This window comes from Brevibacillus ginsengisoli (assembly GCF_050113715.1).
GTDB lineage: Bacteria > Bacillota > Bacilli > Brevibacillales > Brevibacillaceae > Brevibacillus_H > Brevibacillus_H ginsengisoli.
The window spans coordinates 56,485-113,871 of record NZ_JBNJQR010000008.1; the positions used below are offsets into that span (position 1 = coordinate 56,485).

The 57,387-nt window shown below is 44.8% G+C and carries 58 protein-coding genes and 2 riboswitches (2 of these 60 cut by a window edge); of the genes, 26 read left to right on the forward strand and 32 right to left on the reverse strand.

All coding sequences use genetic code 11. The features are described from left to right. Window positions 1–116, reverse strand: the 5' portion of a protein-coding gene (locus ACQCN2_RS16490; RefSeq protein WP_426930041.1) for a TorD/DmsD family molecular chaperone. Its footprint begins 541 nt before the window's first position; 116 of the gene's 657 nt are visible here — the first part of the coding sequence; it begins with the start codon at window positions 114–116; its stop codon lies off the left edge, out of view. Window positions 117–353: 237 nt separating this feature from the next. Between ACQCN2_RS16490 and ACQCN2_RS16495 the strand changes: the two genes are divergently transcribed. The 6 genes from ACQCN2_RS16495 to ACQCN2_RS16520 all read left to right on the forward strand — a co-directional run bounded on the left by ACQCN2_RS16495 (window position 354) and on the right by ACQCN2_RS16520 (window position 5,892). Then, entirely contained in the window at window positions 354–1,556 is a 1,203-nt protein-coding gene (locus ACQCN2_RS16495; RefSeq protein WP_426930042.1) for a PucR family transcriptional regulator, read from the forward strand. Window positions 1,557–1,574: 18 nt separating this feature from the next. Beyond that, window positions 1,575–3,581: a molybdopterin-dependent oxidoreductase gene (locus ACQCN2_RS16500; RefSeq protein ID WP_426930043.1), complete on the forward strand. Its 2,007-nt coding sequence runs from the start codon at window positions 1,575–1,577 to the stop codon at window positions 3,579–3,581. Beyond that, window positions 3,574–4,116 (forward strand): 4Fe-4S dicluster domain-containing protein, encoded by a 543-nt coding sequence (locus ACQCN2_RS16505; RefSeq protein ID WP_426930044.1) that lies wholly within the window; start codon window positions 3,574–3,576, stop codon window positions 4,114–4,116. The genes ACQCN2_RS16500 and ACQCN2_RS16505 overlap by 8 nt, the downstream gene beginning before the upstream one ends. A 140-nt stretch (window positions 4,117–4,256) precedes the next feature. Next, the gene (locus ACQCN2_RS16510; RefSeq protein ID WP_426930045.1) at window positions 4,257–4,583 is read left to right on the forward strand and encodes a GlpM family protein; all 327 of its coding nucleotides are present in this window, start codon (window positions 4,257–4,259) and stop codon (window positions 4,581–4,583) included. Window positions 4,584–4,647: 64 nt separating this feature from the next. Beyond that, entirely contained in the window at window positions 4,648–4,797 is a 150-nt protein-coding gene (locus ACQCN2_RS16515; protein WP_426930237.1) for a hypothetical protein, read from the forward strand. Window positions 4,798–5,106: 309 nt separating this feature from the next. Continuing rightward, a complete protein-coding gene (locus ACQCN2_RS16520) occupies window positions 5,107–5,892 on the forward strand; it encodes a YheC/YheD family protein (protein WP_426930046.1) in 786 nt (261 codons plus the stop codon). A gap of 109 nt (window positions 5,893–6,001) precedes the next feature. Here the strand turns inward: ACQCN2_RS16520 and ACQCN2_RS16525 are convergent, their stop codons facing one another. Beyond that, a complete protein-coding gene (locus ACQCN2_RS16525; protein WP_426930047.1) occupies window positions 6,002–6,877 on the reverse strand; it encodes an alpha/beta hydrolase fold domain-containing protein in 876 nt (291 codons plus the stop codon). A gap of 95 nt (window positions 6,878–6,972) precedes the next feature. Between ACQCN2_RS16525 and ACQCN2_RS16530 the strand changes: the two genes are divergently transcribed. Then, on the forward strand, window positions 6,973–7,854 hold the full coding sequence (locus ACQCN2_RS16530; protein ID WP_426930048.1) for an ArsR family transcriptional regulator: 882 nt from the start codon (window positions 6,973–6,975) through the stop codon (window positions 7,852–7,854). 232 nt (window positions 7,855–8,086) lie between these two features. On the opposite strand, the gene ACQCN2_RS16535 is transcribed toward ACQCN2_RS16530, so the two are convergent. Together ACQCN2_RS16535 and ACQCN2_RS16540 are read right to left on the reverse strand one after the other, a co-directional pair. Further along, complete coding sequence (locus ACQCN2_RS16535; protein ID WP_426930049.1) at window positions 8,087–9,247, reverse strand: sulfite reductase subunit alpha; 1,161 nt, start codon at window positions 9,245–9,247, stop codon at window positions 8,087–8,089. Window positions 9,248–9,676: 429 nt separating this feature from the next. Continuing rightward, window positions 9,677–12,220 (reverse strand): adenosylcobalamin-dependent ribonucleoside-diphosphate reductase, encoded by a 2,544-nt coding sequence (locus ACQCN2_RS16540; RefSeq protein ID WP_426930050.1) that lies wholly within the window; start codon window positions 12,218–12,220, stop codon window positions 9,677–9,679. Between the two features lie 199 nt (window positions 12,221–12,419). On the opposite strand from ACQCN2_RS16540, the gene dat reads away from it, so the two are divergent. Next, window positions 12,420–13,280 carry a D-amino-acid transaminase gene (gene dat / locus ACQCN2_RS16545; protein WP_426930051.1) on the forward strand — a complete coding sequence of 287 codons (861 nt, stop codon included), beginning with the start codon at window positions 12,420–12,422 and terminating at the stop codon, window positions 13,278–13,280. A gap of 107 nt (window positions 13,281–13,387) precedes the next feature. Here dat and ACQCN2_RS16550 read toward each other — a convergent pair whose 3' ends face one another. The 6 genes from ACQCN2_RS16550 to gcvT form a co-directional block, all read right to left on the reverse strand. Next, window positions 13,388–14,218 (reverse strand): lipoate--protein ligase family protein, encoded by an 831-nt coding sequence (locus ACQCN2_RS16550; RefSeq protein ID WP_426930052.1) that lies wholly within the window; start codon window positions 14,216–14,218, stop codon window positions 13,388–13,390. Window positions 14,219–14,321: 103 nt separating this feature from the next. Then, window positions 14,322–16,139, reverse strand: coding sequence for a PAS domain S-box protein (locus tag ACQCN2_RS16555; RefSeq protein WP_426930053.1), 1,818 nt, complete (start codon window positions 16,137–16,139; stop codon window positions 14,322–14,324). A gap of 192 nt (window positions 16,140–16,331) precedes the next feature. Beyond that, window positions 16,332–17,180: a polysaccharide lyase family 20 protein gene (locus ACQCN2_RS16560; protein WP_426930054.1), complete on the reverse strand. Its 849-nt coding sequence runs from the start codon at window positions 17,178–17,180 to the stop codon at window positions 16,332–16,334. A 153-nt stretch (window positions 17,181–17,333) separates the two neighbouring features. After that, complete coding sequence (gcvPB, locus tag ACQCN2_RS16565; protein ID WP_426930055.1) at window positions 17,334–18,818, reverse strand: aminomethyl-transferring glycine dehydrogenase subunit GcvPB; 1,485 nt, start codon at window positions 18,816–18,818, stop codon at window positions 17,334–17,336. After that, window positions 18,811–20,163, reverse strand: a complete 1,353-nt coding sequence (gene gcvPA / locus ACQCN2_RS16570; RefSeq protein ID WP_426930056.1) for an aminomethyl-transferring glycine dehydrogenase subunit GcvPA — start codon at window positions 20,161–20,163, stop codon at window positions 18,811–18,813. The genes gcvPB and gcvPA overlap by 8 nt, the downstream gene beginning before the upstream one ends. A 69-nt stretch (window positions 20,164–20,232) precedes the next feature. Then, window positions 20,233–21,336, reverse strand: a complete 1,104-nt coding sequence (gcvT, locus tag ACQCN2_RS16575) for a glycine cleavage system aminomethyltransferase GcvT (RefSeq protein ID WP_426930057.1) — start codon at window positions 21,334–21,336, stop codon at window positions 20,233–20,235. A gap of 124 nt (window positions 21,337–21,460) precedes the next feature. Further along, window positions 21,461–21,577, reverse strand: a riboswitch (glycine riboswitch). Next, a riboswitch (glycine riboswitch) is annotated at window positions 21,578–21,676 on the reverse strand. It abuts the riboswitch before it with no gap. A 217-nt stretch (window positions 21,677–21,893) separates the two neighbouring features. Between gcvT and ACQCN2_RS16580 the strand changes: the two genes are divergently transcribed. From ACQCN2_RS16580 to ACQCN2_RS16590, 3 genes are all read left to right on the forward strand, one after another. Continuing rightward, entirely contained in the window at window positions 21,894–23,603 is a 1,710-nt protein-coding gene (locus tag ACQCN2_RS16580) for a DEAD/DEAH box helicase (RefSeq protein ID WP_426930058.1), read from the forward strand. Window positions 23,604–23,636: 33 nt separating this feature from the next. Next, window positions 23,637–24,734 carry a YqhG family protein gene (locus ACQCN2_RS16585; protein ID WP_426930059.1) on the forward strand — a complete coding sequence of 366 codons (1,098 nt, stop codon included), beginning with the start codon at window positions 23,637–23,639 and terminating at the stop codon, window positions 24,732–24,734. Window positions 24,735–24,895: 161 nt separating this feature from the next. Further along, the gene (locus ACQCN2_RS16590; RefSeq protein WP_426930060.1) at window positions 24,896–25,750 is read left to right on the forward strand and encodes a hypothetical protein; all 855 of its coding nucleotides are present in this window, start codon (window positions 24,896–24,898) and stop codon (window positions 25,748–25,750) included. A gap of 63 nt (window positions 25,751–25,813) precedes the next feature. Here the strand turns inward: ACQCN2_RS16590 and ACQCN2_RS16595 are convergent, their stop codons facing one another. The 4 genes from ACQCN2_RS16595 to ACQCN2_RS16610 are packed head-to-tail and all read right to left on the reverse strand — an operon-like array spanning window position 25,814 to window position 28,664. Next, complete coding sequence (locus ACQCN2_RS16595) at window positions 25,814–26,068, reverse strand: YkuS family protein (RefSeq protein WP_426930061.1); 255 nt, start codon at window positions 26,066–26,068, stop codon at window positions 25,814–25,816. Between the two features lie 25 nt (window positions 26,069–26,093). Next, a complete protein-coding gene (locus ACQCN2_RS16600) occupies window positions 26,094–26,255 on the reverse strand; it encodes a YqzE family protein (RefSeq protein WP_426930062.1) in 162 nt (53 codons plus the stop codon). Between the two features lie 20 nt (window positions 26,256–26,275). Then, entirely contained in the window at window positions 26,276–26,770 is a 495-nt protein-coding gene (locus ACQCN2_RS16605; protein ID WP_426930238.1) for a shikimate kinase, read from the reverse strand. A 43-nt stretch (window positions 26,771–26,813) separates the two neighbouring features. After that, on the reverse strand, window positions 26,814–28,664 hold the full coding sequence (locus tag ACQCN2_RS16610; RefSeq protein ID WP_426930063.1) for a stalk domain-containing protein: 1,851 nt from the start codon (window positions 28,662–28,664) through the stop codon (window positions 26,814–26,816). 201 nt (window positions 28,665–28,865) lie between these two features. On the opposite strand from ACQCN2_RS16610, the gene ACQCN2_RS16615 reads away from it, so the two are divergent. From ACQCN2_RS16615 to phaC, 3 genes are read left to right on the forward strand one after another with little or no spacing between them, the layout of a single operon-like run. Next, complete coding sequence (locus ACQCN2_RS16615) at window positions 28,866–29,201, forward strand: polyhydroxyalkanoic acid synthase subunit PhaR (protein ID WP_426930064.1); 336 nt, start codon at window positions 28,866–28,868, stop codon at window positions 29,199–29,201. Window positions 29,202–29,259: 58 nt separating this feature from the next. Continuing rightward, entirely contained in the window at window positions 29,260–30,006 is a 747-nt protein-coding gene (locus ACQCN2_RS16620; RefSeq protein WP_426930065.1) for a 3-oxoacyl-ACP reductase, read from the forward strand. 14 nt (window positions 30,007–30,020) lie between these two features. Next, window positions 30,021–31,115, forward strand: a complete 1,095-nt coding sequence (gene phaC / locus ACQCN2_RS16625; protein WP_426930066.1) for a class III poly(R)-hydroxyalkanoic acid synthase subunit PhaC — start codon at window positions 30,021–30,023, stop codon at window positions 31,113–31,115. Window positions 31,116–31,177: 62 nt separating this feature from the next. Here phaC and ACQCN2_RS16630 read toward each other — a convergent pair whose 3' ends face one another. From ACQCN2_RS16630 to ACQCN2_RS16645, 4 genes are all read right to left on the reverse strand, one after another. Beyond that, window positions 31,178–31,936: a LamB/YcsF family protein gene (locus tag ACQCN2_RS16630; RefSeq protein ID WP_426930067.1), complete on the reverse strand. Its 759-nt coding sequence runs from the start codon at window positions 31,934–31,936 to the stop codon at window positions 31,178–31,180. Between the two features lie 153 nt (window positions 31,937–32,089). After that, window positions 32,090–32,434, reverse strand: a complete 345-nt coding sequence (locus tag ACQCN2_RS16635; protein WP_426930068.1) for a YlbG family protein — start codon at window positions 32,432–32,434, stop codon at window positions 32,090–32,092. A 181-nt stretch (window positions 32,435–32,615) separates the two neighbouring features. Further along, on the reverse strand, window positions 32,616–33,044 hold the full coding sequence (locus ACQCN2_RS16640; protein ID WP_426930239.1) for a YlbF/YmcA family competence regulator: 429 nt from the start codon (window positions 33,042–33,044) through the stop codon (window positions 32,616–32,618). Window positions 33,045–33,130: 86 nt separating this feature from the next. Continuing rightward, entirely contained in the window at window positions 33,131–35,086 is a 1,956-nt protein-coding gene (locus ACQCN2_RS16645; RefSeq protein ID WP_426930069.1) for a hypothetical protein, read from the reverse strand. A gap of 98 nt (window positions 35,087–35,184) precedes the next feature. Here ACQCN2_RS16645 and ACQCN2_RS16650 point away from each other — a divergent pair, with 98 nt between their 5' ends. Beyond that, complete coding sequence (locus tag ACQCN2_RS16650; protein WP_426930070.1) at window positions 35,185–35,619, forward strand: protease complex subunit PrcB family protein; 435 nt, start codon at window positions 35,185–35,187, stop codon at window positions 35,617–35,619. Window positions 35,620–35,693: 74 nt separating this feature from the next. On the opposite strand, the gene ACQCN2_RS16655 is transcribed toward ACQCN2_RS16650, so the two are convergent. The 3 genes from ACQCN2_RS16655 to ACQCN2_RS16665 all read right to left on the reverse strand — a co-directional run bounded on the left by ACQCN2_RS16655 (window position 35,694) and on the right by ACQCN2_RS16665 (window position 38,360). After that, window positions 35,694–36,125 (reverse strand): hypothetical protein, encoded by a 432-nt coding sequence (locus ACQCN2_RS16655; RefSeq protein ID WP_426930071.1) that lies wholly within the window; start codon window positions 36,123–36,125, stop codon window positions 35,694–35,696. A 305-nt stretch (window positions 36,126–36,430) separates the two neighbouring features. Then, window positions 36,431–37,480, reverse strand: coding sequence for a methyltransferase domain-containing protein (locus tag ACQCN2_RS16660; protein WP_426930072.1), 1,050 nt, complete (start codon window positions 37,478–37,480; stop codon window positions 36,431–36,433). A gap of 445 nt (window positions 37,481–37,925) precedes the next feature. Further along, entirely contained in the window at window positions 37,926–38,360 is a 435-nt protein-coding gene (locus ACQCN2_RS16665; protein ID WP_426930073.1) for a CBS domain-containing protein, read from the reverse strand. A gap of 179 nt (window positions 38,361–38,539) precedes the next feature. On the opposite strand from ACQCN2_RS16665, the gene ACQCN2_RS16670 reads away from it, so the two are divergent. Next, entirely contained in the window at window positions 38,540–38,884 is a 345-nt protein-coding gene (locus ACQCN2_RS16670; protein WP_426930074.1) for a YugN family protein, read from the forward strand. A 74-nt stretch (window positions 38,885–38,958) separates the two neighbouring features. Next, window positions 38,959–40,134 (forward strand): putative lipid II flippase FtsW, encoded by a 1,176-nt coding sequence (gene ftsW / locus ACQCN2_RS16675; protein WP_426930075.1) that lies wholly within the window; start codon window positions 38,959–38,961, stop codon window positions 40,132–40,134. A 51-nt stretch (window positions 40,135–40,185) separates the two neighbouring features. Here ftsW and ACQCN2_RS16680 read toward each other — a convergent pair whose 3' ends face one another. After that, window positions 40,186–40,548, reverse strand: coding sequence for an Asp23/Gls24 family envelope stress response protein (locus tag ACQCN2_RS16680; RefSeq protein WP_426930076.1), 363 nt, complete (start codon window positions 40,546–40,548; stop codon window positions 40,186–40,188). A 79-nt stretch (window positions 40,549–40,627) separates the two neighbouring features. Further along, window positions 40,628–42,271 (reverse strand): thiamine pyrophosphate-binding protein, encoded by a 1,644-nt coding sequence (locus ACQCN2_RS16685; protein WP_426930077.1) that lies wholly within the window; start codon window positions 42,269–42,271, stop codon window positions 40,628–40,630. Between the two features lie 150 nt (window positions 42,272–42,421). Here ACQCN2_RS16685 and sleB point away from each other — a divergent pair, with 150 nt between their 5' ends. After that, window positions 42,422–43,231 (forward strand): spore cortex-lytic enzyme, encoded by an 810-nt coding sequence (gene sleB / locus ACQCN2_RS16690; protein WP_426930078.1) that lies wholly within the window; start codon window positions 42,422–42,424, stop codon window positions 43,229–43,231. A 118-nt stretch (window positions 43,232–43,349) separates the two neighbouring features. Here sleB and ACQCN2_RS16695 read toward each other — a convergent pair whose 3' ends face one another. Beyond that, window positions 43,350–43,598: a hypothetical protein gene (locus tag ACQCN2_RS16695; protein WP_426930079.1), complete on the reverse strand. Its 249-nt coding sequence runs from the start codon at window positions 43,596–43,598 to the stop codon at window positions 43,350–43,352. A 181-nt stretch (window positions 43,599–43,779) separates the two neighbouring features. Here ACQCN2_RS16695 and cax point away from each other — a divergent pair, with 181 nt between their 5' ends. Beyond that, complete coding sequence (gene cax / locus ACQCN2_RS16700) at window positions 43,780–44,823, forward strand: calcium/proton exchanger (protein ID WP_426930080.1); 1,044 nt, start codon at window positions 43,780–43,782, stop codon at window positions 44,821–44,823. A gap of 296 nt (window positions 44,824–45,119) precedes the next feature. Here cax and ACQCN2_RS16705 read toward each other — a convergent pair whose 3' ends face one another. After that, a complete protein-coding gene (locus ACQCN2_RS16705) occupies window positions 45,120–45,413 on the reverse strand; it encodes an Fpa/YlaN family protein (RefSeq protein ID WP_426930240.1) in 294 nt (97 codons plus the stop codon). Window positions 45,414–45,623: 210 nt separating this feature from the next. On the opposite strand from ACQCN2_RS16705, the gene ACQCN2_RS16710 reads away from it, so the two are divergent. Next, on the forward strand, window positions 45,624–46,124 hold the full coding sequence (locus tag ACQCN2_RS16710) for a hypothetical protein (RefSeq protein ID WP_426930081.1): 501 nt from the start codon (window positions 45,624–45,626) through the stop codon (window positions 46,122–46,124). 53 nt (window positions 46,125–46,177) lie between these two features. Here ACQCN2_RS16710 and sda read toward each other — a convergent pair whose 3' ends face one another. Further along, window positions 46,178–46,321 carry a sporulation histidine kinase inhibitor Sda gene (sda, locus tag ACQCN2_RS16715; protein ID WP_426930082.1) on the reverse strand — a complete coding sequence of 48 codons (144 nt, stop codon included), beginning with the start codon at window positions 46,319–46,321 and terminating at the stop codon, window positions 46,178–46,180. Between the two features lie 527 nt (window positions 46,322–46,848). Further along, the gene (locus ACQCN2_RS16720) at window positions 46,849–48,048 is read right to left on the reverse strand and encodes an MDR family MFS transporter (RefSeq protein WP_426930083.1); all 1,200 of its coding nucleotides are present in this window, start codon (window positions 48,046–48,048) and stop codon (window positions 46,849–46,851) included. A gap of 128 nt (window positions 48,049–48,176) precedes the next feature. Between ACQCN2_RS16720 and ACQCN2_RS16725 the strand changes: the two genes are divergently transcribed. Then, window positions 48,177–49,064, forward strand: a complete 888-nt coding sequence (locus ACQCN2_RS16725) for a LysR family transcriptional regulator (protein WP_426930084.1) — start codon at window positions 48,177–48,179, stop codon at window positions 49,062–49,064. Here ACQCN2_RS16725 and ACQCN2_RS16730 read toward each other — a convergent pair. Beyond that, a complete protein-coding gene (locus ACQCN2_RS16730) occupies window positions 49,054–49,512 on the reverse strand; it encodes a YaiI/YqxD family protein (RefSeq protein WP_426930085.1) in 459 nt (152 codons plus the stop codon). The genes ACQCN2_RS16725 and ACQCN2_RS16730 overlap by 11 nt on opposite strands. A gap of 162 nt (window positions 49,513–49,674) precedes the next feature. Here ACQCN2_RS16730 and ACQCN2_RS16735 point away from each other — a divergent pair, with 162 nt between their 5' ends. Beyond that, complete coding sequence (locus ACQCN2_RS16735; RefSeq protein WP_426930086.1) at window positions 49,675–49,989, forward strand: hypothetical protein; 315 nt, start codon at window positions 49,675–49,677, stop codon at window positions 49,987–49,989. Between the two features lie 75 nt (window positions 49,990–50,064). On the opposite strand, the gene ACQCN2_RS16740 is transcribed toward ACQCN2_RS16735, so the two are convergent. From ACQCN2_RS16740 to rnz, 4 genes are all read right to left on the reverse strand, one after another. Continuing rightward, window positions 50,065–50,697: a YczE/YyaS/YitT family protein gene (locus tag ACQCN2_RS16740; protein ID WP_426930241.1), complete on the reverse strand. Its 633-nt coding sequence runs from the start codon at window positions 50,695–50,697 to the stop codon at window positions 50,065–50,067. A gap of 61 nt (window positions 50,698–50,758) precedes the next feature. After that, window positions 50,759–50,986, reverse strand: coding sequence for a hypothetical protein (locus tag ACQCN2_RS16745; protein WP_426930087.1), 228 nt, complete (start codon window positions 50,984–50,986; stop codon window positions 50,759–50,761). A gap of 70 nt (window positions 50,987–51,056) precedes the next feature. After that, a complete protein-coding gene (locus ACQCN2_RS16750) occupies window positions 51,057–52,298 on the reverse strand; it encodes an MFS transporter (RefSeq protein WP_426930088.1) in 1,242 nt (413 codons plus the stop codon). A gap of 133 nt (window positions 52,299–52,431) precedes the next feature. Further along, window positions 52,432–53,370: a ribonuclease Z gene (gene rnz, locus ACQCN2_RS16755; RefSeq protein ID WP_426930089.1), complete on the reverse strand. Its 939-nt coding sequence runs from the start codon at window positions 53,368–53,370 to the stop codon at window positions 52,432–52,434. Between the two features lie 158 nt (window positions 53,371–53,528). Here rnz and ACQCN2_RS16760 point away from each other — a divergent pair, with 158 nt between their 5' ends. The 4 genes from ACQCN2_RS16760 to ACQCN2_RS16775 form a co-directional block, all read left to right on the forward strand. Next, window positions 53,529–53,966: a ferritin family protein gene (locus tag ACQCN2_RS16760; RefSeq protein ID WP_426930090.1), complete on the forward strand. Its 438-nt coding sequence runs from the start codon at window positions 53,529–53,531 to the stop codon at window positions 53,964–53,966. A 143-nt stretch (window positions 53,967–54,109) separates the two neighbouring features. Further along, a complete protein-coding gene (locus ACQCN2_RS16765; protein WP_426930091.1) occupies window positions 54,110–54,562 on the forward strand; it encodes a VOC family protein in 453 nt (150 codons plus the stop codon). 348 nt (window positions 54,563–54,910) lie between these two features. Then, window positions 54,911–56,155: a TolB family protein gene (locus ACQCN2_RS16770; RefSeq protein WP_426930092.1), complete on the forward strand. Its 1,245-nt coding sequence runs from the start codon at window positions 54,911–54,913 to the stop codon at window positions 56,153–56,155. A gap of 438 nt (window positions 56,156–56,593) precedes the next feature. Beyond that, a protein-coding gene (locus tag ACQCN2_RS16775; RefSeq protein WP_426930093.1) for an ABC transporter substrate-binding protein crosses the window boundary here: on the forward strand, window positions 56,594–57,387 show its 5' portion. The gene runs 199 nt beyond the window's last position; only the first 794 of its 993 coding nucleotides appear in the window; its start codon is at window positions 56,594–56,596; its stop codon lies off the right edge, out of view.

Here is a 57,387-nt window from a genome sequence, read left to right on the forward strand (position 1 = left end):
AGCTCGAACGGGAGCTCGTCCTTTGCTTTTAGCAACAACTCCTTGTCCAGACTTGATTCAAACATCCTTTGTAACAGTCGATACATAAACTCGCGGCTTTCCAGTACTGGTTGCATGTTTTTTCGCTTCCCTCCTCTTCCAAGACGTAAGAGAATCTTTTCACCTTTATTTTACGAATAGTTCAACCAGATTGAATATGGCCGCAGCTAACAGAATTTACGGTCGTTTTTTGTACGCTTGTACAATGATGCTATATTTAGTTACGGATTAGTGAACTCAATTGTGATTCCTGTATACATTCGTTAACATTGGGATCAGTTACTACAAAACAAGTCAGAAAGGACAAGCCAATCGTGAATTCTACCGCTGTCCCCCTCTATGTTCATGATTTGTTAGTTGCATCCGGTCAGGGGCTTCATTCTATTACGAACACACTTTCTCACATTCTCGCTTTACCTGTTATCGTGACAGATACGCTCTTCTATGTTCAGTCTCACTCGGATGACAAGGATGCCACTGGACTGATGGATATCAACATCTCCAATGAACATGAAGGCCTTATTCAGTTTGAACTCACTACCATGAATCATCATAAGACTGGATTTGGTTCAGTCATCACAATCAGCAACAAAACACTTGGCTATCTCCTGATCTTGACCGATAACCAATCGATCGAATTGGATGATTACAGGTCGATCCTTACATATACATCCTTCCTTTGCGCTCTTAATTTGAAAAGGAAAATGGAACTACGGCAGGAACGAATGAAATTTAAAGACGCGTTTTTATTTGACCTGCTGTATGGCAACCTGAAAAATAAAGAGGATATTTACGAGTATGGGAAGCTTTGGAATTGGAATTTTTCCGCGCCACATCTGGTCATGGTCTTCTCGATTCGTGACTTCGACTATATAACCGGTGACAAACAATGGCTGAAGTTAGTCCTTCGAGTGGTAGAGAAGGTGCTGAAACAGAAAAATATTCAACCCATTACCATGCTCAAACAGCATGAAGTAATTGCCGTAATCGCTTTGGACCACGTGAAATCAAACAAGCGTCATTCGGATATAAGAGAATTTGCCGCTTCAATTCTTCATCAGACAAAAGAGTTGCTAAGTGCCCGAGAAATATCTTGTGGGATTGGAAAAATGTACGCGGACCCAACAGAACTTTTCCGCAGCTACCAGGAAGCAAAAGTCGCTTTCGAGTTGGGTATTTCATTGGATGAAGATATATCCTTCTTCGAGCATTTGGGGCTTGAACGAATTATTTACAGACACGATCTGCAGGATTTAAAAGAATTTTTTATCTACACACTGGGAGAATTGCAACAATATGACATTGATAATGGCACTGATCTAATGGATACGCTTGAAAGTTACGCAGCCAACGAATACGACATACAGAAAACCTCTCAAGCATTATTTCTTCACCGGAACACATTGCGTTATCGAATCAAAAAAATAGAAGAGATTCTTCAGCTAAAGCTAGATGTCATTAGCGTGAAATTAAATATTTCTACTGCTTTTAAAATCAAGAAATTAAGAAAAATATAGAGATTGAAGGGAGTACGGATGAAAGAAGCCATATTCCGCAATACATGTCCACGAAATTGTTATGGAACTTGCAGTATGCTTTCCTATGTGAAGGATGAAATTTTAGTCAAAGTAACAGGGGATCCAAAGCATGGTTTCAATCAGGGAAGATTATGCGCAAAAGGCTACGCGTACACCCAATTTGTATACAGTCCTCACCGATTAAAATATCCCATGCTTCAAAAACCCAGGGGCTCAGGAAATTGGAAGCGGATTACTTGGGATGAAGCGTTCTCCATCATCGCTTACAAAATCATCCAATTGAATATGAAATATGGATCAAACCTTGCCTGCGCCTATAACAAGTTTTCCGGAAATCTGGGATTGCTCCACTATGCTGTGGAAGGAATGTTTAATAGCATAGGTCCGCATACGAGAATTGCCGGCAACCCGTGCGCAACTTCAGGCATACAGGCCTTTGAAGAATCACTCGGGCAGGAATACAGTTCGAATCCCGAAGACATGTCAGAAGCCAAGCTGATTGTGATTTGGGGGGCCAATCCAGCTGTAACCAATGTCCATCAAATGAAATTTCTTTACGAGGCGCGACAAAACGGAGCCACGCTCGTATGCATTGATCCGATCTTTACACGTACTGCCGAGAAGGCTGACCTATTTATTCAGATCAATCCTGGTACGGACCTTTTCCTTTCGATTGGGATTGCCAAGCTTTTAATCGATTGGGAGAAATATGACAACGGTTTCATTCAGGAGAAAACGGTTGGGTGGAAAGAATTTAAAGACGCTGTGGGACAAATCAATCTGGAGGATATTTGTCGGATTACAGGGGTTTCTATGGAAGCGATGCTTGCATTGGCCACCTTGTATGCGAAGAGTAAGCCTGCCGTGACCTGGTGCGGACTGGGAATTCAGCGTAACAAAAATGGCCGTCAAAGTATTAGTGCCATTAATTCACTGGCTGCCTTGACCAGTTCTCTATCCTCTTCAATCGGCGGGATTTACTACCTCTATCACCATAATAAAGAATTCCCGCTCAAGCTGATCAACCATAAAGGTCCTGATCATCCGTCGATCAAGAACTGTCGTGAACTCTACATTAATAATTTCGCTTCAGACGCACTTGCTTTGGACAACCCGCCGATAAAATTCTTGTGGGTTGCCTCAAGAAATCCGTTGACTCAGGATCAAGACCTCAAAGAGTGGAAAAAACTGCTCGAGCAGCTTGATTTGATTGTCACCGTCGACTTGTTTCTTACCAAAACCGCTGAACAATCGGATCTCGTCTTACCCGCATCCACACATTTTGAAGAGGAGGATCTAAACGTCGGCTATTGGCATCATTGGCTATCCTATAATCAAAAGGCTATACCTCCATATTATGAAGCCAAAAGTGATTTGCAAATAGCCCGTGAACTCACCAGAAAATTAAATGAACTGTCACCTGGTTTCTCCAATTTCCCTTCAGACAAAGAACCGCTTGACTGGATTCGTGAAGAACTGACGGAAGACATTAGGATCAAGTACGGAATATCTGATTATCAAGATTTGCTCAAGGGGCCACATGATAAAATTCTGGTCTCGCCTCCACTCTCAGGCGAGCAAAAGTTTCAGTTCGTTTCTCTAAAAGAATTGAGTTTTACTGATACCGAATCACTCAATCAGTCGGAGGCGTATCGGCTGTTGTCTCCACAATCCTTGCTTAAAATCCATTCCCAGTTCGAACAGATATCCTGGTTTCACCATAATCAAGGCGAAACGGTCATCGAAATCCCCTCCGAGATCGCCCAAAAATACCTGATTCAAGATGATTCCAAGGTGGAAATATACAATGAATTTGGATCTATTATGGGGATTGCCAAAGTGAATCCTAGTCTCCCGTCAAATGTTTTACTTGCCGATCAGGCTGGTTCCAATCCAGTGAATCAACTCATCAGACTTCATCAAGATTCTTCTGCGGATGGATCAAGCGGATTCTTCTATGACAGTATGGTCAAAATCAGAAAATGGAGGAATTCAAATGTTTAGAAGGGCAGGATTCCTGTTTAACGCCGATTACTGTATAGGGTGTAAATCATGTGAGATCGCTTGTAAAAACGAGAATCAGACAGCCCCTAATGTGCAATGGAGAAGAGTAAAGAGAGTCACATCTGAAGTGATATTGTCCATTTCCTGTAATCATTGCGATAATCCTGAATGCTTTCGTGTCTGCCCAGAGCGAGCTTTTTCCAAACGGCATGATGGGATCGTAGAAATACATTCAGACCTCTGCACAGGATGCCAACTCTGTCTTTCGGCCTGTCCTTATCATGCGCCTCAATTTGATCCGGTCACCTCGAAAGTTAGCAAATGCCAAATGTGCTATCCCAGACAGGATTTAGGTCTTCCGCCCGCTTGCGTCGAGGCTTGCACGACCGAAGCTTTAAAAATTATCGATCTTAATTCTTTTGAGAATCCAGAGACGGCACTCACAGTACCTGGATTCCCTGACACACAAACCACCAGGCCTTCCATTCTTTTTTTTCCGATTAAACCGAAAAAAAGATATTTTCTGAACCAATGATAAATGGCTTCCCTTTTGCTAGGAGCCATTTTTCTTTTTCAAAAAAATCTGGAAAGGCCATTTACCAAATAACAAATGTGAGGTATCCTTGTCCAGTCTTTACATCTGCTGATATCCAACTAGATCTGGAGGTTTACAGAATGTTTGAGTATGTCATTAAATTCGTAATCGGCGGAACCATTTTGGTTTTGGCCAGCTATTTCAGCAAATCCAAAAATCTGTTTTTAGCCGGAATCATTACCACTCTACCCATCATGACCCTGGTGAATATGATTTTCCAAATGAAATATTTGAACCCAAACGAATTTCAACAAGCGCAAAAAAGTGGCATCTTCGGCGCAATTGGGCTATTACTTTTTATGGTTTGTTGCTATTTGCTCACTTCTTGGTTTAAGCCCAGTTATGCGGTTCTAATTTCCATCGGGATCTTATGCGTTTATATTTTGATCTTTAAACAGCTTTCGTAGCACGACAATCGAATTGGAACCGGCCGACTTCCGTATATGAATAACTCCTTGGAAAAGATGACAAATTAGCGTCGTTGCCATGGCCTCAACAGAAGCAAAAAATCCAAAGCTGGACATCCCCAAAGCGTCTGGCTACATGTCCGCAGGGATTATCAGCTTGTACACCCTCTCCATGCTGGTACTGGTTCTTGTGAGAAGTATCAATCCCCGTTGATTTTTGGCAGACTTGGAGCGTACAGTGCCCTTCTAGCGATCATTTGCCTGTTTGTCCTAAGTTTGCGTGTTTCCGATTTTCGCATGGGGTTCTATGCCGCAGCCACTGTCTTTCTGATTATTAGTCTCTCTTATCTCATTCTTCGGAAACGGAATAAAGCTTCACAATTTCAATGCAGGAAAACTTAAATGACCTACAGTTTCACGGACAGGTCAATGCACATAAACTGTTGTCACAAGGGGGAACACCCTCCCCCTGTCCTTTTGTTCTGCCTGGAGATCTTGTCATGATTCTGAACATGATGTAATTATGAGGGTCATCTCATTACGAAAAGGGAGTGGGAACATAGAACGGCCAAATGTAGGAAAATGGAGCAAGCATCAGCATTTGGCGGAGGACGAATTTCTTCTGAATCACCTGCCAAAGACAGAATTATATTCACCCGAGGCATTATGGACGTACGCACAGAGTTACAATCAAGTCATTTTAAAACCGTCGGGGGGTGGAGGTGGAGCCGGGCTCATCCAGTTGACGAGGATGAACAAGGAAAGATACCTCATCCAAACCGGCAAAGTGAAGCGCGTTCTGCAAGGAAAAGAAGCGACGATCAACTTCATTCAATCGCGTTTTCTCAAGCGTCTCTATTTACTGCAACCGAGAATATCTTTAGCGTGTATCGAAGGAAGGCCCTTTGATATTCGTGTGATGATCCAGAGAAAAAGCAGCGAAGAACCCTGGGTCGTCACCGGCTTGCTCGCCAAATTGGCCGGTCCCGGATTTGTGGTCACCAATATCGCGCGCAGCGGTGGAGAGGTTTTGCCCTTGGATAAGGCTCTTAAATTATCAAAAATTCCTGTCTCTTCCCAATTAACGGAGCAAATCTATCACCTCTCAATCACTGTCGCAAAAAAACTAGGCGAAAAATATCCAACGTTACGTGAAATAGGGTTAGACCTGGGCATAGATGTGACTGGAAAACCGTGGATTATCGAAGCCAATTTTCGCCCGGCAACTTCACTATTTCAACGATTGAAGGACCAGACCTATTACAGGCGTATTAAATCGGTACGCCGAGCGTATTGGCAAAAAGGTTAGCAGGTTCTCGTTTACAGAAAGATCCTATTCGTAAGCGGAGATTTTTCGTAAAAAACATGCACCCGCGATTTTTTCGGGTGCTGTTTTAACAGTATACAAAGGTTAAAAATTATATACTATTCTCCTTAAACCAGCTGACTACTTCATTCACTTCCTCACGATGCCTCTTCAAATCCTCTTTACTCATTAATTCCGTTTTAAGATTTCTTGTAAAGAAAGATTTCACTACGCTTAATATTTCGTCTATTGTCAAAACTCCACCAACAAAATCGTGATCTGCGCCTTTTATCTCCAAATAGGTAGAATGATGCAATTCTCTATGAAGAAGACGGCTTTGTTGCACAGGACAAATTTGATCCATATCCCCGTGAACAATGAAGACAGGTGGAGTGCCGTCATTGATATAATGGATTGGGCTTGCCTGGGATGCTCTTTCCAGTTGTTCTTGTACACTTCCGCCCAGAAACTTGGACTCAGGAGAGTTAGGGTTGTTGTGCCAGTCCCCCATTTTTAACAGATCAACTGGACCAGCCAGAGTCACAACAGCATGAACCTTTTCTGAAACATCCTCTTCACTAATAAAATCAGGATGATCTGCACTTAACGCTGCTAATGTAGCTAAATGTCCTCCTGAAGAATGCCCCCAAATCCCTATCTTATTCTCATCAATGTTGTAGGCTTTAGCATTAGACTTGACCCATCGAATTGCTCGTTTCACATCCAACAGAGCGGCTGGGAAAATTGCCTCCCCACTTAGTCGGTAATTGATGTTTATACATACGAAACCATATTGTGCAAAAGAAGAATTCCATTGCCCACCTATTTTTCTTTTATCCCCAGACATCCATCCGCCACCATGTACATAGAGAATGGCAGGAAACTTCTCTTCTGTGGAGAGAGGTTTGATGATATCTAGCTTTAATTCCCTTTCTGCTGTATGTCCATAGACAATATCGATGAATTCCTCCGCTTTATAATTTTCCATATATATCCTCCCCTCTTTTGGTTCAATAATAATTGAACTGTTAATTGTAGTCAATATATGTTAAACTATTTACAGGAATTAATTGGAGGTTACTGATGAAAATAACCATTTTAGACTCAATTGTTTATGAATTGCTTCTGAGCCTATCCCTTTACAAAAGACAAACCCATCTGAATTATCTAACGATATCGAAGGACTGGTATACAACTACAAAGGAAAAAATCTCATTGGACTTACATAATCAAATTGTGGAACTAGAAAACCTGCAGTTTGAAGATTTGTCTGTTCATTTGATCGAACAGTGCCCATATAAAGACATCAAGGGGTATTGTCTTTGGCTTTCTGAGCTTTCCACCGGGGATTTATATGAATTATTGGCTCCCTATTTAAGTGAGAAAAGAGTTTTGCCTTCTAACTTAGAACATCGAAGACAAACACATATTTCTTTGTTATCAAAATGGAATGAAGAGTATTTTAAAGGTATTGAGGGAAATGTAGCTCCTATTTTAGCCAGTAGTATTTTGAAGGTTAGTCAAACTGATTTTACGAAAGATGCTTACGATGAAGTAGAAAAATTGACGAAGGGCTTTAGTATTAAAGAACTGAATGTTACGGAGGTTGTGCTTGTTCCTACATGGCACTTTAGACCGTTGTCATTGATCGATCTATTCAACCATAAAATTATTCTAACGTTTCCGTGTCCATTAAGTATCAATGAAGAAACTTTGCTCATCACAAAGGCTCTTGGAGAAGAAAAACGGCTGCAAATTTTAAGTAACACAAGAACAGAAGCGAAAAGTTTCACGGATCTAGTTAAGATTCTAAATATGTCAAAAGGCAACATTCATCACCATTTATTAATACTCCGATCTGCTGGTCTTTTGGAAATCATCCCTACAAGAGAAGATTATTTTCTTTACAAATATAGAAGCGACAGAATCGATGACTTATCCGCTTTACTGCTCCAATACGAGTAAACTAGCTAACACCATTGGAAGGAAAAAACTTAGCCATTTGATTAGGCTAAGCTTTTTTAGGAAATATCTCTTCTTGTGAAAGTTATCAGCAAGTCTACACCTTGAAACGACTCATAACTTGTAGTAACTCTTACTAGTCGATTTCATTTTGTATAGGAAAACCCTAGCCAAGTAAATATGGCTAGGGTAGGAGACGTTTTAATCACCGATTTTTTAAACTTTTTACCTATTTTTAATATACATCACGTTGGTAACGCCCTTGCTCTTGCATATCATTTAGATATGCTTCGGCTTCTTCACGGGTCTTCGCACCTTCTTTTTCGATAATGTCAAGAAGCGCGTTGTGGACGTCTTTCGCCATATATTGCTTATCTCCACAAATGTAGAAGAATGCTCCATTCTCAAGCCATTCATACATTTCTTTGCTGTTTTCAAGCATTTTATGCTGCACATATACTTTTTGGGCCGTATCACGAGAGAACGCAGTCTCTAATCTTGTCAGTACCCCATCTTTTTGATAGGTTTCTAACTCGTTTTGATAAAGGAAATCCGACGCTGAATGCTGGTCTCCAAAAAACAGCCATGTTCTGCCTGGTGCTTTCGTAACCGCGCGTTCCTGGATGAAGGAACGGAAAGGTGCAATGCCTGTCCCTGGACCAACCATAATAATATCTTTGTCTAGAGAAGCCGGAAGATTAAAGTGTTTGTTTGGTTGAATAAAGATCGGGAGCGTATCTCCTTCCTGAAGACGTTCCGCACATAAAACAGAACAAACTCCTTTACGTTCGCGTCCGTGAGACATGTAGCGAACAGCACCGATTGTTAGATGCACTTCCTCAGGATTAGCAGCGATACTACTTGCAATGGAATAGAGACGCGGCGGCATTTTTCTTAATAAAGAAACAATCTCTTGAGCAGACGCTTTCCACGGACCAAAGTCATGCAACAAATCAAGCAAGTCACGTCCGCTGATATATTCTTTCAGTTGATCGATATTTTCGTCTGAAGCCAGCTTTTGTAGCTCTTGGTTCTCTGATAATTCCGCTGCCTGTTGGATCATTTTTTTAGTCAGCAACGTAATTTCAAAGTGTGTGGTAAGCGCTTCCTTTAATGGCAGTGTTTCACCCTGCTTATTTATGGTAACAGCCAAATCTGCGTCCCATTTCATTTCCTCAAGCAGAGAAGCCACAAGTTCTGGATCATTTTCAGGGACAATCCCAAGGCAATCACCTGGGACATAGGAAAGATCAGATCCCTTTAACGATAACTCGATATGTCTTGTTTCTTTACTAGATCCAGTTCCATTCAAATCTACATTTTTTAGAACTTTCGCTGGAAATGGATTTAACCTAGAAAATGTTGTCGGCACCTTATTGAGTACAGTGTTTTGCATAATTTTCACCTCAAGAAATAGTATAAATCTAGGATATAACAAGTCCTCTAAAAAATCTCGAAGAACCCTGTTTTTTTCTGTTATTATATCATTTTGTTCTCAAGTAAAGAAATAAAATCGATGTGTTCGGATTGAATCTATCAATTTATTGGAACGTCACGCAATCAATTTCTACTTAATCCGCCTAGTTTTTCCCAAAACTTAAGCATCTTATTTCACCTACCTATTCATGATCTTACAGTGGAGTGCTCAACTGTCTGTACGACCTGAGTTCCCATATATGAAAAAATAACCTTAGCCAATTTAATACGGCTAAGGTTATTCCTATTTTCCGGATGAATCATGCGCTATGGTTTTCGTATTTTTGGTACATTCTCAGCTTTTATGATCCATCACAACTAGGATTTTATGTTGTTCTTTCTACATCATTTAACTACACTTCGAATACCCGCAAGTCGTGCAGGTTTTACATCCTTCTGCCGGCATCAGGGTTGCTGAGCCGCAAGATGGGCATAGGTCTGGTGAATCCAAGCCAAACTCATCGTCATCATCTGCGTGATGGTGGATCGGTTCTGGTGAAGAGTTATAGGCGGACTTATGGGAAGCTGCCGCTACAGAGTGATAATCGTCTTCTCCATCCAGATGCATTTCCAATGCCTTCGCAACCGCGTCTGGAATCGACTCCACGCGATTTGCCCCAAATCCTACAGCACCTGAACCGCCGATTCCTTTGATTTGCTTGATCAGAAGACGAGCTTTGTTGCCATCCGGCAATTCGCCAAAACGCAAGAAGAGTGTGGATACACGGCCTAAAGCCTCTGACATGGCAAATACGTCGCTACCCGCTTTTCCTACATTTACAATGACTTCGAATGGTGCACCGTCGATGTCATTTACCGTAATGTACGCTTTTCCAAGCGGAGTGCGCATTTTGTATGTGGCCCCGCTTAATTTTTTCGGACGCTTGTTGTACGCTTTCTCAGGTACATGCGCTTTTCCATGGCTTCCTGCTGTAGTGTTTTCACTAGCTTTTGCCTCTGCTTTCTCATCATCCTTGCTTACAGAAAGAACCTGAGTGTCACGACTTCCATCTCGATAGATCGTAACCCCTTTGCAACCGAGGTCGAAAGCAAGTTCATACAGTTTCTTGGTATCTTCTACGCTGAAGTCATGTGGAGCGTTGGCTGTTTTACTGATGGACGAATCAACCCACTTCTGAATAGCGGCTTGAACGCGTACGTGATCCTCAGCAGACAAGCTCATTGCGCTCACGAAGTAGTCTGGGAGTTCCTCGCCAGGATTCGCTTCCAACCACTCCTTGGCAATTGGTACGTACTGCTTGTCGGTTCCCAAACGGCTTTGACGAGTGAATTCATATGCATAGAATGGCTCAATCCCTGTGGAAGTTCCCACCATCGTACCTGTCGAACCCGTTGGCGCTTGAGTCAACAGGGTAACGTTGCGAATTCCGTTCTGATAAATGGTTTCACGCACTTCATCGTCAAACTGCTTCATGAAGCCACTTTGTAAAAACTTCTCACGATCGAACATCGGGAAGCTTCCCTTTTCTTGGGAAATCTCCGAAGAAGCCAAGTAGGATTCGCGAGCGATAAAATGATACAGCTTCTCAAGGAACTCAAGAGATTCCACACTTCCATAACGAATCCCCAGTTTAATCAGCATCTCCGCAAGTCCCATGGTTCCAAGACCAACACGGCGTTCATTTTTCTGGTTGCGCTCGTTTTCTTCGAAATGGTATGGTGTCGCATCGATGACGTTATCCAAGAAACGCACGGCGTAGCGCACAGCTGTTCCTAGCTTGTCCCACTCTACTTCGCCGTCGGCTACAAACTTGGAGAGGTTCAATGCGGACAGGTTGCAGACCCCCCAGCCTGGCAAACCTTGCTCACCGCATGGATTGGTACAAATAATCGGGTTGAAATACCAGCTGTTGGACATTTGGTTGTAGTATTCGAGGAATACGATGCCTGGTTCAGCGGATTTCCATGCCGATTCAATAATGGTGTGCCAAATATCACGGGCACGCACGGTTTTATATACTTTCACTGGTTTGCCCAGTTCATCACGCCATTTGGTCATGTTGCCATCCCACATGGTTTCGTAGTCTGGATCTTGAGTATCCGGGAAGATCAAATCCCAATCCAGATCTTCTTTAACCGCCTTCATGAAGCCGTTGGACACACAAACAGAAAGGTTGGCGTTCGTTACAAGTCCCATCGTTTGTTTCACTGTAATAAATTCAAGAAGGTCTGGGTGCCAGTCGTTAAGCATCAGCATCAACGCGCCACGGCGGCTGCCTCCTTGCTCAATAAGTCCAGTTGTATAACTAAAGAGTCCACCCCAAGAAACTGAACCGCTGGAAGAACCGTTAACCCCTTTGACCAGCGCGCGACGAGGACGAAGGCTGGACAAGTTAATGCCCACTCCTCCCCCGCGAGACATGATCTCAGTCATTTGGGTTAAAGTATCCATGATGCCTCCGCGGGAATCGTGAGGAGACGGAATTACATAGCAGTTAAAAAGCGTCAATTCGTCGTTTGCACCGGCGCCAGCAGCGATTCGACCGCCAGGTACCAACTTCCAGTCATCTAGCAATTCACGGAACTTCGCTTGCCATTCAGCCTGTTTTTCAGGTGTTTTTTCGACAGCAGCCAGAGATCGGGCCAGCCTGTCCCACATAGCGTCGGGAGTAAGCTCAAGCGGGCGTGTTGTTCTTTCGATGCTGGTCTGGATCGTTTCACCGCTTCGCAAGAGAATCGTTACTTCTTTACCATGAATGGAGAGAATTTCACCAACTTCCTTTTGCGGGAAGCGAGGATCATCTTTGGTAAGGGTTAGGATGGTATCCCCTACTTGTGTGTTCGTATAATCCAGGTCCTTCATCGCGTAGCGATCGAGGAAAATTTTTTCACCTAAACCTTCCAAGCGATGTGATTCAGTTGTTGCTGACATTCTTTTCCCCCCAGAAAAAATGTAAATTGATTCTCAAAAGACGATTTGTTATCGTTAATAGAGACGGTTTTAAAGATACCATATGTTACTATTTTCATCAATGACTTTATTCTACATATTGACGTACTTTTCCTATATCCACATATTTCACACAATATATTGTGACAACTTCAGATTTAGGACTTTGGAGGGTTGACAAGTGTACTACGTAAACGGAACCTGGTGCGAACACGACATACCTGCTATCCAACCAGAAGATCGCGGCTATCAGTTTGGAGATGGAATCTATGAAGTCGTTCGCATCTATCGGGGAAAACTATTCCTTTGGGAAGAGCATCTATCACGTCTCGTTCGTAGTTCCAAGGAACTATCACTGACTCTCCCGCATTCTCCTGACGAACTCATGTCCATTGTCCATATGTTGATTTCCAAAAGTTCTTTGGGCGAGCGAGACGACGCCATTCTTTACTTGCAAATCACCCGAGGAGTCGCACCTCGTCAGTTTGAGTTTCCAACCGTAGATACCAAGCCAACCATCACCGCTTATGTATCTAAAAAAGCTCGCCCGCTCTCCCAATTCCAACGTGGCATCAAGGCAATCACTGCGAATGACATCCGATGGCTGCGCTGTGATATTAAAAGCCTCAATTTGCTCGGTGCCGTAATGGCGAAGCAACAAGCAAAGGAGCAAGGGGCAGACGACGCGATTATGCATCGTGATGGGATTGTGACAGAAGGCAGCTCCTCCAATGTGTTTGTTGTAAAGGACGGCACTCTCTATACACATCCTGAAACGAATCTCATTTTGCACGGGATCACCCGTAAAACCGTTCTCCAGTTGGCGGCAACCCTTCAGATACCTGTACAAGAAACTGCCTTTAACCTTGAGTTCCTTCGCGCGGCAGACGAGGTGTTCATCACCGCAACCACGTCCGAGATAACGCCGGTTGTCTTACTTGACGGCCAGCCAGTCGCAAATGGAGAGGCAGGTTCAGTCGTGAAACAATTGCAGTTCGCCTATACCCAGTATGTTCAATCAGTTTGTGGTACATTTGTGTAACATCCTCAAAAAAGGCACTTTTCCTAGAGTAACGCTTCGGGAATCAAATGAAAAGCTTCTATCTTTACCAAAGATAGAAGCTTTTGTCTATTCTCACGCATTTCCCCTTATCGGCGGAAGTTCCACTCATGCGTCGCGTAACGGGTTTGCGCCAACTCTTCGGCTAATGCAAGCTCGTCTGCGGTAAGAGGTTCAGCGACAAGTGAAATATCTAGTCCGGAAGCAAACCCTTTATAAAAAGCAGCAATCGCTTCCTCCAGTGATACCTCACGACCACTCACTTCATTAATCGTAACCGCCTTCTGTACGAAACTGTCAATCATCCGTTGCTTGACTCGCTCTGACGGGAATTTCAGAAGAGAGAAGAGAAGTTCCACGTCCATATCCAGCAGGATGGAGCCGTGCTGTAGAATAACCCCTTTTTGGCGCGTCTGAGCGCTTCCTGCGACCTTTTTACCCTCGACGACCAGCTCATACCAGGATGGGGAATCAAAACACGCTGACGAGCCTGGAGAGCTGTATTTCTCCTTCTCCTCTTCATTCGCCAAAGAGACCATCTCCGCATTCAGTCCCAGTTCCTGAAATCCGTGCAGAAGCCCCATACTTATTACCTTGTAGGCTTCCGTTACGCTTGATGGCATATTCGGATGGTTCTCCCATACCACAACGCTGTACGTAAGTTCCTGATCGTGCAAAACAGCTCGTCCCCCGGTTGGTCGTCTTACAAATCCGAGATTTCTCGCTTGGACGGCTTCTAAATCGATTTCTTTTTCCGCCTTTTGAAAATATCCAATAGACAAGGTTGCCGGGTCCCACGTATAAAAGCGAATGGTTGGAGGCACCTTTCCTTCGCTATGTAAAGTCAAAATCGCTTCGTCAATGGCCATATTCATGGCTGGCGACATCGGCTCGGTTAAAATGTATCGCCACTGTTCCATAGGTGTTCCTCCTTAAGCGCATGTCCTACGCTGTAATGAACGCTCGCTCTCCTATTGTATCGGCTACCTTTCGAGTGAGCAAGTTCACAACTTTGTAAAAGTGTCAGAGACAAGGTAAGGTGATATCAACGGTGGTACCCTTATTCATTTCACTGCTAAAGCGAATACTTCCTTGATGATCTTTAATAATTTTGTTACTGACAAGTAAGCCTAATCCTGTCCCCTTTTCTTTGGTGGTGTAAAAAGGTTCTCCAAGTTTCGGCAGCAGTTCAGGTGGAATGCCGCAACCGTTATCAGTAATGCGAATCAGGACTTGCTTGTCACTTCGTAGTGTCGTTTGAATACTGATTTCGCCATTTTCCGAGATCGCGTCCAGAGAATTCTTCAGGATGTTGATCAATAGCTGCTTAAACTGATATTCCTCACAATTGATCGAAATTGGTTCATTTACCAATTCCGTCGTGATGACGATGTTTTTGAGATTCGCTTCCGATTCAAGCAACTTTACAACATTCTCGATCATACTGTGCAAAAGAACCGGCCTTATATGGAGATTTTGGGGCTTCGCCAAGACAAGCAGCTCACTCACGATGAAGTTGATTCGATCTAGCTCAGACAACAGAATGGGAGTATACGAGGAACTATCTGAAGTTTCTGGTTGTAAATACTGAATAAATCCCTTCAATGTGGTGAGCGGATTTCTGATTTCGTGGGCGATACTTGCGGCTAATTCTCCGACGACTGACAGTTTTTCTGTTCTTAGGAATAGTTCTTCTTTTTGTTTCTCCTCCGTAATATCACGTGTCACATTAAAAAAGTATGGATATTCGCCATCAGCGCTGGTATAGGGCATTCCTCTCGACTCCAAATAAATCCATCTTTCATGATCCAGTTTATATCGATATTCACAGATAATCGGGGTTATCGTTCGGAGCATGTGGGAGAACTGTTCACAAACCCGGGACGCGTCGTCAGGATGGACTTTATCAAAGTGAATTCGATCCGTGCCTAACTTTTTCAGATGCGAAGGAGAACTGTACACGGTCTTGCCAAACTTATCAATGACAGAAATGAAATCTGCTGTATGTTCAGCAATGAATCGGTATTGTTCCTCGCTTTTTCGCAAAGCTTCTTCAGATTGTTTGCGTTCGGTAATATTGCGGGACACGACCAAATAGCTTTCAAGCTTGGCGTTCTCAGATAAGATTGGTACGCAACGCGACTCCAAATAGACCCAAGATCCATTTTTATGTTTTACTCTCGACTCAATTTGAACCGTTTTTTTATGAATAGTAATTGATTGATGCACATCCACTATTGTTTTTACATCATCAGGGTGAATCATAGCCAAAAGATCGGTCTGAAGATATTCATCCTGGGTGTATCCCAAGTGAAGCTCGATAGAAGGTGAGATAAAAATTTTATTCATGTTCACATCAAATGAGCTGATAATATCATTCGTATTTTCTACTAATATCCGATATTTGGCCTCACTTTCCAGCAAGGCTACTTCAGCCTTTTTACTTTCGGTAATATCTCTTGCGATAACCGAAGTGCCGACAATATTTCCTTCAATATCCCGTATAGGTGAAGCCGTTAAACTTACATGCACCATCGTGCCATCTTTTCGCTTGCGTACGGTCTCATATCCAGAAATCCGCTTTCCTGAGCTTTTTATCGGGCGAAAAATTTCTATGGTTTCATTTATTAAATTTTCCGGCACCAGACAGTACGGATCACGCACCAGATCATGAAATGTCCAGCCATAAATTTTTTCAAAGGCATTATTTATGAGAAGTATATTTCCCTTCATATCTCTAATGGAAATTGCATCAGTCGTCGTTTCGACAAAAGACTGAAGCAGTTCTTTCATGTAGATGTGTGCTTCACTTAGATTGGTTCGAAGAGTCTCTTTATCCATAGGATTATACCTGCCTTAAATAAAGAATATACTTGATGTGTATATATTCTATCTCTTTTGTAAAACTCCTTGAAAATCGCTCCCTGCAAACTAGCAAAAGGACGCCTGGGAGTGGATGTTATCCGAATGTTTATCTTGCCCCCTATTTCCCAGGTGTTGTAATGATAACTGTGTGTGATTTAGCATCCCAGCCTACTCTTTTGGCAAATCATCCTTGGGCATCATATCATTGTAGTTCGCTTGTTCGTTTCCAATCTTGACATCAGTGATTAAAATCTTCCGTTCTTTTACCAGTCCGGTTTTTAGTTCGCCGTATTTCAGCTTCCACTGCGGGTGGTAAATCCCCGTCTTGAAGTATGGCGTGCGTGGGCGCGTGGTGTAGGCATTGGGACCGTTCACCTTCCAAACAGATTTCCCATCCTTCCAGACTTCGACCTGTCCATCGCTCGCAGATGACCACCGTGCATGGACAACCCAGGAAGACCAGACTCCTTTTTGCACTGGTTGATCGAGAGCTCTCGAATCGCGCTGTATATCCGCAACGGAACCGAAGCTACGTTTTATCACGTACTTGTCACCATCTACCGAAATAGACAAGTTTGGAAAATCTCTGTCCACTCGCTCATTACCGAGGATGGCGTGCCATTGCAGGAAGATGTCGTTGCCGCTGTCGGTATCGAACACCCAATCTTGTGGGATATAAACCCGAGCCGCGTACCAACGCTCGTGGAACCCCTCTTCGTGTGGTTGCGCAATTTCTGAGCGGAACTGTCCCTCGGTATGCGGAACGACGAATTGTACCGCCTTGTGACCTTGTGGCATACCGGGAGCATCTACTACTTGTACGCGTTGAGTAACCGTGTCTGCATCCAGGCCCGCACGGTCTTCTGCAGCGTTGATGGCCACTTTCCATTGTCCTAGTCCGGATTGAAAGTTGTCTTGAACCATGATGTGGCTCGCCAATTCTTTTGCGCTAACCATTGCGATACTACTTACAAGTAAACTGGTAATAAGGACAGATAAAACAAAAAACTTTTTCATCTTCTCTAACACCCCGATGAGTTGATAGCTTTATAGTAACAGGAAAATGTAGAAAAAGTGTGTTGGAAGTGGTAGCAACAAACAAAAAGACGACCCTTATTCAAATTTCTTGAATGAGAAGTCGTCTTTTGATTTGTTTATGGATTCGATTGCTTACACTAGCGCTTTTTCCTCTACGGTCTTTTGATAGCGCAGAATTGGTTTACGAGCAGCTGTAGCTTCGTCAAGACGTTTGACAACCGTCGTGTGAGGCGCTTCTTGAACAACCTCTGGAGTTTCTTCGCATTCACGCGCAATTTGCAGCAAGACGTCGATAAACTCGTCAAGTGTCTCTTTGCTCTCTGTTTCTGTAGGCTCGATCATCATACACTCATCCACAATCAACGGGAAGTAGATAGTTGGCGGATGATAGCCAAAGTCCAACAGGCGTTTGGCGATATCGAGTGTACGGACACCCAGCTTCTTCTGACGGACGCCGGAGAGAACGAATTCATGCTTACAAATTCGATCATACGGCAATTCGTAGGCAGCAGACAGACGACGCATCATGTAGTTCGCGTTCAATACGGCATACTGGGAGACCTTGTGCAATCCTTTTGCACCCATTGTACGAATGTAGGTGTAGGCGCGCAGGTAGATTCCGAAGTTTCCGTAGAATGCTTTGACCCGTCCAATGGATGCGGGATAGTTGTAATCGAGCTTGAAGCTGCCATCTTCAGTCTTCGCTACCATTGGAGTTGGCAAGAACGGCATCAAAATGGATTTCACGCCAACTGGGCCAGAACCAGGACCGCCACCGCCGTGAGGACCCGTGAACGTTTTGTGCAGATTCAAGTGAACCACGTCGAAGCCCATGTCGCCAGGACGAGCAATTCCGAGAATCGCGTTAGCATTGGCACCGTCATAGTATAGCAATCCGCCTGCTTCATGTACGATGTTCGCCATTTCAATAATGTTTTCTTCGAATAGCCCAAGCGTATTCGGATTGGTCAGCATCAAACCAGCGGTATCAGGGCCAACTGCCGCGCGCAACGCTTCAATATCAACCAGACCGCGCTCGTCTGATGGAATCGTTACGGTCTCAAATCCAGCAATCGACACAGATGCCGGGTTGGTACCGTGAGAGGAGTTTGGCACGATGACTTTGGTGCGCTTCTCGCCGCGGCTCTCATGGTAAGCGCGGATTAACATCAGCCCTGTCCACTCCCCTGCCGCTCCTGCAGCTGGTTGAAGCGTAACCGCGTCCATTCCAGTGATTTCAGCCAGGTCATTCTGGAGGTTGTACATCATTTCCAAGGCGCCTTGAACGGTTTCATCCGCTTGATAAGGGTGGATGCCGGCGAATCCTGTATATCGAGCAACGTCCTCATTAATCTTCGGATTGTATTTCATTGTGCAAGAGCCAAGCGGGTAGAACCCTGAATCGACCCCGTGGTTGCGGTTAGACAACTCCGTATAGTGTCTCATTAATTGCAATTCCGATACTTCGGGTAATTCAGCAGGAGTTTCACGGATGAGGTGATCTGGCAATAATGACGCCACATCAACTTCAGGAACATCAAGCTCAGGCAAGCTGTAGCTTATACGTCCCGGTTTGCTCATTTCAAATATCAGTGCTTTTTCTTGATCGTTACGCACGAGTGATCGCCTCCATTTCTTGCACCAAGGTATCGATCTGCTGTTTGCTGCGAAGCTCTGTTACCGCGAGCAGCATGTGACCGTCCAGCTCCGGATAGTTACGTCCCAGATCATAACCGCCGATCATTCCAGCAGCGAGGAGGGCCTTATTCACTTCTGCTACAGGCTTTCCTACTTTCACCACAAACTCATTAAAGGTTGGTGCTTGGAAGACTACTTCCATGTTCGCCTTGGCAAAGGCTTGCTTCGCATAATGCGCTTTTTGCAGGTTCATCATGGCCATCTCTTGTACGCCTTGTTTACCAATCGCACTTAGGGAAACAGACGCAGCCAAAGCATTCAAAGCCTGGTTGGAACAAATGTTAGAAGTCGCTTTTTCACGACGGATATGCTGTTCGCGGGCTTGCAAGGTTAACACGAAACCGCGTTTGCCATTCTCGTCTTTGGTTTGACCCACGATACGACCTGGCATTTTACGCATTAATTTGGTTGTAGTAGCGAAATATCCACAGTGTGGTCCGCCAAAGTTGGCATGAATCCCGAACGGCTGCATATCGCCAACCACGATGTCGGCACCCAGTTTGCCCGGCGCTTCCAGAACGCCTAGCGCAACCGGATTCGATTTCACAATTAACAAAGCACCTTTGCTGTGTACCAGCTTCTCGATCGCTTGCAAATCTTCCACATTTCCAAAGAAGTTCGGATACTGTACGATCACTGCACCTGTCTGTTCATCTATTGCTGCTTCCAGTTCGGCTAGGTTCGTCACACCCTGAGCGGAGTAACCGATTTCCTGCACCTCTACACTTTGACCATACGCATAAGTCTTAAGAATTTGACGCGCTTCTGGATGAACAGCACTGGAGATGACCACGCGAGGTTTTCCAGTATGACCGGCTGCCATCATAGCCGCTTCCGCCATCGAGGTAGGGCCATCATACATAGATGAGTTCGCTACTTCCATGCCAGTCATTTCACACACCATGGTCTGGAATTCAAAAATCGCTTGCAATTCCCCTTGGCTGATCTCTGGTTGATAAGGTGTATAGGCTGTATAGAATTCGGAACGGGAAATGACATGGTTCACTACACTTGGGATATAGTGCTCGTACACACCCGCACCCAAGAAATTCACATGAGACTCGAAGTTTACGTTCTTAGCAGCGAGCCCCTTCATGTATTTCACCAATTCTGGTTCTGACAATGCTTCGGAGATGTTCAATTCCCCTTTAAAGCGCACCTCTTCTGGAATGTCAGCAAACAATTCGTCAATGGATTGGATACCGAGAGCTTCAAGCATCTCGCGTTTGTCCTGGTCCGTTTGCGGTAAATAACGGTATCTCACGTGGGTGATCCTCCTTGGAATCCAAATTTTCTATTTATTCAGCGAGAAATGTGCATGCAGATTTTTCCCTTACTTTTTCTCGCGTTTATAGAATGGTGACGCAACCACTTGCGCTTTCAGACGCTTGCCTCGAATCTCTACGTCCACTTCTGTTCCTAATGCGGTGTATTCAGCTTTCAACAATACGAGCCCGACATTTTTCTTCAAAGTTGGAGATTGCGTTCCGGTTGTAACCTCACCGATCTGTACATCTCCCACGAAGACTGGATAATGGGAACGCGGAATCCCTCTGTCAATCATTTCGATACCGACAAGCTTACGAGGTGCACCGTTTGCCTTTTGTTCTTTTAACACCTCAAAGCCAATGGCCGGGATCTCTTTATCTGTTTTGACGGCAAAGCCTATGCCCGCCTCAATTGGTGTAATATCCTTGCTTAATTCTTGACCATAAAGCGGCAGCTTGGCCTCGAAGCGAAGTGTATCCCTTGCTCCTAATCCACATGGAAGGACACCCTCTTGTTGACCTGCTTCAAGAATTTTGTGCCAAAGTTGAATGCCTTTGTCCGCCGCCATATAAATCTCAAATCCGTCTTCACCCGTGTACCCTGTGCGAGACACAAGAGAAGGTACTCCATCAATGAGAACATCTCGTTGGAAACGGAAGAACCCGATGGAGGAAAGGTCTGTTTCGGTTAGCTTTTGCAGGACTTTCTGTGCTGCTGGTCCTTGCAAGGCAAGCTGTGCAGTCTCTTCTGAAATATTGGTGATCTCCACATCTGCTGTCAGATTTTCTTGCATCCAAGCAAAATCCTTGTCGATGTTCCCCGCATTAATCACCAAGTAATAATGATCATCGGCAAATTTGTACACCAGCAAATCATCGACAGTACCGCCGTCTGGGTAGCACATAGCACTGTACTGAGCCTGACCGACTTCCAATTTGGACACGTCGTTGGTTGTCAAGCGTTGAAGGTAGTAAAGAGATCCTGATCCTTGCACCAACACTTCGCCCATGTGAGATACATCAAACAAACCTGCTTTGGTACGAACCGCCTCATGCTCTGCGGTGATGCTTGAGAATTGTACCGGCAAATCCCAGCCGCCGAAGTCAATCGTCTTCGCACCATATTCCGCATAGACCGGAAATAGTGGGGTTTTCTTCAATTCTGTCATCGGAACTGCACCTCCTGAAAAATACAATCGAACTAGTTTTGATTGCCCTTGAGGCTACGGAAACCGTCCCACAAGAAAAGGACAGAAAAGGAAGAGATAGCACGCCAAATAAAAGCGCCCTGTCTTCTTCCTCCCTGTCCTTGGTACCTGAGAGTTGCCTTGACGAAACCATAAGCTATAGCGGTTTCACAAGTTTCCCCTTGGGTGGCTTACGTACAGTCGTAAGCTCTCTCCAGAGATGCGTCCGGTAGAGGTACTTTTGCCTGAGAGATTCACTTTCTTTCTTGAAAGCTTGCTCCTTCGGCGCCGCAGTGAAGCGGTCTCTCCCTACTACCATCATTCGCATGAAATTAGTTCATACATAACTTTTCTCAAACAATTCATACTAACCAAATAAAGAACCTTCTCTATCGTACCACGACACCCTGATACTTGAAAACAAGATTTCATCAAAATAAAGCAATTTCTTAATGTTAATCACAAAACGGATTATAATCGTTTGTATTTTCCTTTGATTATATCTAGTAAATGACAAATCCACGAAAGGAGTCAGGTATATGACGAATATTCCTATACATTTCGATCGTTCGTGGATACAACCGTTGTCAGACAAGATTCAACATGATGGACCCTGGCATCGTTGGGATCTGTTTCAGCTTGCCCTTGAAGCTGAGGAAGCCATCTCGGTCAAAGCGTTTGATGAGCTGCAAGCCCTCAAATATCTTCCGAATATCCAACCATTTGACCATCAATTGGTAACCGCCAAGAAAGTTCTTAACGAGATGCGCGGGCGAGCCATTCTAGCGGATGAAGTGGGACTTGGCAAGACGATTGAAGCGGGACTTGTCATGAAAGAATATATGGTTCGCGGCCTGGCTAAAAAAATTCTCATCCTCGTTCCAGCCTCGCTTGTGATCCAGTGGACCAAAGAATTGAATCAAAAATTCGGGATTCCGGCGGTTGCCCAGAAGAAGGAGTACATGTGGCGACAACATGATGTGGTGGTAGCTTCGATTGATACAGCAAAACGTGATCCTCATCGAAGTCACGTTCTGGATATCAGCTACGATATGTTAATCATTGATGAAGCGCACAAACTAAAGAACAAACGAACCCGTAACTATCAATTCGTCAAAGAGGTTAAGAAAAAATACTGCTTATTGCTTACAGCTACCCCTATCCAGAATGAAATGGATGAGCTGTACAACCTGATCAACCTGCTGCGTCCTGGGCATCTGGGTCACAGTTCCTCTTTCTCTTCCAACTATGTTGAGGGCAAACGGCAAGCCAAAAATAATGACAAACTTCAAAAAGAAATCGGTAAAATCATGATTCGCAACCGCAGAAGTGATGGTGGTGTTCATTTCACGACTAGACACGTGCAATCGATTCCCATTGAATTATCATCTGAGGAATGGGATTTGTACGAGGGCGTCACCGATTTTATCCGGACCTATTATCGTTCGGAGTTGGGGGCGATGAACGCGCTCGCTTTAATTACGTTACAACGGGAGGTTTGCTCCAGTCGAGAGGCCGCCTTCATGACCCTCTACAACATGTATCAGCGAGCTCCTGAAGATTCTCCCCAGCGCAGCGTCATCATGGAGTTGGTCGAGAAAATCAAAAAAATCGAAACTCATTCCAAGGCCGCCAAAGCCGTGGAGTTGATTCAGCAGTTGAACGATAAAGTGATTATCTTTACGGAATATCGCGCCACTCAAAACTATCTGCAAAAGTATTTAAGCGATCACGGCATCACCTCTGTCCCGTTCCGAGGCGGATTTAAACGAAGCAAGAAAGACTGGATGACCGAATTATTTCAGAACCGAGCACAAGTACTCATCGCTACTGAGGCCGCAGGTGAAGGGATTAACCTGCAATTTTGCAATCAGGTGATCAATTACGACCTGCCATGGAATCCAATGCGGATCGAACAGCGAATTGGTCGGGTACATCGCTTGGGACAGAAACGCGATGTTTTCATCTATAATTTGTCCACCACCGGAACAATCGAAGAACATATTTTGAATCTGTTATATGAAAAAATTGATCTATTCGAGATGGTCATTGGAGAGCTTGAGGATATTGTCGATCGGCTGAAGCTATCTAAATCCCTTGAGCACAACCTGATCGATATCATAATGGATTCCCGTTCAAATAGGGAAATGGCATTGAAGCTGGATAATATGGGGGAAGCAATCCGTTCCATCCGGCAATCGGTTCAAAACGTTCCACCTAATGCGGTCGCCAATCATCTAAGTCCTTGAAGAAACATCCCAGCCAATATGGAGGTTGCTTGCGTGAACCAACAAGAGGTCCGAAGATACATCGAAAGTTACCTGGCGGCCTTCTCTACCCATATCGTGGAGTCTCATCCCGCCTTTGTTACCGTTAAGCTTCCAGATGAAGTAGACAAGGATATCGGGAATCGCCCCTTCTACTGGTCCTGGGTAGAGAAAATGAATATTCCTCCTCAACCGTTAATCCTGAGCTTTCTTTTTGATGAAGAAAAGAAACCCGAGAATTTTCGCGGAGAGTTCGTTCATTTTGGATCGAGGCGTTTGCATCAGATTTTTGAATCAACCCGAAAGCATGGTAGCTTTGTCTGTTTATTTGAGCAGAGTCCGCTTGCCTCTTCAGCTATAACGAGAGCACATCGTTCGACTCCGCTGACTCCCTGGCTTTGTATCAATGTCAAAATCTCTTTTATCTGTGACAAAAAGCGAGACTGTCTGCTTTCTTTGGGAATAAACTTACATCATTTGCGGATGGTTGACGATTTCTACACCTTTTTGAAACGCTTAACACTCTCACCTGCCATACCCGACTACCATTATACGCTGGATCGTCGACTTTCGTTGGAGCATGCGTTCGATATGTTTAATGATCACGTGCACTCCTTTATTGCTACACAAGATCAGAAATGGGCTGAGGAAGCGCGGCGAAGACTCTCCGAAGAGCTTGAGATACTCGAAGCCTACTACACCCAATTGGAGTTAGACGAAAAGGAGAAAGACTCAAGAGAAAAGACCCAGACGGATACAACAGGGGGCGCTCAAGAACCTGATATTCCTACCAATGCGGTGAATTTGCCGTTAGAAGACCCATCTCCCGCTCCCTTTTCCCTTCCGCTCATGAGCAACCAACAGGATGTGTCTGCCCCAGTCTCTTTGGAAGAACATCGTCAGGGAGGCGGAAGTATACTCGATTTCCTGAGAATGAACAGTATCCCGGAAACTTCAAAAGAAAAGATTGTTCAACAAGATTGGAAGTCAAGTTCTCCTCAAGAGGAAAAAAATCGGAGAATGGCCGAGTTGAAGTGGCAGTACGAACCTCGAATCGACGTGCAAGTCATTAACGCCGGGTTGTTTTACCTGTACAATGAACCCCCTCTCTAAAAATAGAGAATGCTGACGCAAGAGTAAAAATATGTAAAACCCACACGAGAAAAACATTCTCTTCCTGACAGCAAGCAACAAATTGTTTAGGCATATTCTGGTTAAAATGAGTAAGGATAAGTGATTTACCTTTACGCTTAATCAGAAGGGATGTGCTTGAATTGTTGCAACGTATCGGCCAAATCTGTTTACAAATAATGGTTGTGATTGTCTGTACGTTTTCTCCCGCTTCCGTAAGCGCAGAAGAAAAGACGTGGACCGTGGCTTTTTCCCAACAAATAAACGTTTGGATAAAAGAACTATCAACCGCCGATCACCAATTTGACGATTGGAAAGGGGCGAAAACCTCTGTTCAAACCCTCGGACCTAATTCCATGCAGTGGTTGGTTACCCTATCGGCTCGGGACAAGCAAGTGGGTTATATGGTGGTCGCTGAAGAGAAACAGAGGAAAGAACAGCAATCTCCACAGTTCGTCCTGATGGAATACGGTTTAGGAGAATTTGTTTTATTTAACGATACGATTGCACCCAGACAAAAGGGCGCTCTACCTATATACGACGGATTCGCTTCTTATTGGAAATTTGATCAAAATGGATTACCCCAATACGTTGACGCAAAAACAGGAGAGCATTATCCATCCATGTTTCAACCGGACAAAGGGATCATGGAAACCCTTTCTCAAGAGGATTTGGCCCTAGCAGGCTTCCCTTTGACGAAAACCTCCACACTTCAGCAAGTCGAGACGGATCCATTTGACACGATTGATTGGATGCAAGCCCAACCGATCAAGACAACTGAAACAACTCCCGCTTTGTGGGAACACTTTGCCAATACCACAACTAAAAAATCATTTGTCGTTACCGCGTCATTGTTTCAGGATGAAGTGCTCGCCCCATTTACAGTCGGATCTGTACACGTATGGGGCGATAAAACGCTCTATATTGGTGTATGGGATGAGGGACTTCGTTATTTACCCTCCGCTTACATCACCAAAGTCGGAAAAATCGTACAATAAAAAAATAAAAAGGTAGCCTGTCTCTGGCTACCTCGATCCATTTATGCTATTAGTTTTTGAACCTTATCGGTGGCTGCTTGGTTGTACGCGTTGATTGACCTCATGAAAAACGTCCATAGTACTCATCCCATTCGCATTGATGACGGGTGCGCCCGTAATCAAGTTGCCTTGAATCCCCATGAGATTCTCATCCTGCCCTGTAATGACAACAGCATCCACTTGTTGTTGCCAATTTCCTAATTCGACAACATCAAATCCGTTAGCCCGCAACATTTTAGAGAGATCGGTTAATGAATGTTCAACAGCAATTTTTGGCATATCCATTCCTCCATCCAGTCTGTTTTTACTTGCGCAAGAACAACCTGATTGACATAGGAATTACACCAAACCACTTAGAAGACCATGGTTCTCGGGGTGGTTTGTTTTTTTTTCGCTCTTCTTTTGGTGTATCCATGTATTGTACGAATCGCTTGGTTAAGAATTTAAGGTAATCCTGAAACGACATCACGACTCCCCCTTACAGGTTTAGTCTTGCCGTTTGACCTGATATTCAACCATGCGTTTCAAGATTTCTTCGATGATCGCATCGGGTTGTTTCTTGGTCGTATTGATCTGAATCATTGCGAAGTCATAGGCTCCCTTCCGCTCTTCAAGCAATACCACAACTCGCTCAGCCGGATTGCCGGCAAGCAGCGGACGCCCTTGATCAGCCGTTACTCGGGAAATAATTTCGTCTGCGTCAGCGTACAGTCCGATAACCAGCGAATGATTCATCATCTGTTTTACATTCTCTGAACGAAGAACAGCTCCGCCACCAGTCGTGATGACTTGACTTTTCCGATCCAGAAGCTTGGCAAGCAAATGAGTCTCGACCTCTCGAAAATAGGATTCCCCTTTTTCCTTAAAAATCGTGGGGATATCCACACCCTCACTTTCTACAATCGCCTGATCAAGATCAACGTGTGTCATCCCTAAGCGTTTGGCCAACAAGGAACCAATTGTTGATTTTCCTGTACCCATAAACCCGACAAATACGATATTTCTCTCTGTGCTCACCAATATTTTAGTTCCTTTCCGGTACCGTAATCTGAACAACTCGTGTGTCTTTGTCGTAGTGAACCTGATACCCCATTACCTGACTAAAAAACTCCAACGGCACCATCACGTGGCTTTTTACCTCAATCGTTGGTTTTTTCGTCGTGACCGGGTGACCGTTTACTTGTATCTTGTTCGAGAAATCATGAACAATGACTTCTTTATTTCCAGCTTTCATGTGGATCGTTCTCTTTTCTTCATTCCACACGACATGATAGCCAAGCTTCTGCATAATTTCAGCTACAGGCAGATAGACGGTGTTATCTTGAATCCTTGCCGCCATATTCGGATAGAACGCCATATCATTAATCACGGTATCAACATAAGGTACCATCTCAATCGGAGCGAAACCCGCTTGATTAATTCGCTCGACATTTGGCACGAAGTAATGGGCTTCACCTCTCAGGGTTTGTCCCAACGCTTGGTCCAGGTGTTCAGGTCCTACAGTGAACCCATGATAACTTCGTTGTACTCGCTGTAAAAACTCCTTAAACTTGGCGTCTCCAATCTGATCGCGCAAACGATGGTACAACATCGCCCCCTTGGAATACCATGTCCAAGAAAATTCATCACGTGTCTCAAATTGATTGAGATTTTTACCCAGCTTACCGAATGGGTAGCGAGCCGACAATTGATTCGTTGTCGCCGTATATTCTTGAATAAAGGAGTCTGCCTGGCTTTTACCGTGCCGCTTCAAATCATAGAAGTACAGGCTTGCTTCAGCCATCCCTTCATCTAGCCAACCATAGATTGGTTCAATCGTAGAAATGCTGTTATACCAATACATATGAGCAATTTCATGAGGCAGCCAGTGATCGATCAGATTGTTCGCGTACATATCTTTGGAGAAGATCGCCATATTGGCATATTCCATCGCAAATGTTGTATTGGCTCCTGTTTCAGCGATTGCCACCTCTGGATATGGCAAGGCACCATATTCACTTATGTACGCTTCGAAGGCAGATTGGGCAATCGACTTCATTAAACTTAAGTTCGATTCATTCGTTGTCGCAATGTGCACCTGATGCCCTGGATTAATATCAACCGTTTCGATATGATACATCGGGCTTCCCACTAACGCAAAATTCAAGACCTTCTTGGCATGATACTCGACCGATTTGCGTCCATCCTGCGACGGTTGCGCTTTGCCCAGTCCCCACGAGGTTACCCACTGGTAAGCTTCAGGTGAGGTGAAGGTCAAATCATAGTCCGCATAGTGATACACAAACGGATCGCCAAACGAATTAGGTTCTGGTGGAACATACCACTGATTTTTCTGATCGACTGAACCTAGCATGGGATACCAGTTCGTCAGCGTCCAGATATCATCCTTAACCCCATAGCGTGTCCCGCTCCTGGGAACCATGGACTCGAATTCCACCTCGATCGCTCCCCTGCTTTGACTCCCCAACACGTTGTCAAAGCGGATTACGGTACCTTCCCTACGAAAAGGTATGCCTTTATTTTTGTAGCGAATCGCTTTAATCCTCATGGGGCTCCACGTGTAATCGTAGACATACAGGTAAAGTTCTTTCGCCTTGGGGTTATCAAACAGTATCGTCTCTTTCCCTGTAATGGAAGCCTCGTTGGTATGTAATTCGGCTGCAATTTTATAGGAAACATGCAGATTTTTAATCAGCGAAGGCACGAGCGGATCATAAAGGAAGGGGTCAGCTCCAACCGACGACTCCACGACACTAGCCTGCTGAGTGTGAAACCATTCGGATAATTGTGGCCATTTTATGACAACTCCTACCGCCGAAAATACGACAAGAATAGCCACACATATTAACAAACTTGTCTTCTTTACTGAGTTCATCTAACTCTACTCCATCATCTATTTGCCTATATTGTAACATCCCGAATGGAAGGTGGGTATCTTTAGTTATTCTTGTAAACTCCTGTCAAAAATTATCTAAAATTAATAGCGCTTACAAATCGAATTAGCCGATACAAACGTCCGCCACCACGTTATAATATTAGTGTTTGGTTCCAACAATTCCCTTATATGGAGGTATGTATGAGCAACAATCAATTTACCGATCCTTTTTCGGTATGGAAAAAGTTGTACGACCAGACGGAAGAGCATTGGGGCAAAATGTTGGGTGAAACGGTACAAACCGAAGCCTTCTCCGCATGGTTGGGTTACATGCAAAAACAAATGCTCGAATACCAGGATGCCGTCAGAAAAAGCACAGAAAAATACTTGGAACAAGCCCACCTTCCAAGCAAGAATGACATTGCCAATCTCGCTTCATTAATTGTCAATCTTGAAAACAAAGTGGACGAACTTGATATCAAATTGGATAAGCTTCAAGATCAACTCGCCGAAGTTCAGAAAGAAAAGACAGAATAACTCGATATTATTCAATGTTCATTATTTTTCTAACTTACAAGGTATGGGGGTTATGAAGATGACAAATTTACAAGGAAACGTAGCGATTGTAACAGGCGGTTCACGCGGTATCGGAGCATCAATTGTAAGGGAATTGGCGAAGAACGAAGTGAATGTTGTCATTAACTATCAATCAAGCGCCGAGGCTGCCACATCTTTGGTTCAAGAAGTGGAAACTACATACGGAATCAAGGCTTTGGCAATCCAAGCGGATATCTCTCAAGCAGATGATGCGCGTCACCTTGTAAATCAAGTAAAAGAACATTTTGGAAGAATCGACATACTTGTTAACAATGCGGGAATTACGCGGGATCGTACGTTTCGTAAGTTAACAGATGAAGACTGGAATCAAGTGATCCAGGTCAATCTCAACAGTTTATTTTACATAACCCAAGCAGCCATTCCGAGCATGCTTGAATCTGAAAATGGTCGAGTGATTAATATTTCCTCCATCATCGGACAGGCGGGCGGTTTTGGCCAAACCAACTACTCTGCCGCTAAAGCTGGTATCATCGGGTTCACCAAATCACTCGCTTTGGAATTAGCCAAGAGCAACGTGACAGTTAACAGCATCTGTCCAGGATTTATTGAAACAGATATGCTCGCCTTTGTAAAAGAAGAGATTCGTGAACAAATTAAATCCCGTATTCCTCAGCGCCGTTTCGGTTTGCCGGAGGAAATCGCCAAAGGCGTGCTCTATCTTGTCAAAGACGGCGCCTATATCACAGGACAGAGCTTAAATATTAACGGTGGTCTATACATGTAGGGAGGATTGGATTCATGACAGTTCCAAATTATATCGAAAGCTGGAATGAGATGGTCAAGCATTTGCCGGAGCCGTATCAAAAATCCATTGCTCGCATGGAAAACGTACGCGAAGCCTTGACTGGACCTGAACCCGAAGTAGGACTCACTCCAAAAGAGTGTATCTGGACCAAAAACAAAGCGAAACTGTATCGTTACATCCCAGTCAAACCACAAGAGGAACGTCATAAAATTCCATTGTTGCTTATCTACGCGCTCATCAATAAGCCTTATATCATGGATTTGACGCCTGGTATGAGCATGGTGGAATACCTGGTCAATCAGGGATTTGACGTGTATTTGCTCGATTGGGGAGTCTTCCAGCTGGAGGATAAGGATATTACCTTTGACGACTTGGTATTTGATTATATTCCACGGGCAGTGGATAAGGTTCTGCGCACGTCTTCTGCCAATGAGCTATCCGTTCTGGGTTATTGCATGGGCGGTACCATAACCTCCATGTTCGTGGCTACACATCCTCACCTGCCGATTCGCAACCAGATCCAATTGGCGAGCCCGATCGACTTTGAGGATGCGGGGACCTTCACCGTTTGGCTGGATGAGCGCTATTATAATCTGAATAAAATGGTCGATACTTTTGGGATCATCCCGCCGGAAATTCTGGACTTTGGGAATAAGCTCCTCAAGCCGATCACCAATTTCGTGGGACCATGGGTAAATTTGATCGACCGCGGCGCAGATGAAAAATTCATCAAAAACTGGAGACTGCTGAACAAGTGGGTGGCAGACGGAACGCCTTTCCCAGGGGCAGCCTTCAAGCAATGGATACGTGATTTTTACCAACAGAACAAATTAATCAAGGGCGAGCTTGTCTTGCGTGGACACCGCGTCGATCTCAGCCAGATCAAAGCCAACCTCTTGACGGTCGTGGCCGAAAGAGACCATATTGCGCTTCCTTGCCAAAGCATTGCCCTGAACAATGTCGTCTCTAGTGAAGACAAGTCTGTTCTTGAATTGCCAACAGGACACGTCTCCATTGTCAACAGCGGCGTTGCCTTAAAGCAATTCTTCCCTGCTCTTAACGAGTGGCTCAGTGCCCGCTCGAACTAATTGAAGACGATTTTCGTCAGAAAAGGAAAGGTGGTCGTCAGCGTGACGACCACCTTGTTCATTTAGCTTGCTATCGGTTCAATACTTACCCCATTCTGATTCGCCCACGAATGCAAATCCATGAGGAATGAAGTGATGTGCGGACATTCAGCGGAGATGCAGAGTGTATCCGCTGTGAGTTCAATTACGCTGCCATCCACCGTATTCACACGCTGCTCCATCACAAGCTTCGCCGCTTGCTCCAGTTGTTCATTCTTGCCGATTAGCACACTTCCCTCTAATTCACGGGGAGCCAACCGTCCAGTTGGGAGGTAAGTACGATCAGCGAAGACTTCCTCAGCAACGGGCTGACCCATTTCAAGACAGGTTTCCACTAACGGACTTCCAGAAAGAGCATATAAAAGCAACTCTTCATTAATATCTGCAACCGCCCGTACAACCGCTTCCGCGATGTCCGGACGTTCTGAGGCCTCGTGATACAGGGCGCCATGCAGTTTGACATGGTGGAGAGAACCACCGATCGCCCGGGTAATTCCATCCAGCGCGGCCACTTGATACAAGACGAGTTCATACACTTCCTTGGGAGATAGATGCATCGAGCGTCTTCCGAAGCCTTGCATATCCGGATATCCCGGATGCGCCCCGATCATGACTCCATTCTTCAAAGCAGCATCTACTAGTTTGGCAATGATATGAGGGTCACCCGCATGAAATCCGCAAGCAATATTCATGGAGGTAATCCATTTTAAGATTCCCAAATCCTCACTCAATCGAGAACGGCCAAACCATTCTCCCAAATCGCAATTTATATCGAGTTTCATCTAATCTTCCCACCCTTTGGTTAATGTAAGCGCATACAATAATCTGGAAATTAATTACTTTCCCACTATTAGAATACCATAAACATGTAACAAACAATGTTGAGATTTTATTACAAAAAAGCAACGAGGCATCTCGTTGCAGTTTGATCCACTTTATGTAGCAGAAGATGATTCTACTTTACCTGTTTCGTTCATTAGTGATTCCGTTAAAGCCATCAATTGAGTTTTCTCCAGTTGATAATCAAACTCTTTGGCTTTATCAGGTTTGGAGTTGTTATATTCGGTAGGAATTTCATGTCGATGAGACCGCTCCACTCTGGTTACAAAATGCAGCTTCTCCAATGTTTTAATCGTCTCTTCGATTTCGTCCGCCTCTACATACATCGCCACATAGTTCAACCGTTTCGATACGAAATGAATGGATCCAAAGCGCCGTAAATTCTTGGCCACACGTGGATTTTTGATCCAAACGGCTAATCCTAGTCGTTTATCCCTCATGCTCTACTCCTTACCCCTTCCATCATTCTTATCTATGCTATCATGCAACACAGGTTTTATCAAGAGAAGTTCAGACAAGATTTTACATTCAGTATAAGCGAAGCAGAATTTGGTTTTATGAAAAAAGGGACAAACCTTCATACTGTAAGGTTAATCCCATTTGACTTACTCCAAAACGCCATCACGCTTTTTTGGTTTTACAACCGCAGCTCCCACCTGTTCCGCAGCCTTGACTCATGGCTTCGAGGAATGGATTATTGCTCGGCACCTTGATAGACTCGGAGACGGCATCGGCAATCGTCCGGCTTACCGTGTACAACATTTCGTCCAAACGTGACTCCGCTTTCTTAAAAGCTTGTATACTATCAAGCATTTCAATCGAGTGTTTCAATTCACGGATCTCGGCAGAAATGCGGGTAAAGTCAGGATGATATTTTCCGAAGCGCTGAACTTCTTCATACGCCTCTTTTTTCTTTGCAAACAACCCCCGTAAACGGATCACTTCTTCATCTTGAGCCATCCGCTGTTTGGATGCGAGGTATTCTGCCACTTCTTGCGATTGATTGATCATAAGCCCAAGCTCATACGAATACTCAATCAGTTCCGCCATATCAATGGTATCGATTGTTTCTAACAAGACGCGGCCCCCTTTCTTTCCTCTATTGTACCATGGGGAGATATCACTATTACAAGCTTCTAAATGTAATCTGGCAAGATAAGTCTAATTCTATTAATATCTTCCAGGCGAATCTTTAGCTTGCGTCGCCCGGCCTCTATTGTAATCATCCAATATCCCATCTCCACTTCAACCCGTTCGGGTACTCCTTCCCATTCTTCACCTGATGCAACTTGCAAATAAACTTGCAGCCGCAGTTCCTGCGCGCGCTTGAAGATATCACGCAAGGTTTGCGGATGATAGGATTGAGCGTGTTGGGTCCACATTTTAGGCAATGACCTGATTTGAGGGTTCTCTTCAGGTTTCTCAGGCATAATATTCTCCACCCGATACCCATCCCATGGGACAAGTAAGGTAAATAAGCCGATCTGTAAATCTTCCCTTGCCTCAATTCCTGCTGATTCCCCGTTCATTGAAGCCAAATCTGTCGCATGATGAACTGTGCCTTGGCTTGGTTCAAAACCGCACTGTTTTAATAGATGAAAAAACGGCTCTTGCTGATCGAGTGAAATCAGGAAGTCCGTTGACGAGATGATTTCTTGCAGGAACGGCTGAAGGATTGGGATACCTTGCAATTCTTCCAGCAAATTGGGATGTGCTGTTGAAACTCGCACTACCTGTTGGAAAAGAATTTGTTTGGCTTCTTTTATCCACTTGCTGACCTGTTCGCAAACCGTTGGCGGAATCGGATAAGGACAACCCTGTTGCAACACTTGAAGAAGCCGCTCCTCTGTTCCACCAGCGGATACATAGGCTTGCACCTTGGCGGCTTGCAGAGTACAGTGAATCATTTCACCTGAGAATTCCATACTGCTGAACTGACTTAACTCCCAAAGACTCAGAAGGGATACCGTCTGACTAACCAAAATCATGCCCGTGGGTTCGACATACCAGAAGTCCGCCGTCTGTTGATTATTCAGTAGTAACTGGGGCTTACGGCAAAACAACTGAGCGTTCTTCTCCCCTACCTCTAGATATCCGCACCCCAATAACGGATGTAGAAGCTGATCTTTTAGTCTGGTCATGGCATCACTTGGTAGCGAGTACCCTAGACGATCCAGGCGGGAAATCATAATCTCCACCGGCTGCCAATCCTGTCCTTCCACATGCAGGATATCGTACATGGCAGCTTCCAGCCAGGGTTCGGGCGGGAGATAAGCCGCTAAAAGGCTACTCACCAACCATTCATTTCTCTTGTTTGCCTCCAAATTGAAAAAACGGTTGATTTCCACATAGTCCAGGACTAGACGATTACCCTCCCACCGACACAGCCCTAGCCGAAGCAATAAGTCCAGCAGCAAGGCTTCTTGTCCTGTATACGCCTTGCGGACTTCCGATGGAAACGAATGATCATACCAGCCGTGGATATGTTCAGATTGAAGGGAACAACCGGAAGTTAGTTTTGACAAGGATCGTTTATGTACGGTCCGTTTCTGCGTAAGCGTGATATCATGCTGGTGAATGTTTAGTATACATGAAAACAAATCCAGATGAATTCCGCGGCCAGATGGTATATAATAAGTCAGTACCTCACGATGAGGTGCCTGATGAGAGAACATATGAACCAGCTCTATAGCGGTTCGTTCTTTTGATAGTGCGCGTCGAATCTCCGACGGCATGAGATAACCGATTTCACTCCAGATTTTTCTTACCGTATAAACTAACCCCAGTCTGCGCAGTCCTGTCAGACCGAACGAAAGTTGCGGATTCTTAAGTTGGACAAGCGATTCCCACTCTTTCTTTTTGATAAATCCCTTTGATGATTGTTGAAGAAAAAGAATAATAGCTTCTTGTTCGATCGGATGCAAGTTTGCCCAGAGTTGGTGGATATAATTCTGATTGCCTAATAGATTCAGCAAGTCGCCACTTGGCAAGTCTTCTTGAAGAGAGTAGTCAGGCAAACGTCTGTTCAACTCCGCTTCGATGGCTTGTACTGTTTTGTCTGATAACATGCTGACGCATGATTTGAGTTGCATTTTGTTCACCTGCCTCTTCAATCAAACGACAGAACCGTTTGTTTCACTTTCATGATTTTATCAGCTTAGACGATTTAACGCGAGGAGGAATCATCACGATGAATTACTTGACAGCATTACTTGCGATGACAGTCACTCTCTTTACGGGAGGTCCAATATCTACTGAACAACCATTCCATCTACCCATTCAACCAGTGGCTTCAACACCGGCTGAGCAACATTCGTCCTATGAATCCGTCTCGTCTCCATTCCCAACCGAAGTCGAGTCAGCGCTCGCCAAGGTGAGCCGTACAGGTGGCTATCAAGTGGTGCAAGGAAATAAAACCTATGTGGTCATCGGGCTGGGGCAACGCTCGACAGGCGGATACAAGGTGGAGATTGACGGAATTGAAACCACTTCTGATCAGGTAATAGTCAAGGCGCATGAGGTAAAACCATCACAAGGATCCATGAGCATTCAAGTGATCTCATACCCAACAAAAGTGATTGCGCTCCCTAAAACGACACTTCCTGTAACTGTAGAGTTAAAATAGCATCATGACTTACCGGAAGACAGAAAGCAGAGGAATTCTCCTCTGCTTTTTTTGTCATAAACCGTGCTCTCGCATTAATGGACTTGAATCTCGAACATTTTCTTGACGCCATAGGATTCATGATTATTGTGAGCCAATTCGAGCGTGATTTGATGGCTTCCCTTCGTTAATCCCGAATATACAAAGTACGGCTCAAAAATTTTGGCGACCTTCTTGCCATCCACATAGAGATGCACATGACCTTCGCCATATTTGTTTTCTTTGCCCATATTCTCCAGAGAGAATGCGAATTTTTGAACAGTTAGCGTAATGTGTAAAGCGTCCCCTTTTACTTGATGAGAAACCGTAAACGCTGGGGATTGAGCGGGGGTTTCAGCTTGGGCCTGAGAAGAGGTGAACTGCTCTGAACCAGCCTGGCTGGATTTAACCGCGTACATACCAAGTTCGACACCTGCTACAACCATGATTCCCACTAAAAACTGAGAAATGAATTTTTGCCATTTCACGTTTAGACACTCCTTCCAAAATAGCTTTATGAGGTAGAGTGTCCAATTATCCCCAACTTATGTAACGATCCAACAAAAACGACCACACCGGTTTGGATGGTCGTTTTTATCGCATGGTGGATTAGTCTCGGTCATTGAAGAAAAACAATATTACCACTACCACAATGATAATCCAGAGAAGTTCCTCATTATCACGTCCAAATGAATCTAAAAAACCCATGCGGACCCTCCTTTCCCTATCGCTATAAGCTATGCATGGAAAGGGCGGAGTGTTAGCCAACAGACAAGTCAAAAACAAATTAAAATTATGATGTTCGTTTATGCGCTTGAATCAAGTGAATATAGGGATTTAATTGTTCCACTTCAATCTGATATCCCATTTTATCCAATTGGTCTATAAGAAAACTGCGGTCCGCATAGTACTCCTCTTCTATTTCTTGAACCCTCTCAAGTTTTCCCTCGTTTACTAGATGATGAAGATGCTTTTGCCTTTCTTCGTGATCCATAAACATTAAATCAGCAATCACCAAACGTCCAACAGGCTTGAGTACTCGATCAAATTCATGAAGCGCCAGAGCTTTTTGTTGATCCGTTAAATGATGCATGGCATAGCTGGTCACGACAAAATCAAACGTGTGGTCAAGATAAGGTATCGCCAAAAAATTACCCAGTTTGGTTTCTACCTCCGGATTTTTTCTTTTGCATAGCGCAAGCATTTCTGTTGACTGATCAAAAGCAGACAACTTGCGACAATGACCGGCAAAGCGCTTTGCCAGATTTCCGGTTCCTGTGCCAGCGTCCAAGCCTGTTTCGCAGCTTTGCGGATTCACCCTGGTCACGACTCTATCCAGCACTTGTTCATATCCCGCATGCGGTCCATTCTGATTCCCGAAAACCCAGTCATCGTATTGACTAGCAAATTGATTAAAGTTCCAGCGATCGCTCCATTCTTTGCGTGTATTTCGCATTTGTTTGCTTGATTCAGCCAATTCGTAAAGCGAATTCGCGTCCAGACTATTTTGTGATTTGAGCTGCTCAATCATTGTTTCCGTTGTTTGAATCGCATTTTTTAGCTCCACCCAACGGTCATACATAAACGCCCGCTGCAGTTCCAGATATGGCAAAACCGAATGGGCTGTCTCATCAAGTTGGGGCAACATCTGCTGAATTTGCTCGATCGGCATTCCCACTTCTCGAAGTGCGATGATCGTTTGAAGTCTCCACGCATCATCTTCGCTGAAATGGCGATACCCCGAGTTTTTCTCCTTTACGGGGGCTATCAGGCCCTTTTCTTCATAAAACCGAATCGATCGAGGCGTTATCTGCAATCGCTTAGCCATTTCCTGAATTAACATTGTTTCTCCCCTACCTTCCGCCTTTCTGGTTACTTTCTTGTTTTATTGTAAACCTTTACGTAAGGTGAATGTAAAGAAGTTAGAAAAGACTTCGTCCCTTTTCCCCTCTCATCGGGGGACTGAAACGTCGCTCTGTGGAAGTTCGCAGAGAAGAAATAACGTCCGCTCTTTCACTACGAAAGGGATTCGCCAAACGCTTCGCGCCCCTAAAGGGGTTGGGTGGCGACTCTCTTTCCTTTCTTCGTTCTTCCCCCTCTCACCGGGGGGCTGAAACGTCGCTAGGCTTCACTTCCAAGGAGGCTGCAAGCGGACGAAGTCTTTTCTTGAGCGGGCTAATGCCGATGGAAGGATTATTTAATAACTTTACTTCTGTAAAGCGATTAAATAATCCGATAAAAGATGCAAAAAAGCACCCTACGTAACGGGTGCTTCTCCAATCAAGTGATTAATGACGAGAGGCTGGCTCTGAGATTTCGGAGAGAGCTTGACCTGCTTCATCCTCCAGAATGTGACGAACAGCCAGATCTCCAATTGCCACGATCCCCACCAGTTTGCCGTGCTCGACGACAGGGAGACGACGAATCTGGTATTTGGCCATAATGCGCGCGGCTTCATCTGCACTCATCCCGGGTTGTCCCAACACAATATCACGTGTCATCACATCTTGTACCTTGGCGGAGCCTTCACGCTTCTCGGCAATCCCACGAATCACGATGTCCCGGTCAGTAATGACACCAATCACGTCTTGTTTTTCGTCTACCACCGGGATAACTCCTACGTTGAAATCACGCATTTTGACAGCCGCTTCATATACATTGTCCATTAGCGTTACCGTAGCCACATCTTTGGTCATAATTTCACGTAATGTACGACTTGCCATCTGTCTTACTCCTCCTTCTTCAATCACGTTTTTTATTATTCTCCGAAACTCCCTTTTCATACAGAAATCGATACATTCACCATTCCGTTAATATTGCATGCAATTCACTTTAATTCATTGCACTTCCAATTAAAACCGACTATCATAAGAGAGTGAATATCCGTATAGGAGGAAAGCCGATGGTAATCAAAGATACAGGAATCGGTGGTAAGGAAACACACCTGGGCGAACTCGACCATATTATGGACGCACTAGGATTCGTTCGAGGAGCTTGGGATTACAATCACGCTACATACGACTTTAAAATGGATGACAAAGGCACCGTATTCTACCTTCGTGTACAAGCTAACGCGGTTGAAGGAAAATTGGAAGATCCCCATGCCTTGCTGAAACTGGAAGATCCATTCATGGGAAAAGCAACCTTCCCACACGGTTTAGATTATGACTACCCTGTGCCAACTACAGTTGTGGAAAATGCAAAACGCAAAATTTCTTCATTAAAAGAAAAATTGTCTAACCACTAAGAATGTACGAGAGCACAGAGAGGAGATTTTTGACCTCTCTGTTTTACTTATTCCGATCGAATTAGGAGGTTTTCGTGAAAACACGCGGCGTACCCGATTTTCTGCTGCTCTTTTTGACCTTACTGCTCGTCGGATTCGGGATCACCATGGTGTTGAGTGCTAGCTCCATTTTTGCCCAGACGACTTCCTTCTCCTCCCAGGGGTGTTCCTATTGCGGAGGGGACGAGCTGTATTTCGTCAAAAAACAATGTATCTGGATTGGTTTAGGTCTGATCAGCATGCTGGTAGCCATGAATATACCTTTTTCGTTTTACAAGAAGAATTTTATTCTGATTGCCCTGATCAGTTTCTTCCTTCTTGTCATTGTCTTAATCCCAGGGATCGGTTCCGTATCAAAAGGGGCCAGATCATGGATCCAAATCGGTCCAATGGGTAAGATACAGACGTCAGAGTTTGCCAAACTCGGGTTGATTCTCTATCTTGCCGCTATCATTTCGAAAAAGGGAGAAAACATTCGCCATTTCAAAAAAGGCCTGTTGCCTCCGCTAGTTGTGAGTGGACTCTTTTTTTTCTTGATTGCGATTCAGCCTGACTTAGGCACAGCTGTCATCTTATTAGGAACTGCCTGCATTATACTGGTTTGCGGCGGGGTGAATATCAAACAGCTATTTATCATATCCGTTCCCCCGTTCATTTTATTTTTTCTTCTTTATATCGCCTTCGAACATCATGCGATCAATCGTCTGCTATCTTTTACCGATCCATGGTCTGACATACAAGGGAAAGGGTACCAGTTAAGCCAATCCTACTTCGCTCTGGCGCATGGCGGAGTAACCGGAGTAGGCTTTGGCAAAAGTATAGAGAAGTATTTATACCTTCCCGAGGCTCATACGGATTTTATTTTCTCCATTATGGGCGAAGAGCTCGGCGCTATTGGAGTGTCGATCTTTCTAGTGGTGTATCTGTTGTTTCTCCTGCGTGGTGTTTACATCAGTCTGAAAGTAAAAGATACCTTCGCCAGTCTTGCCGGAATTGGTGTGATCACGATGATTTCCATTCAGGCGTTTATTAACATTGGCGGAGCAACCGGGACGATTCCGATTTCGGGGGTACCACTACCGCTGATTAGTTATGGTGGTTCTTCCATGCTTGTCTGTCTGATGGGGATCGGTGTGTTGCTCAGCGTTTCCCGGGAAGTCAACCGTCAAAAGGCAACGGAGCTCATGAATTCCAGTAGCAAATCCATGTAACTTGGATCCGCACAATAAAAAAGGCACCTTATCGGGTGCCTTTTTACGTTCTTAACTGGATTGTTCAATTTTCTCTTCCGTTTGAAGAATAATTCCTTCCACGCGGATATTCACTTCTCGAACCTGAAGTCCCGTGAAGGTCTCGACGTCTTCTTTTACCTTCTCTTGAACCATTCGACAAGCACGATCAATCCGCATGCCAAACATGATCTTTACCCGCATGTCGATGACGGTATAGTCTTCGTAAATTCGGACTTCTATGCCTCTTGCAGGTGTTTTTCGACTGATTATTTTGGTTAAATCTTCATAAATTCCACCTGAAGCGGCAAGTACTCCAGGTATTTCATTGGCAGAAACGCCGGCAATCATAGCGACAACCTGATCAGCTACGTGAATCTGTCCTCGACTCTCCATAGTTAGCACCTCATTTCCTTTTGCTAACGTAACCCTACAAAATGCCTTTAATCTTATTATTACCATTATTATAACTTGATTACGCTTTCATTTGAAGAATAAAATCCTTTTTTCGCGGTTCTAAAGTAGGATTTGCGCAAAAAACATCTAGTATTGTCGTTTCTCCAGATTGTAATGCGAGTGCAAGTTTCTGCTGAAGTTGATCAACGCTTTCTACTTTATAACTATTCAGCCCACACGCTTTTGCTAACAAGGCGAAATCGGGATTCTCCAACTCAAGTCCAAACGGGGTAAAGCCTTCAGCCTGCATTTTCACGGCCTCTAACCCCAAAATATGATTATTGGCCACTATAACCGTGACGCCTCGCGCGTATTGCTTGAGGGTCATTAATTCCGCTAGATTCATCTGTAATCCGCCATCCCCTACCAATACAACCACTTGCCGATTGGGGTGCACGATTTTAGCCGCAATCCCGGCAGGCAATCCGTATCCCATCGTACGCCACTTGCCTGAGAATATGGGAAGCTGGTTTTCAGCGCGAAACATTCGATTGAACCAAATGGTATGCTCTCCCGTATCCACGGCTATAATCGCGTCGTGCTCTACAGATTGCTGGATGATTCGAATGAGCTGTTCCGGCTTAATCCCTACTTGTGTCGCATTGATCGAACGCAGTTCCGTTTCCTGAAAGTACTCCTCGTGCAACCGCTTAATTCGCGACTGCCACTCGAAATGGTGATTATGTTGAGAGATTTGCAGCTTTCGTAGCCAAATGGGAAGCACATCCTGCAAGTTGGCAATGACTGAATGCAGGTTGCTTCCAGGATGAATGGCTTCAGGATTTTCATCCACTTGTATCAACGACAAATGTTGCGGGATGAAGGATTTGGGAAACCATGTCGCTCCGAGGATGATTAACGTATCCGCTTCGGTTAAAGCTTGAATCGCCGCTTTGCTGCCCCCCTCACCGATCCCACCAAGAACAAGGGGATGCCCGTCAGGAACGCATCCCTTGGCGCCTAAGGAAAGTAGAATTCCAGCCCCCAACCTTTCCGCAAAAGGAAGGAGCCATGACTGAGCTTGGCGAGCGCCGCTTCCCAGCAACACAAGCGGTTTACGCGCCTGTTTGATTGCTTCAAGTGCTCCTGACACCTCTACTCGATCCGGTTGAATATGGCGAGCACAGCGAGGCAGCTGTGCGGATAAAGACAATTCAGTAGACTTCGCTAATACATCCTTGCAAATACTAATATGGGAAACCCCTTTTCGCTCTTTGGAAGTGACGAATGCTCGTTGTAATACTTCGCCAATTTGGTCCGGATTGACCACCTCCGCTGAATAATGCGATATCGGCGCAACGATTTCTTGCTGTTGAAGATACTGCTTATAATAACTGCCGATCCACTTGGTATCTACTTGTCCGGTAATGGCGACTACCGGGACCCGATCCATATGTGCATCTGCCAACCCATTCAGCAAATTCACAGTTCCGGGACCGCTCGTCCCGATACAAACGGCTACTTGATGGGTTAGCTTGGCTTCCGCTGAGGCCATCATGGCAGCTGCCGATTCATGTCTTGTGGTAATCAATCGGATATCCTGCTGTTTTCCCAACACGTCCAACCATGGAAAAATAGCGTCACCTGCCACTCCGTAAATCTGTTTTACTCCCCATATGGTTAATTGCTTCGTGATGTATTCGCTCACTGTCATTGTTTGCATGCCCGTTCTCCTTTACGTAAGCTGCGATTGGGTATGTCGGTTATTATGACCACCCTTCCAAAAATTTACTCCGCATCAAACACCTAAAAGACACCATCCAAGGACAAACTACCCTTACACCAAAATTGTGTCTAAGTAGGAGGATTGGTGATGCAAAAAAAGAAACTTGTCTTGTTGCTCTCTCTACTTCTCTGCTCCGCCCTAACCATAACGGCCGTCTTGCCTACATCCATTCAGACCTTTAGCCAAGCGATTCGTGAGGTTGGCTCATCAGGTGATGACATTATCGAGATGCAAGGGCGATTAAAGTTATTGGGGTTCTATACTGGTCCTATTGACGGGCAGTTTAGCTGGCGAAGTTACTGGGCTTTACGTAATTTTCAATATGAGTTTGGACTTCCAATCGATGGGGTTCTCGGGCCGCAGACCAAGGTGAAACTGTACAATGCGACCACGCACTATAGACCGGGTGAGGAAGAAGGAAAAGCCGGACTTGGACAAAGAGCTGGTGCAGGAGCCGGGGTTGGTGCAGGAGCTGGAGCGGGTGCAGCCCCCGCAGCCCCCGCAGCCCCCGCTCCGAAACCAGTGAAGCACACCAGTAAAGTCTCTGATAATGACTTGAAGCTTTTGGCTAATGCTGTATACGGTGAAGCGCGTGGAGAGCCTTACATAGGGCAGGTCGCCATTGCTGCCGTTATTATGAATCGCACACGGAATCCTGATTTCCCGGATACACCCTCAGGCGTTATTTTTGAACCAGGGGCTTTCACGGCGGTATCGGATGGTCAAATCTGGCTAACTCCGAACGAAACAGCGAAAAAAGCCGTTCAGGATGCTTTAAACGGCTGGGATCCAAGCAGTGGCGCGACTTATTACTTCAATCCTGATACGGCTACATCCGCTTGGATCTGGAGTCGTCCTCAAATTAAAAAAATCGGTCGCCATATTTTCTGCAGATAACGGATAGAGCTTAAAAGACTAAGTGTCGAACATGAACCGGATGAAACAACAAAGAAAGGATGCCACTTGTGCATCCTTTCTTTGTAAATCGTAAACTAGAAAACATCAGTTCATAACCTTAACGCTTATAATGCTCGGCCATTTTAACGAATCTTTCCTCACTCTCTGTAGTGCCACAAACCCCACACTGAATCATGTAGGCGTCTCCACGATAAGGCTGATGAAACGTGTCTAGTTGTTCTGGCGCCAGCTCTGCAACGATTTGTCCAGTCTGAGGGTCTAAGCGGACGTACCTGGGAATTTGTTCAATCACCGTGAAACGCATGCGATTAGACTTACAGGTTGGACACATATAAGGATGCGACATGAATCATCTCTCCTTTTCTTTTGCAAGCGATTTGTCACTAATTGATATTCTCCCAGTTTACAGTTTGGCTATTCAAACTTTTGAACGAATTACATATTTCAGATGACATTCAAATCGAGATTCGTTAGACTAAACATTGGTTGTTTTTGCTAAAGGAAATATTATGTTCGAGGTGAATCAAGTGAATTTGCGTCTATTTTTTACGTTGGTAATCGCCAGCTTGCTCCTTGCCGGGGGAGCGCACTTCTTTGTAGAAAACGAACTTATCGGTTTTATTACAGCCTCTATCTCTGTTGTGATCCTTGCCGCTTGGTTAGGAAAAGCGACTGAAAGCGTCGCCTACTACGCGGGGGATCGCGTTGGCGGATTTCTCAGTGCGACTTTTGGGAACGCGGCTGAGTTGATTATCGCGTTTTTTCTCGTAAAAGAAGGCCTATTTGACATGGTGAAGGCTTCCATTACGGGCTCGATTATCGGCAATATGCTGTTGGTATTGGGGCTTAGTGTATTGCTTGGGGGACTGAAATACAAGGAGCAGAAGTTCAATGGGCTTCTGGCGGGTCATAATGCTTCCTTAATGACCCTTGCTGTCGTCGCTTTGTTTATTCCTGCGGTTTTTATGCGAGAGCTGCCCATTCCCAAAATTAATACGCTTAGCATCGTCATTGCTGTCATCTTAATCATCGCGTACATACTTTGGTTGATTTTCTCCATGATCACCCATAAAGAATTTCTTTCCGACATCGAACCGCATGATGAGGAAGCGATCTGGTCCAAAGGAGTTTCCATCCTGATGCTGGTGTTGGCAACAATCTCAGTTGCCGTTGTTTCTGAGTGGCTCGTCCATAGTGTAGAAAGTGTCTCCAGAATGCTTGGCTGGTCTGAGATGTTTGTCGGTGCTTTTGTTATCGCGATTATTGGCAACGCTGCCGAGCATAGTGCCGCGATTATGATGGCAATGAAAAACCGCATTGGAGCTGCCGTTGAAATTGCGATTGGCTCGAGCTTACAAATCGCATTGTTCGTAGCCCCGACACTTGTTTTGCTTAGTTTATTGTTTGGTACTCCTATGAACATTGTCTTCTCGCCTTTTGAATTGGCGGCCATTGCGGTCGGTACCTTCATTGCGATTTCTATTTCAAAAGACGGCGCGACTAACTGGTTCGAGGGTGTCTTGTTGCTCGCTGTCTATCTAATTCTAGGCACTGCTTTCTTCTTTGTTTAAGGGAGAAAAGACTTCGTCCCTCTATGCTCTGTTTAAGCTCACGTGTAGCATTTGCGGTCCGCTACGTTCACTTCGGAAGGGAGTCGACAAGAAAATCACTTCGTTTCTCAGTCTGATGTAAAGAATGCCGACTCTTTTCCTTCCTACGTTCACTCCGCTTTGATTCGCTTAAAATGAGCTTCGAGTGGACGAAATCTTTTCTTAGTGGGCTTGCGCAAATGGTAGTAATGATTAATTACTTTACTTCTGTAAAGCAATTAATCATTACGAAATAGGAACAAAAAAAGCGAGGGAGCTTATCCCTCGCTTACTTCTTGGTTAAAACAATCATGTAAATTGGCCAGTTTACGTTCGAGATTATCTAAAATCTCCCGACCCATCTCTTCTTCAATCAATCCTAACCGTACAGCGAACTCTATTTCACGAGAAAGCCCGAACATCTGGGTATCCAGAACCTCTTCATAGAGAGGGCACTGCGGCATGGTCAGGTGTTCCATCTGAACATCAATCAATTTATAAATTTTGGCCGCATCTGCTCTAAGTAACGTTAGCGCCTTATTAACTAAGTCAGGAATCCTAACCTCTGTCAACATTGATCCCTCCATTTGCCCATCCTTACCTACATACTACGTCATTCTTCCTCTTTTGAAAAGAGTTCAATACTCTATCATTCTACGTGGAGTGCCCCACCATGTCAAACGGATGGAAGGAATGTCTCAGAATGTTGCCAGGAAGCAAATAAATACGCTACAATTACCAATGGCAATTCTTAGTTTATATGTGTCAGGAGGAAGTTTCTAATGTCAGACGTAATCGTAATAAAAGGCGCCGTCACCTACTCCATCACATTGGATCCTAGCGTATGGATTTTTGATGAGCGGAAAATCGATTTTCAAGATTTAAGCATGATTGATGAAGATAACGATACGATTGAACAGCATGTTTATCTGCAAGGAGCAGGCTCACATTGGGACCGTGAACTTAGAGAAGGGGCAACTCCTCCCACAGAACGCCCGAGTATGCCGGAATTACGCAAATCGCTCGAAGGAGATTTCGGTATGAAGCTTTCTTTTTTCCTGAAGAATGCCCAGGTCTCTTCTGAAGCCACTATCCTGAGAGTACACCGAGAAAATGGTGAAACTGTTGACTTTTCCTTAGAAGACGCCAATCGCGCCATTTTGCAATTTGCTCAAAACGGCAAGCCGATTCGCGAAAAGGGCCCCGTCTTCTTCTATTTACCGGAGCAACTGAAAAACCATGCGCAGCCGATCGATTCCGTTGTCGCTTTTGAGTTAATTTAAAGATATAAAAAAAAACACCCTTTTCGGGTGGGAGGTACTTCGTAGTTCAGTCATCATCCGATCGAATGTGCCAGTGATTCATGCAGTTTGCGTCTTTTGATCTCCACCGATAAAAGCTCGATGAAGTCTGGATCCAAATTAAGAGAAATCGCGCGTTGATACACATCGACTAAAAGGTAATCTGTCAATTGTCTCACATTCGTCACCTCCAACTGGATTTGAAGTCATTGTAGCACCTCCAATAGAAACGAACAATCGTTCTGTTATCCACAAGAGTTGTGAGTATCATGTGATTATCCTGTGCACAAGTTGTGTACAATTAACAAAATACCAACCAATATCATGTGGATTTCTGTATGATCATTATCCACAGATACTCTATTTTTGTCGAAAAGATAGATGAGATTCGCCAAAAAATTACAAATCTAGCAACCGTTTAATAGAAAAAGCTTTCTTCCCTTGTTGGAAAGAAAGCTTTTTTTCCTTCTATGAAACAATCTGTCGGTTTACGTTAGTGAATGGAAATCGCTACAATCTCGGTGATGATAACCATACTAAAAACGAAAAAGCCCAGCGAACTTGTAACCAAAAGCATTTTGGACAGCTTATTGCGTTCTTCCATGACTACCTCCTCCTTTTTCTATCAAGTCAATCTCGGAAGTTGCTCTACATATTCATTATACGAAAGAGCCCATGGAAAAGTTCCATAAAACTTATGGAAAACTTATGGAAATTCGACCTGCATGCGAACCTTGTGCTCCATTTGATACAGATTCCACGCTACCAAAACACCGATCAGAAAGCAAATACTCCAGGGAAGCCAAGAAAGATGTGAAGTTTTCCCCATGTCATACACCCAACCGCCTAGTGTCGTTCCAATAGAGCCGCCAATGGCTAATGAGTAGCTATTAAAACCGTAGTAAGCTCCAATATGCTCTTTTGGCGCAAAGCGTGGCACCATATCGATCAGATAAGGCATGGAGATCATCGTACCCAAGGCAAAAATAAACACATCCACCATCAATGCCCATAAGGAACCCGCGAACGAAAAGCAAAATAATCCGAGTCCCATGATGAAGGTTCCGATTCCGATCAGGGTAAATCGCTGCGTATATGGCTCCAACCACTTGGTTACCTTCATCTGTAACAAAATAATCGAGATAGACACTGTTGCGAGCACAATGCCGACATATGTTTTGGCTCCCAGCAAATCTTGTGTAAGTTGAGGAATGGCCAAAAACATCTGCATATACACATAATAAAAACCAATCAAAATGAGCGTATAGCGCAAAAACGGCTTGTCACGCAGGATCAACCTCACACTTGCACCGATACTGCCGTGGGCGTTGGTTGACTGCACTGCAGGCAATAAGAAGAAGGCGACGGCTGCGCAAACGTAATAGATACAGCCAGCGAACACTGACAACCAGAAAAAGTCCAACGTCGATAATATGATTCCGATTAATTGAGAGCCGACAATTCCGATATTGGAGAGCACATTGCGAAAAGCAAAGACGTCTTTGCGCATCTTCTCCGGAGTCAGTACGGTGAACGCTGCTGCACCAGATGGTTCAAACAACGAACCGCCCAGACCGGACAGAATCGCGGCAACGAAAAAATGCCAGGTTTCATGGCAAAAAGCGAAAAGTAGAAAGCCAGTAGCACGGACTATCATGCCAAGCACCATTGTTCCCTTGAATCCAAACTTGTCGGAGGCTATCCCGCCAAGAAAAGCAAAGCCTTGCTGGGAGAACTGGCGAACGCCAAGCACCATCCCCGCCATCGCTACAGTCCAGGCGAAACTGCCAGTCAGATACAAAGTCAAATAAGGAATCAGCGCGTAAAAGCCAATATTCATCATGAACGAGAGAATTAAGAGCAGCTTGACAGGCGCAGGAGATTGCCGCCAAATTGAGTTTTTCATATGATTCGTACACCTACAATCCTCTTAGCAGTTAAGAACTATTCTCAGGGTACAAAAAAAGGTATAATTTGAGAAACGATCAATTTTGCTTAGAGTAATCAAAATCTTGCATAAGAGGAATCATGCCAATGGACTTTGAACAATTAAAAGCCTTTTATATTCTTGCTCAAACCAAAAACTTCACGAAAGCCGCTGAAATGCTCCACCTCGTTCAATCCACGATAACCATGCGAATCAAACAGTTGGAGGAAACGGTTGGCAAACCGCTCTTTATTCGCGATAAACGATCGGTTGAGATTACACAGGCGGGTCTGGCACTTCTCCCCTATGCAGAGCGGATCTTGAAGCTTGCTCAGGAAGGGATTCATGAGGTAGCCGCATTGGAGCCCTTCGAAGACCGTCTCACGATCGGCAGCTTGGATTCCATCTGGTCATTCATGCTGGAACCTCTTCTCAAGGAGTATCATCTACGCTATCCGCAAATCGCGATTCGCACCAAAACTGGACATTCCTCCGATGTAGTCCAATACTTGCTGGATCAGATCATCCAGATTGGCATTGTTTACATTCCGCCTTCTCTTCCCAATTTTGAGGTGATCCCCTTTTACGATGACGAGATCGTGTTGATTGGAGCACCCGAACATCCAACTACGCTGCGCCAATCCGTGCATGTGAGCGAATTGCATACACTTCCCTTGCTGTATGTAAACTGGGGCCCTCCATTTCACGAATGGATTCTCAAATCACTCCCATTGGGCTATGTACCCAAGCTGCAGGTTGACAAGGCTATACTTGCGATTGATTTTGTCAAAATGGGATTGGGAGTCAGTCTGGTCACTCGTTCCAGTGTCAAAGACGATCTGTCTCGTGGAGAACTCAAAGAAATTGCCATTGAAGGGAGCACTCCTCCGAAACGCCCCGCCTATATCGTACTGCCGAGAGACAAAAAAAAGCGGCCCAGCGTTGAAAAGTGGCTGGGCCTGATGCGTGAATTCGGTTATACGTTTAAGTTGTAGGCGAGTCTTGCTCTCTCATTAATAATTGCAAGGAGTGGGCAAACTCTGCGTCGTCGGCCTGAGTTCTGGCTGCCGGACCTCTTGTTCGCCCGCCGCCTCGCCGATATCTTGCTTTTTCATTACGTTCCTCCAATTGAAAAGCAATGGTTTCCATGCGATAAATCCTTCCAAACGGGTTAAGGGCATGCGCTCTTTTGCCTAGGATCAGCGCAGCTAACCCGATGTCTTGGGTGATGACAATATCGTTGGCCCTAACTTCGTTGGCGATTCGCATGTCCACTGCTTCTGGCTCAGCGTCAACAACGACGTGATTCGCCCCTGTCAATTGATGATTAAAGCTGGCGTATGTAATTAGCATCCAGTTCTTTTCACTTGCCAACCGCTCGGCAATCGCCAAAACAGGTCTTGGGCAAGCGTCGGCATCTATTAAAATCCGTTTATCTTCCATGCCATCCTCCGTGAGTCAGTTTCATCTACCTACTCTATCATCTTTGAAACCTTTTTTCACACGTCCTTTCAATCTGAATGAGGGCAAACTGCTTTTTACACAAACTAAAGATGTTGAGAGGAAGCAATTTTTGCTATGATAGAGAGGAAAGGAGTGTACCCATTGCGTTACGGATTTGAATTAGACCATCGACTCGGGATTCCACTACCAAGCCTGAAACAGGAATGGGAAGACTACACAGCTGAAGAACGTGCTTCTATTCTCTTGGAATGGGAAGAGATTCGCGCAAGAATCCCAGACCGAATCAAAGAGCTGGAAGTCATCATTAACCATAAACAAAACGCCTTATCCGTAGAGGATAATTTTCAGGTCTCCTGCCAGCTAAACAGTGAAATCGCTGAATTAGCCAGTGTGATTAATGATTTGCATATCTGGTTCAGAATTCAACAGGACCACGGAGCCAAAACCCATCAATAACCAGTCATATGCAAAAAGAGCAGATCTCAGACATACGAGAGATCTGCTCTTTTTTGGTTAACATGAACATATGATTTAGGCCACTTCCGTCTTGATCTTGTCTGGAAGCCTCATTCCATACGGTTTTTCCATCAGGTTTTCCCAGAATGGAATGGTCTTTTGAATCATGGGACCGGTCAGTACGGCGATCAATAGAGTCCCCACATTGACTGGGCCGCCCAAAAACCAACCAATCAGCAGAACGCATACTTCGATACAGGTTCTCACTCGTTGGATGCTCCAGCCCCTTTTTTCGTGAAAAGCAAGCATCAGGCTATCTCGTGGTCCAGCTCCCAAACGTGGTGAAATATACATGCCAATTCCAATTGCAGTCAAGATCATCCCAAGTGAAAACTGGATGATTCGCGTGAACAAAAGATCAGCGTGAGCAATATCCAACCACAGAAATATATCCAGAAACCATCCAAAAAACAGTACATTCAAAATCATGGGAATCCCTGGCTTTATCTTGGCCACGAGATACGAGATTACCATAACAACAACGCCCACCAGCTGAGACCAGGTACCAATGGTTAGCCCGAACGTTTTTTGCAAGCCGATATGGAATACCTCCCAAGGCGCGACACCAAAGTTGGCGCGAATGCAAAGCATACTCCCGAACGCAATGACAGCTAATCCCAGTGTAAACATGACATATCGAATGATCATTGCCTTCACTCGACGGGAATGACTCGACTGACTCACTTCTCCACCTTCTTCTCGTTCACGCCTATTTCAGCCACTCGGCAACAATTTCATAGAAAATCCCGTCTTTGCGATAGTACGCCATGGCTTGTGATTGGGTCAGCAATTCTCCCACTTCTTCCACCCGATCTTGCGTCAGCGTGACTTGTCGCTGTTTCCCGGCTTCATCCCTGTACTCGACAACCAGATTCACTTGTTCTTCACGGAGATGTAGTATCAAGGCTTCCACCGTAGCAAATTTTAAGCGTTTCAATGTATGATCACTCCTGCTTCCTTCCTGATGCGTTCTAGTATAGCACGAACCACTCTGTCTCATGAACCACTTAAAGTGTACCATCCCCTGATTCATGGTGAACGGCTTGATCCGAATGCAGAAAGCGGCGTTTTATGATGAGATAGACCAGCTGAACAACGATCAGGAGGGCTGCGAACGTATACGCAAAGCGGACACCTAACTGGTCTGTCACCGTACTCATCATAACCACAGATACGCCAAACCCTACATACTGTAACGTCCCTCTGGCAGAGAAAACCTTGGCCAGCATCTCTGGATCACTCATTCGTTGAACAATGGTTTGCTTGGTAATCATCTGAATTTGATGCACGGGTCCCAACGCGACAGAGAGTCCAAGCGCAAGCCACGTCCATGATGTATACCCGAAGCCCCACGTAAAAATAGCAGCCAAGAGAGTAGAAAGAGTAAGGGATATGGCGGCTTTGGAATGGATTGGATTGCCTATTGCATATACTATGAGCCCTCCAAGAATCATGCCGATAAAATAGCTGGCATTGAGAAACCCCCACCACTCTGCTCCCTGCAATAAGGCTTCCTTCACATAGACAAGCAAAATAGCCGATATCCACACGCCACCAGCCAACCCATCGATTACTTCGGACAAAATGACGGTGCGAAGGGAAGGTTGATTCCAGATATGCTCCCATCCAGCCCGAATCGACTCCCACTTCGACGTGGATTCCTTCGACTCGGTCGATCCTTCGCTCTCTTCCGGTAAGGGTAAAAGAAATAGGGAAGAGGCAATATATAATCCGCATGTTGCCCAGAGGACGTTCGTCTCACTCCAAAAAGAAACAAGCACCCCGCCAAATGCCCAGCCAATAAACAGCACACCTTGATCCGTACTGGAAAAAAGGCTGTTCACCTTCACTAACTGTAGCTCATCGACCAAACGAGGTAGAAGGGCATTACGTGAAGGCGTGGCTACGCCATCTAACAGGGCGATAGCAAAAACGAAGAGAAACGAATAAGAAACGAAAGCAGTTCCTAAAAACCACTGAAAATAAACGGTCATGACAAAGAGCAAAACAGACTTAAGCGATTGAGAAATAACTAATATTCGTTTCAAATCCAATCGATCAAACAGAAGGGGAGCAGCAATTCCGCTGATCAATTGCCCACAGACAGCGACAATCGGAACCATGCTCGTATATAAGGCCGAATCAGTTGCACGGTACAAAAAGGAAATCAATGCGACAAGATAAAAAATATCCCCCAAGTTCGCCATCGTCTGGCCAGCCCAAAGAAACCAAACTTTATGATTAGACATAACAAATAACCCCTCTTCATTAGAGAATTGATGGATGAACACTCTCACATTTGAAATGGGGTTTGGTTTACAAGGGGGATCCCTACTTCCGGTCAATTTTATGGTAAATTATAGCATAAAAGTCACCAGTCGACTATCTACTTCTTTTCACCATCACCTGCATGAAATCATGAGCAAGCATTGTTTCTGGATGAAGCTCGGTCGCCTCCATTAAGAGGTCGTTCAAACTGATCTCCCCTTCCTCGTCCTCATACCGCGGACTAAAATGAGTGAGGATCAACGTCTTGACTCCCGCTTTTACGGCAATTCGAGCCGCTTGCAAAGCTGTCGAATGTCCGCTCCGCTCGGCTAATTCAAGATGGGGATGCGCATAGGTCGCTTCATGAACCAACACATCGGAATCCTTCGCCAATTCAACCATCGCTTGACAAGGTGAGGTATCGCCACTGACCACGATCTTTCTTCCCGGTTGGGATGGCCCCAAGAATTGTTCCGGTTGAAATATCCGACCATCCGGCAGTTGAATGGTTTCTCCTTGTTTTAGTTTCCCGTATAAAGGGCCCGGTGGTATTCCCTGCTCCTTGGCCAAATCCACTTGAAAGGCTCCCTTTCTGGGCTTTTCCATAATCGCATATCCGTACGCCGGTACGCGATGCTCAACTTTCGCACAGGTAACCATCATTTCTTCATCCTCATAGACTTGCCCCTTACAGATGGTTCGAATGGAGAGCGGATACTGTAGATGAACAGGGCTTACACGCATAATTCCATGGAAATACTCATCCAACCCCGGTGGACCAAATAAGGTAATCTCACTTGGTGCCCCTCCTCTTAGCGATCGACTGGCTAACAGCCCAATTAAACCGTATAAGTGATCCCCATGCAGATGGGTAATAAATATTTTTTCCAATTGGCTCAGTTTCAGTGGTGAACGCATCAGTTGATGCTGCGTTCCCTCCCCACAATCGAACAGCCACCACTTCCCCCGCTGCGTAAACCAGACGGCCAACCCGCTAACGTTCCTTTTGGTGGTGGGTGCTCCTGAGCTTGTTCCCAAAAAATGAAGAATCACTTCCGATCAGTTCCTTTCGTACAGTCAACCTTTTTTTATAAACAAGTACTATCGATTCATCTATTATATCCCTATTCTCCTCCCCATAGGTCACTACACAAGCTAAATCTCACCATCCCCCATACAATATGATAAATCATGATGAGGGAGGCATGTCCATGCCGGCACCACAAGCCAATCCGCGAATGCTACTCATTCAACAACTTCAAAAAGCCATACAAGGTGAGCATGAAGCGATTCAGTTTTATAAAGCGTTGGAACCAATGGCGCCACCAAGTCATCAGAAATATATTCGGGATATACGCGAAGAAGAGCGTACCGATCATCTTCTCAGGTTTACCAATCTGTACAGGCAATTAACTGGCCGAAACCCTCTTCTTAAGCCTGGCCCTCTTCCACATGACTATATTTCGGGATTAAAAAGAGCTTTAGACGATGAACAGGAAGCAGCTTCGTTCTATAAAGATGTCTATCTCTCGTCACAAGATCCATACGTTCGTCGTCTTTTTTTTGATGCGATGAATGATGAAATGCGGCATGCCACTCGAATTGCTTTTTTATATAGTAACTACTTTTTGGAACAAGGCAAAATATAAGTGATAAAAAGAGCCCCCAAAACCGGGGGCAAACAAAGATTCATTTATTGGACAAGATGTTAATCATTTGGAAGAAGTTGGTGATTCCTGATAAAATAAATATTGATCAGGTAATAAATTTGTACACATAAGGAGATAAAACTATGGCAAAAAACAAATTACTAAGAATGGACAATGTTGGCATCGTTGTAGAATCCCTTGATAACGCAATCTCTTTCTTCGAGGAGATTGGCTTGAAGCTCGAAGGGCGAGCTACTGTCGAGGGTGAATGGGCTGGTCGCGTAACCGGGCTGGGTTCACAGTGTGTAGAGATTGCTATGATGGTTACCCCAGATGGCCACAGCCGCCTTGAACTTTCGCGATTTCTCACCCCACCTACTATATCAGATCACCGAACCGCTCCTGTAAATGCCCTCGGTTATCTACGCGTCATGTTCACCGTTGAAGACATTGACGAAATGGTATCCAGACTCACTAAGTATGGTGCTCAGCTCGTTGGGGAAGTGGTTCAGTACGAGGACTCGTATCGGCTCTGCTACATTCGTGGAAATGAAGGACTTCTAATCGGTTTGGCGGAACAACTCGGTAATAAATAAGTGACGTTTAAAAGAAGACTTAACTGAAAATATACAATACTAGAGTAAACTAGAAACAGAAAAGCAGTGTGAAAGTATCTCGAAGAAGTTGGGTGCATCATATAAACACCGACTAACCGCATCGCGGCCGGCAGCAAGCCGCCTCTTCAACGAGGCGGTTTTTTTATCGTAAAGATCAACATCAGGTTTTACATAGCCTTATTTTTATATTTTTTAAATTGATCTAATGGTTGGGATCGAGTAATCTATGATCAGGAAATATATAGTAATGATATCAAATTATACCGTTCTTCTTGAGTGTAAAAGGACCTTGGGAGAACGAAGTTTACGCGAAAGCTAGGTGATCAGATGTTTAAACCTTTTCATTCTTTCTGTGCTGTTCTCTTTGCCATTGCTCTCTTCCTATGCCAACCAGTATTCAACGTAACTGCTGATGAGCCGTTGAAAGCAGCTTTTCTTCGAGATCACAACCTTTGGATGAAGATGGGTGACACCGAGACCCAACTTACGTTTCAAGGGATTGCCGATTCTCCGAAGTGGTCTCCTGATGGAAAGTGGATCGCCTTTTCCAAGCGCGATACAGAAACAAGCGATTCTGAGATTTGGGTACATAATGTACAGACCAAGAAGACATTCCAGGCTTTCCATTCCGGCGATCATCCTGAGTGGGCTCCCAACAAGAACATCTTGGCCTATCAAGACCAGTCCGTACTAGACATCATCGACTTTACTGGTGAGGCCCCGCTCCCTTTTCAAAATGTCGCGGTTGGTGTAGGCCAATATTCGTGGCTCCCAGATGGCAGTGGTTTCTTAGCTACCGCCCAAGCGAAACTGCTCCCAGATGGATGGACGAATCCGATCATCTATAAGATTGCGCTTAAAGAACATCCCGACTCCGCTGATTTATATCAACAGGCAACCAAGTTCTATGTCCTCCCTTCCACTATTAAAAAAGGAGATGTAGAAGTCCTGTCAATAGGCGCTTCTCAGTATAAGTGGTCTCCAGATAGGAATTGGATATCATTTCTAGTGAACCAGACCGCCAGTTTGTCCATGGACAGTAATATGCTGTGTGTGCTATCTGCTGATGGGAAGACGTTTACCCCTATAGCTGAGATAGCATCTAGATTTGGTGCTGAATGGGCTCCAACGACCAACGCGCTTGGGGTTATCCAAGGCGGCGGCAGAATCGTCTTTGGTTTTACCAATAAACAGCTTCTTATTACTCAATTCCCCTCTCTTCAATCTGAGTCTTTGACACCTCGGAATTACGCTGATCTTGCTTTTACTTGGCTGAATGATCAGGCTGTGATTGTTTCCCGTACACCGGAACAACCTTGGTCAACCACCCCTTCCAAGCGGGCGTTGCCGATTCTTAACCGAGTGGATCTCCAAGACCACAAGACGAAACAAGTGAGTTTCCCGTCAGCCGGATATGGTGATTTTGATCCAATCTTCTTACGGAAGCAGAATACGCTCACATGGACACGATCCAACTGGGACAAATCTGATGTGTGGATCTCAAGCCCTGATGGAACGAATCCGCGTAAATGGATCGAAAACCTTGAATCCATTAGTTGGTTTACCAAATAGACTGCTCTTGTGAAAAGACCAATGCTTGAAGAATGAAGAACACAACCGTTCCTAAAATCAATAACATAGAAACCGCTGCGATCGTAGGGTCAACTTGAGTTCTCAGGTTCTCCCACATCACGATTGGCAGCGTTTTTGTTTTTTCTCTTGCCACAATGATCGTGACAACTACCTCATCGAGTGACGTGATCAAAGCGATTAAATCGATATGTTTTCAGAAATTCTTATCGACTAAAAAAACAGTCGCATCCCCTAAACAGAAACAATCCAGTAAGGAGATTGCGACTGGCTTTGGCGTTCGTGGACTCTTTTCGGGAATGAAGGTTGACAAACGAAAGTCAATATTAAATCATTGTTTCCAATAAAAATTCATTTCTCACCCTTTTTAATCTGGGCGCATACCCTGCATCATACCAAGTGCCCAGGAGGGATGTTGCGATGAAACGATTTCTTTCCCTTGGCCTAGCGATAGGTTTAGGGCTTGTCGGAATCCTTGCCGGATGTTCCAGCTCTAGTGAAAAAATTCGCATCGGGGAAGTGACTCGTTCCCTATTTTACGCACCACAATATGTCGCGATCGAAAAAGGCTTCTTCTCGAAAGAAGGACTCAATGTGGAACTCACCACAACATGGGGTGGCGATAAAACTATGACCGCTCTCTTATCGGATGGGATTGATGTCGCCCTTGTCGGATCGGAAACCAGTATTTATGTGGCTGCTCAAGGGGCTCAGGATCCGGTCATTAATTTTGCGCAGCTCACGCAAACCGACGGCACCTTCCTTGTCTCACGCAAGCAAGTAGACAGTTTCTCGTGGGATCAGTTAAAAGGCAGCACGTTCCTAGGTCAGCGCAAAGGCGGCATGCCACAAATGGTCGGCGAGTACGTGCTGAAGAAGCATCTGGTCGAACCGCATAAAGACCTAAATCTGATTCAAAACATCGAGTTTAAAAACATCACGTCTGCCTATGCCTCGGGTACAGGCGAATACGTGCAGCTATTTGAACCGGACGCGTCAACTGTAGAGAAGTCAGGCATCGGTCACGTTGTCGCTTCATTCGGAAAAGAAAGCGGCAAGGTTCCTTACACGGCGTTTATGTCAAAACAGAGCTTCATTCAAAAGCATGAAGACTCCATTCAAAAATTCACGAATGCCATCTTTAAAGGCCAACAATGGGTAGCGACTCACTCCCCAAAAGAAGTGGCGGACACGATTGCTCCCTACTTCAAGGA

What these genes read in the sequence shown, in the direction of transcription:
- ACQCN2_RS16560 (WP_426930054.1), bottom strand. Translation starts at nt 17,180, where the DNA reads ATGAAAAAGTTTTTTGTTTTATCTGTCCTTATTACCAGTTTACTTGTA.
- ACQCN2_RS16765 (WP_426930091.1), top strand. Translation starts at nt 54,110, where the DNA reads ATGGCAAAAAACAAATTACTAAGAATGGACAATGTTGGCATCGTTGTA.
- ACQCN2_RS16665 (WP_426930073.1), bottom strand. Translation starts at nt 38,360, where the DNA reads ATGGCAAGTCGTACATTACGTGAAATTATGACCAAAGATGTGGCTACG.
- sleB (WP_426930078.1), top strand. Translation starts at nt 42,422, where the DNA reads ATGCAAAAAAAGAAACTTGTCTTGTTGCTCTCTCTACTTCTCTGCTCC.
- ACQCN2_RS16530 (WP_426930048.1), top strand. Translation starts at nt 6,973, where the DNA reads ATGAAAATAACCATTTTAGACTCAATTGTTTATGAATTGCTTCTGAGC.
- ACQCN2_RS16520 (WP_426930046.1), top strand. Translation starts at nt 5,107, where the DNA reads ATGAGGGTCATCTCATTACGAAAAGGGAGTGGGAACATAGAACGGCCA.
- ACQCN2_RS16650 (WP_426930070.1), top strand. Translation starts at nt 35,185, where the DNA reads ATGAATTACTTGACAGCATTACTTGCGATGACAGTCACTCTCTTTACG.
- ACQCN2_RS16580 (WP_426930058.1), top strand. Translation starts at nt 21,894, where the DNA reads ATGACGAATATTCCTATACATTTCGATCGTTCGTGGATACAACCGTTG.
- ACQCN2_RS16500 (WP_426930043.1), top strand. Translation starts at nt 1,575, where the DNA reads ATGAAAGAAGCCATATTCCGCAATACATGTCCACGAAATTGTTATGGA.
- ACQCN2_RS16750 (WP_426930088.1), bottom strand. Translation starts at nt 52,298, where the DNA reads ATGTCTAATCATAAAGTTTGGTTTCTTTGGGCTGGCCAGACGATGGCG.
- ACQCN2_RS16505 (WP_426930044.1), top strand. Translation starts at nt 3,574, where the DNA reads ATGTTTAGAAGGGCAGGATTCCTGTTTAACGCCGATTACTGTATAGGG.
- ACQCN2_RS16540 (WP_426930050.1), bottom strand. Translation starts at nt 12,220, where the DNA reads ATGTCAGCAACAACTGAATCACATCGCTTGGAAGGTTTAGGTGAAAAA.
- ACQCN2_RS16620 (WP_426930065.1), top strand. Translation starts at nt 29,260, where the DNA reads ATGACAAATTTACAAGGAAACGTAGCGATTGTAACAGGCGGTTCACGC.
- ACQCN2_RS16740 (WP_426930241.1), bottom strand. Translation starts at nt 50,697, where the DNA reads ATGATCATTCGATATGTCATGTTTACACTGGGATTAGCTGTCATTGCG.
- ACQCN2_RS16645 (WP_426930069.1), bottom strand. Translation starts at nt 35,086, where the DNA reads ATGCAACTCAAATCATGCGTCAGCATGTTATCAGACAAAACAGTACAA.
- ACQCN2_RS16535 (WP_426930049.1), bottom strand. Translation starts at nt 9,247, where the DNA reads ATGCAAAACACTGTACTCAATAAGGTGCCGACAACATTTTCTAGGTTA.
- ACQCN2_RS16670 (WP_426930074.1), top strand. Translation starts at nt 38,540, where the DNA reads ATGGTAATCAAAGATACAGGAATCGGTGGTAAGGAAACACACCTGGGC.
- gcvT (WP_426930057.1), bottom strand. Translation starts at nt 21,336, where the DNA reads ATGACAGAATTGAAGAAAACCCCACTATTTCCGGTCTATGCGGAATAT.
- ACQCN2_RS16685 (WP_426930077.1), bottom strand. Translation starts at nt 42,271, where the DNA reads ATGCAAACAATGACAGTGAGCGAATACATCACGAAGCAATTAACCATA.
- ACQCN2_RS16725 (WP_426930084.1), top strand. Translation starts at nt 48,177, where the DNA reads ATGGACTTTGAACAATTAAAAGCCTTTTATATTCTTGCTCAAACCAAA.
- ACQCN2_RS16525 (WP_426930047.1), bottom strand. Translation starts at nt 6,877, where the DNA reads ATGGAAAATTATAAAGCGGAGGAATTCATCGATATTGTCTATGGACAT.
- ACQCN2_RS16710 (WP_426930081.1), top strand. Translation starts at nt 45,624, where the DNA reads ATGTCAGACGTAATCGTAATAAAAGGCGCCGTCACCTACTCCATCACA.
- ACQCN2_RS16595 (WP_426930061.1), bottom strand. Translation starts at nt 26,068, where the DNA reads ATGCCAAAAATTGCTGTTGAACATTCATTAACCGATCTCTCTAAAATG.
- ACQCN2_RS16640 (WP_426930239.1), bottom strand. Translation starts at nt 33,044, where the DNA reads ATGGCGGAACTGATTGAGTATTCGTATGAGCTTGGGCTTATGATCAAT.
- ACQCN2_RS16720 (WP_426930083.1), bottom strand. Translation starts at nt 48,048, where the DNA reads ATGAAAAACTCAATTTGGCGGCAATCTCCTGCGCCTGTCAAGCTGCTC.
- ACQCN2_RS16555 (WP_426930053.1), bottom strand. Translation starts at nt 16,139, where the DNA reads ATGGATAAAGAGACTCTTCGAACCAATCTAAGTGAAGCACACATCTAC.
- ACQCN2_RS16660 (WP_426930072.1), bottom strand. Translation starts at nt 37,480, where the DNA reads ATGTTAATTCAGGAAATGGCTAAGCGATTGCAGATAACGCCTCGATCG.
- ACQCN2_RS16510 (WP_426930045.1), top strand. Translation starts at nt 4,257, where the DNA reads ATGTTTGAGTATGTCATTAAATTCGTAATCGGCGGAACCATTTTGGTT.
- ACQCN2_RS16605 (WP_426930238.1), bottom strand. Translation starts at nt 26,770, where the DNA reads ATGGGTACAGGAAAATCAACAATTGGTTCCTTGTTGGCCAAACGCTTA.
- ACQCN2_RS16760 (WP_426930090.1), top strand. Translation starts at nt 53,529, where the DNA reads ATGCCGGCACCACAAGCCAATCCGCGAATGCTACTCATTCAACAACTT.
- phaC (WP_426930066.1), top strand. Translation starts at nt 30,021, where the DNA reads ATGACAGTTCCAAATTATATCGAAAGCTGGAATGAGATGGTCAAGCAT.
- ACQCN2_RS16615 (WP_426930064.1), top strand. Translation starts at nt 28,866, where the DNA reads ATGAGCAACAATCAATTTACCGATCCTTTTTCGGTATGGAAAAAGTTG.
- ACQCN2_RS16770 (WP_426930092.1), top strand. Translation starts at nt 54,911, where the DNA reads ATGTTTAAACCTTTTCATTCTTTCTGTGCTGTTCTCTTTGCCATTGCT.
- ACQCN2_RS16630 (WP_426930067.1), bottom strand. Translation starts at nt 31,936, where the DNA reads ATGAAACTCGATATAAATTGCGATTTGGGAGAATGGTTTGGCCGTTCT.
- ACQCN2_RS16550 (WP_426930052.1), bottom strand. Translation starts at nt 14,218, where the DNA reads ATGGAACAGTGGCGATACATTTTAACCGAGCCGATGTCGCCAGCCATG.
- ACQCN2_RS16635 (WP_426930068.1), bottom strand. Translation starts at nt 32,434, where the DNA reads ATGAGGGATAAACGACTAGGATTAGCCGTTTGGATCAAAAATCCACGT.
- ACQCN2_RS16695 (WP_426930079.1), bottom strand. Translation starts at nt 43,598, where the DNA reads ATGTCGCATCCTTATATGTGTCCAACCTGTAAGTCTAATCGCATGCGT.
- ACQCN2_RS16730 (WP_426930085.1), bottom strand. Translation starts at nt 49,512, where the DNA reads ATGGAAGATAAACGGATTTTAATAGATGCCGACGCTTGCCCAAGACCT.
- ACQCN2_RS16680 (WP_426930076.1), bottom strand. Translation starts at nt 40,548, where the DNA reads ATGGAGAGTCGAGGACAGATTCACGTAGCTGATCAGGTTGTCGCTATG.
- ACQCN2_RS16600 (WP_426930062.1), bottom strand. Translation starts at nt 26,255, where the DNA reads ATGTCGTTTCAGGATTACCTTAAATTCTTAACCAAGCGATTCGTACAA.
- ACQCN2_RS16610 (WP_426930063.1), bottom strand. Translation starts at nt 28,664, where the DNA reads ATGAACTCAGTAAAGAAGACAAGTTTGTTAATATGTGTGGCTATTCTT.